Origin of the sequence: Corynebacterium sp. (assembly GCF_030532195.1) — a bacterium.
In the GTDB taxonomy this organism is placed as follows: Bacteria; Actinomycetota; Actinomycetes; order Mycobacteriales; family Mycobacteriaceae; genus Corynebacterium.
In genome coordinates this window covers 173,015-230,685 of record NZ_JAUNLP010000001.1, presented here as the reverse complement: position 1 = coordinate 230,685, position 57,671 = coordinate 173,015, and the positions used below count along the sequence as shown (strand labels likewise).

The window sequence follows — 57,671 nt, the reverse complement described above, 5'->3', positions numbered from 1 at the left end:
GCGCCATGAAGGGCGCCGACCGTGCAGGTGCTCGCTTCGCACTGGTTCTCGGCGAGACCGAGCTGGCCGCTGGTGAGGTTCAGGTCAAAAACCTGGAATCTCACGAGCAGCACGCAGTGAAGCTGGCCGACCTGGTGCAGGAACTGCAGGCGCGCATCTAACGCTGCATCACATTGGCCGTCTGACGAGCCAAGTTGGCGCTGCGGCGCTTTAGCGGTATACGCCACGCTGCAGCGTGTCGCACTGAGACATCTGACCGGTCTTGTATCCGGTCAGGAAATACTCGGTGCGCTGCTCAGCAGAACCATGTGTCCAGGAATCCGGCTGGACGCCCTGACCACTGTGCTGCTGAATGGTGTCATCGCCAATGGCCGTGGTCGTCTTGAGGGTGTCAGCAACCTGCTCGTCGGAAAGCGGCTCCAAAATGGCATCCGGCCCCTTGTCGGCGTAGTGCGCCCAAATGCCCGCGTAGCAGTCTGCCTGCAGCTCAATTTTCACCGCATCGGAGTCAGCGCCAGGGTTGTTGTAGTCACTGAGTCCCAGCGTGCCTTCCAGTTTTTGAAGGTGGTGGCCGAACTCGTGGGCTACTACGTACTCCTGAGCCAGCGGGCCGTTGCCGCCACCCATCTGCTCCAAGGTGTGGAAGAAGTCTCCATCGAAGTATGCGGTTTCGTCAGCGGGGCAGTAGAACGGGCCTGTTGATGACGACGCCGCACCGCAGCCCGTGCGGGTGCCTTGCGAGAACAGCACCAAGTTGGGCTGAGTGTATTCAATGCCGGCTTGAGCTGGTAGCTGCTGCGACCAGACATGGTCTAGGGAAATTCCGGTGAACTCGACGCGGCAGTCGACTTTTTCATTGGCGTCGGCGCCGGTTTGGCAGTTGTCTTGGGAAGCTGTTTGCTCGACGGAGTTGGGGGAATTGCCGCCCTGCACACCAGTGATTTGATTGAGGTCTGAGGGGTCTCCGCCCAGAAGCAGGAAGAGCCCGATCAGGACTAGTCCGCCGAGGCTGCCGCCGCCGATGGCGATGGTGCGGCCGCTGCCACCGCTGCGGCGTTCAGCGCGAGCCGAGCTCTTTTGAAAATCATTCCGGAAGGTCATGACTGATAGCCTATTGCACTGGCCGTTACGGTGACTCGGTATGAATGCAAAAGTTATTTAACCGGGGTCGTCGTATAGGTGTCCGCGCTTCAAGGTAGACTACACGGACGAAACCGCTATCTTCAGCGTTAATCCATATAGCACCAATTTTGGAAGGACCAATTCGCAGTGCTTCGTACGCATCTTGCCGGAGATCTCCGCGCTGACCTCGCCGGCAGCACAGTAACCCTGACCGGATGGGTCGGACGCCGCCGCGACCACGGTGGCGTGATCTTCATTGACATGCGTGACCGCTCCGGTTACGCCCAGGTCGTGTTCCGCAACAGCGAGGTCGCTGAGCGGGCTCACCACCTGCGCAGCGAGTACTGCATCCAGGTCACTGGTGTCGTGGAGAAGCGCCCGGAGGGCTCGGAGAACCCGAACCTGGCCTCGGGTGAAATTGAGGTCAACGTCACTGATTTGACCATTCTCAATGAGTCTGCTGCGCTTCCGTTCCAGTTGGAGGATGTCGGAACTTCTGGCACCGTCGGTGAAGAGGCACGCCTGAAGTACCGCTACTTGGACCTGCGCCGCGAGGGCCCGGCAAAGATTATGCGTCTGCGCGCTGCCGTCAACCGCGCTGCCCGCAAGGTTCTGGACAGCCACGACTTCACTGAGATCGAAACTCCGACTCTGACGCGCTCCACTCCGGAAGGCGCACGTGACTTCCTGGTTCCGGCTCGCCTGAAGCCGGGCACTTTCTACGCTCTGCCACAGTCGCCACAGCTGTTCAAGCAGCTGCTCATGGTCGCTGGCATGGAGCGCTATTACCAGATTGCCCGCTGTTACCGCGATGAGGACTTCCGTGCTGACCGTCAGCCGGAGTTCACTCAGCTCGACGTTGAGATGAGCTTCGTCGACCAGGATGATGTCATCGCTCTGGCTGAGGAAATTCTGGTCGCCATCTTCGCTGAGGCTGGCGTAACTGTGCAGACTCCGATTCCGCGCATGACCTTCAAGGAGGCCATGGAGAAGTACGGTTCCGACAAGCCGGACCTGCGCTTCGACATTCCGTTGGTGGACTGCACGGAGTTCTTCAAGGACACCACCTTCCGCGTGTTCCAGAACGACTACGTGGGTGCAGTTGTCATGGAAGGTGGCGCATCCCAGCCACGTCGTCAGCTCGACGCATGGCAAGATTGGGCCCGTCAGCGCGGCGCTAAGGGCTTGGCCTACATCCTGGTTCAGGAGGATGGCACCCTCGGCGGCCCGGTCGCCAAGAACATCACCGACGCAGAGCGCGAAGGTATCGCCGCTCATGTTGGCGCTAAGCCGGGTGACTGTATCTTCTTCGCAGCAGGCGACGCCAAGAGCTCCCGCGCACTGCTGGGCGCTGCCCGCGGTGAAATTGCCAACAAGCTCGGCCTGATCAAGGAAGGCGACTGGGCCTTCACCTGGGTCGTCGACGCACCGCTGTTCGAGCCTGCAGCAGATGCCACCGCCTCCGGTGACGTTGCACTGGGCCACTCTCAGTGGACTGCAGTTCACCACGCCTTCACCTCTCCGAAGCCGGAGCACATGGATACCTTCGATAAGGATCCGGGTAGCGCTCTTGCTTACGCTTACGACATCGTCTGCAACGGCAACGAGATCGGTGGCGGCTCGATCCGTATCCACCGTCCGGACGTTCAGAAGCGCGTCTTCGACGTCATGGGCATCGGTGAGGAAGAGGCACAGGAGCAGTTCGGCTTCCTGCTGGACGCATTCCAGTACGGCGCTCCGCCGCACGGCGGCATCGCATTCGGCTGGGACCGCATCGTGTCCCTGCTGGCTGGTGTTGACTCCATCCGTGAAGTGATTGCATTCCCGAAGTCCGGCGGCGGCGTCGATCCGCTGACCGATGCTCCGACTCCGATTACCGCTCAGCAGCGTAAGGAGTCCGGTATTGACTTCAAGCCGAAGCCGAAGGCCGAGGCTGCGAAGGCTGCTGCAGGTAACGCAAAGACCGAAGCTAAGTAAGACAACCACCAAAAAGAAGGGGCGCAAGGCTCGGGCTCACGCATGAGCCGAAGCGCCCCTGAACAAAGGCGATAAGAGGCCACTTCGCACTTTCCTTATCGCCTGACTGACTGGCTCATTGAAAGGGCATTCAATGGAGTACTCGGACGACGACGAAAAAGCTGTGCAGCAAGTCGTAGCCGACGCAGAACAATTGCTGTCAGCACGCTTTGGCGGCAAACCTAATCTGTCTGAACCCGAAATCCTTGCAGGCCAGTCAAATGCCCTGGTGGTGCGTGTCCGAGTCGGGTCAAATCCGTTCATGCAGGAGCGCACCGCCGTCGTCAAGCAAATGCCCGCAGCCTCGGAGGGCATCGACCCCGCCGTCCTGCGTGAGGTAGTGGCATACCAGTTCCTCAACACACTGCCTGACGACGTTCGCCCGGGCCCACAGCTGCTCGCGTATGACGTATCCAGGCAGTTGCTGGTCCTGAGTGATGTCGGCGTGGTCGATACGTTGGCCGATGTTCTTATCAGCGGCGATGAAGAGCGCCGCCTTCGGGCATTCCGCGGACTTGGCGCCTCGTTGGGGCGTATGCACATTCATACGCACACCCGTGAAGAGGGCTTTGAAACTCTGCGCCGTCGGCTGTGGACCAAGAACAAGGTCAAGGGCGAGTCTCTCTACGCGCGCGATAAGGGCATCGTCGACGCGATTGACTTTGGAATCCGTGCTTTTGAGGGCTCTGGAATTGCCGTTCCCGACGCGGTGCGTTCGTTTGGAGCAGACGCTGCTCGTCGGATTGAAAAGGGCACGCACCGCGCTTTTACTCCATTTGACCTGGCGCCTGACAATATCCTGCTGGCCGACAAAGTCCAGTTCCTCGACTACGAATGGGCCGGATACCGAGATGTGCTCTTTGATGTCGCAAGCGTTGTTGCCGGCTTCCCGCTGCATGTCTTTGTGGAGCGCCCTACGGAGGCGGAAGTCGATGTCTTCATTCGCGCTTGGATTGAGGAGATTCGCGACCAGTGGTATCGCGGCACCGATGAGCGCCGACTGCTTGCCTTCATTGCAGCGGCACTCGTAGGCTGGTTGTTCATTTCAGCAACGGTCGTGTTCTTCGGCTCGCCCATGGAAGCACTGTGGGTGGACCATGAAGACCGCTCCGATCTGAAACCCCAGCTCGGAGGCTCGGCGTTGGAGCGACGCGACATGGCCAACACCGCGCGTGCCGTCGCTCAATTCGCGCAAAAGTGCGACGACGACCGCGCTGTAGAGCTCGAGCAATTCGCGCACACGGTTATCGAGTTTCTCGAAAACGAAGAGGAGTAGAAGCAGTGGCGGACCCGGATCAAGTCCCATCGAGTGGTGTAAATCGCAGCTCCGCCGACTCCGAGCCCGCGCTTTTCGACGAGCCTTCGGTGCCCAGCTCGGCTGCGAAAAAGAACTCAGCAGTGGGAAATAGCTCCAGTTCGGATGCGCAGACCTATTTTCATCCCGGTGCCCATGCGCCGCTGGCAGTGCGGATGCGACCACGCAATCTCGATGAGGTTGTGGGGCAAGATCACTTGCTCGGCCCAGGCACGCCACTTCGCAGGCTTGTCGACGGCGGCGGTGATACCTCCGTCATTCTCTTTGGCCCACCCGGGACGGGAAAGACGACTCTAGCCAGCCTGATTTCTTCCGCGACTGGCCGCCATTTCGAGGCACTATCGGCGCTTAATGCTGGTGTGAAGGAAGTTCGCGCTGTCATTGAAACGGCTCGTCGCACACTGATCAATGACGGCGTCCAGACGGTCCTTTTCATCGACGAAGTCCATCGTTTTTCCAAGACTCAACAGGATGCTCTTCTGGGAGCGGTGGAAAACCGCATTGTGCTGCTGGTGGCAGCAACGACGGAAAACCCATCGTTTTCCGTTGTTTCCCCGCTGCTCAGCCGCTCGTTGCTCTTGCAGTTGCATCCGCTGGATGATGACGCCGTCGGCACGCTTATTGACCGTGCCTTGGTCGATGAACGTGGTCTGGCTGGGCGTGTGGCTATGTCGGATGAGGCACGCGGGCAGCTTATTGCGCTGGCCTCGGGCGATGCTCGTCGTTCGCTGACCTATTTGGAGGCCGCGGCAGAAGCGGTCGCTGATGGTGGCACAATCAGCGCGGAGACGTTGTCGGCATCTATTAACCGAGCCGTGGTTCGATACGACCGCGATGGGGATCAGCACTACGATGTCACCAGTGCGTTTATTAAGTCGGTGCGAGGTTCCGACGTGGATGCTGCGCTGCATTATCTGGCCCGCATGATTGAGGGTGGGGAAGACCCGCGGTTTATTGCTCGGCGCATCATTATTTTGGCAAGCGAGGACATCGGTATGGCTGATCCGACCGCGCTGCAAACTGCGGTGGCTGCCGCGCAGGCAGTTGCGATGATTGGCATGCCAGAGGCGCGGCTGACGTTGGCGCAGGCGACAATTCATCTGGCCACGGCGCCGAAATCGAATTCGGTGATAAACGCCATTGATTCGGCTCTCAAAGATGTGCGCCAAGGCAAGGCGGGACCTGTGCCGCCGCACCTGCGCGATGGCCATTACAGCGGTGCCAAGGACTTGGGCCATGCGGTCGACTACGTCTATCCCCACAATGATCCGATGGGGGTGGTGGCGCAGCAGTACCCACCGGACCAGCTTGTTGGTACCGACTACTTTGTTCCGTCCAATCACGGCCGGGAAAATGGCATGGCGGATTACCTAGGCCGGATTCGAAGGATTGTCAGAGGCAATCGTCGTAACGCAAAGTAGGAGTGGCAAGCGTGGTGCCGAGGGGAAAAGCTCATTGCTTCGGACTCGGCGGGGTGGGTTTAAACTTGCTCGAACTAAGCGGGTAGACTGCTAGTTTTGTATTAAACATCTCGGACGCTCGACGTGAAACGAGGAATTAGAACACCGTGCAGACTCATGAGATTCGAAATCGCTTTATCCAGCATTTCGTCAAGGCGGGACACACCGAGGTCCCCAGTGCCTCCCTGGTTTTGGATGATCCGAACCTGTTGTTCGTCAACGCCGGCATGGTGCCGTTCAAGCCATACTTCCTCGGCAACGAGACTCCGGAGTTTTCCACCGCTACGTCCATTCAGAAGTGCGTGCGCACCCTGGATATTGAGGAAGTCGGCATTACTACTCGCCACAACACCTTCTTCCAGATGGCGGGTAACTTCTCCTTCGGCGATTACTTCAAGGAAGGTGCCATTACCCACGCTTGGAGCCTGCTGACTAGCTCCGTGGAAGACGGCGGTTACGGTATCCCGGCCGAGAAACTGTGGGTGACCGTCTACCTCGACGACGATGAGGCTCACGATATTTGGCACAACAAGGTCGGGGTGCCGGAAGAGCGCATTCAGCGTCGTGGCATGGCCGACAATTACTGGTCCATGGGCGTTCCCGGTCCGTGCGGCCCGTGCTCGGAGATTTTCTACGACCGCGGCCCAGAATACGGTGCTGAGGGCGGCCCGGAGGCCGACGAGGATCGTTACATCGAGATTTGGAATCTCGTGTTCATGCAGAATGAGCGCGGCGAGGGTACGGGAAAGGACTCCTTTGAGATTCTGGGCCCGCTGCCGAAGAAGAACATCGATACCGGTATGGGCATTGAGCGCGTGGCATTCCTGCTGCAGGGAGTCGACAATGTCTACGAGACCGATCTGCTGCGTCCGGTTATCGACGAAGCGGAAAAGCTGACCGGTTCGAAGTACAACTCGAACCAGCAGGACGATATTCGCTTCCGCGTTATTGCTGACCACAGCCGTACTGGCCTGATGCTGATGCTCAACGGTGTCACCCCGTCGAACTCCGACCGCGGCTACATTCTGCGTCGTCTGCTCCGTCGCATTATCCGCTCGGCTCGCCTGCTGGGCGCCAAGGGCCCGGTTCTGGAGAAGCTGATCGGTGTCGCTGCCGAGACCATGACGCCGTCCTACCCGGAAATCGCTGAGAACTGGAACCGCATCCGCCGCGTTGCAGTTGCTGAGGAGAAGGCATTCACCAAGACTCTTTCCGCTGGTGAAGAGCTGTTCTCTCGGGCGGCTTCCAAGGCTAAGGCCGAGGGTAAGACTGTCCTGTCCGGTCACGATGCCTTCACCCTGCACGACACCCACGGCTTCCCAATCGACCTGACCATCGAGATGGCCGAGGAAGCGGGGCTAACCATCGACCGCGAGGAATTCGATCGCGAGATGGCAGAGCAGAAGGCCCGCGCTAAGGCCGATAGCCAGGCTAAGAAGCAGTCCCACACGGACCTGCACGTCTACCGCGAGTTCCTCGACGAGCATCCGACGTCGTTTACCGGCTATGACCGCTTGGCAGACGAAGCCACGATTCTCGGCATCGTTGCCGGTGGCGAAAAGCAGGCATTTGCTGCCGAGGGCGATGAGATTGAGGTCATTCTTGACCGCACTCCGCTCTACGCTGAGGCCGGCGGCCAGCTGGCTGACCGCGGACGTATCGTCACCGATTCCGGCGCTGTTGTCCACGTCAACGACGTGCAGAAGGTCGGCAAGAAGCTCTGGCTGCACAAGGGCATTGTCACCGCCGGTGAATTCACCCCAGGCGTCTCCGCTGAGGCGCTTGTGGATGAGCAGTGGCGCCATGGAGCTCGCCAGGCTCACACGGCAACGCACCTTATCCACGCAGCTCTGCGCCAGGTTCTCGGCGATACTGCAACCCAGGCTGGCTCTATGAATAAGCCGGGCTACCTGCGCTTTGACTTCAAGTATGGCGAGCAGCTCACACCTGATCAGCTGCGCCAGATTGAGCAGATCACAAACGAGGCCGTGGACAACGACTGGGCTGTCAACACCGCCGAAATGCCGTTGGAGGAAGCCAAGGCCACCGGTGCTATGGCTCTGTTCAACGAAAACTACGGCGATATTGTCCGCGTCGTTGAAATCGGTGGACCGTTCTCGATCGAGCTGTGCGGTGGTACTCACGTATCGCACTCTTCGCAGATTGGTCCGGTGGCAGTGCTTGGTGAGTCCTCCGTCGGCTCCGGTGTGCGCCGCATCGAGGCTTACTCGGGTATGGATTCCTTCCGCTACCTGTCCACTGAGCGACTGTTGGCCGAGCGCCTGGCCACTGAGTTCAAGGCTCCGTCGGCCGAGCTGCCAGATCGCATCGCAGCGCTGGCTGAAAAGCTCAAGGCTACCGAGAAGCAGCTGGCTGACTACAAGGCGAGCCAGCTGCTGGCCAACGCGGCATCTCACCTGGAGTCCGCACGCACGATTGGCGATGTCACTTACCTCGGCCTGAAGCTTCCCGACGGCACGGAGATGAAGGATATCCGCTCGCTGGCTAACGACCTGTCGAAGCGTCTTGCTGATCGTCCGAGCGTCATTGCGCTTATCTCCGACGCCGGTGCCAAGGTCCCGTTTGTGGTCTCGGTTTCCGAGCAGGCTGTTGACCGTGGCATCAAGGCTGGCGACCTGGTCAAGCTCATGGGCGCCAAGGTCGGCGGCAAGGGCGGCGGAAAGCCAGCTATGGCTCAGGGTTCCGGTTCGGACGCCTCCGGTATCGACGCAGCGCTGGCTGCAGTCGAAAACGAGTTGCAGTAAGTCACAGGAGCGGCAGCAATGGCGAAGCCTTGGATTGATATCCCCGGAATGGATGACCCCGGTCGGGGGAGAAGGCTCGGTATCGATGTCGGTGATGTCCGCGTCGGTGTGGCCGTGTCAGATCCCTATTGCATCCTGGCAACTCCGGTAGAAACAGTGGCGCGGGCTACAGGGCGCAAGGATCCTGACGGCCCGGACATTGATCGACTGGTGGAGTTGGCAACCGAATACGAGGTTGTTGAAATCGTCGTTGGCATGCCGCTCATGCTTGACGGATCTTTTGGGACGTCGGCTCGAAAAGCCACTGACGTTGGCTTTCGGCTCAAGCGGCGCTTGGGCGACGATGTCGTTGTGCACTACGCAGACGAGCGCATGACCACCGTTATGGCGCAGTCTCGTCTGCATGACGCAGGCATTGATGTGAAGTCCGGACGGAAGGTTATCGACCAAGCCGCTGCCGTCGAGATTTTGCAGTCGTGGCTTGATCGACGCAATAAGGCGCTTAAAGAACAGGGTTAGGTGAACACGCCAAAGTTACCAAAAGGTGACAATTGAGCCTGTTTTGCGCAATTATTAAGTGTGTAATGCCTAACTACGTCTAGCGCGTATGAGGGCTGCGGTTATGAGTAATGGTGAATTTGTTTCCGCTTTGTGGATTTCTGTGACAATCTCCACCGAAGTCTGCACGCAATAGTTCCGGGCTATTGTGCGGGGCACGTTCGCGTCCGAGGAGTTTATAGATGAGTAAAGACGCGCAGACTGCGCGCCGCACTGAGAGCAGCGGAACGAACCCCACCCGCGCTCGTGCTCGTAGCGGTGGTGCAAAGCCTAGAGTTCGTCACCGGCAAACGGCTTTGGCAATCAATGTCACCTCAATCGTGCTGTGCGTATTAATCGTCGCCGTTATCGGACTTGTCTGGAAACGAGGTGGCATCGTGGACGACTACGATGGCAACGCCATGGGACCGGTTACAGTCGTTGAGGTTGCTGATGGCACGTCACTGACGGATTTGTCGAACAAGCTCGTTGAGCGTGACGTGGTGAAATCTTCTCAGGCTTTCATCGAAGCCGCGAACGAAAATACTCATTCCAGCGAATTGCAGCCAGGTTTCTACCGCCTCCAGGAGCGCATGTCCGCCGATGATGCGGTGGCAGCACTTCTGGATGTCGAAAACCAGATTGGCACTGTGGACATCCCGACTGGTGCACGATTCGCCGACACCCGCATTGTCTCGTCCTCGGACGTCCGTAAGGGCATTTTTACGCTCGTTTCTGAGGCATCTTGCGTGGAAGACAATCAATGCGTTTCCAAGGCAGATTTGGAAAAGGCTGCCGGTGAAGCCGACCTGGATGCACTCGGTGTCCCGGAGTGGGCGCGGGCCGCAGTGTCGGCTCGTGGAAATGACCCGCGCCGCCTCGAGGGATTGATTACCCCTGGTATTCACCACCTGGACCCTCAGCTGTCGGCACAGGAAATGATTGCCAAGCTTGTCAAGGAATCCGTAAAGAACTACGAGGACACCGGTTTGGTCTCGTCGGCAGAGAGTGTCGGGCTGTCGCCGTATGAGCTCATCACCGCTGCATCCCTGATTCAGATGGAGTCTCCGGATGGCGACTTCGACAAGGTTGCCCGCGTAATCCTCAACCGCCTGGATGAGGATATGCAGCTGCAGTTCGACTCCACAGTCAACTACGATCTTCCGGATCAGGAGATTGCAACGACGGATGAAGATCGCGCCCGCGTGACCCCGTGGAACACCTACGCCAAGGAGGGCCTGCCGGATACGCCGATTGCCTCGCCTTCCATTGAGGCAATTAAGGCGATGGAGAACCCGGCTGACGGTACCTGGCTGTACTTCGTCACCGTGGATAAGGACGGCCGCACGGTATTTAGCACCACCTTCGAAGAACACGACCAGGCGATTGCCGAGTCGCGTGAAAACGGCGTGCTGGATTCCAACCGCTAGTCGCCACTGCCTGTAGCTGAGAGGGAAGCCAATGTCCATTACCCATCGCGCCGCTGTGCTCGGAGATCCAATCGAGCACTCCTACTCACCGGCAATTCATAACGCCGCCTACCGCGCGGCGGGGATGGACGATTGGCACTACGACCGCATTCGGTGCGACGCCGAAGCGCTTGCCGACGTAGTGGGTAACGCAGACTCCAGCTTCAAGGGGTTTTCGGTGACGATGCCCGGCAAGTTCGCAGCGCTGGACTTCGCGGATGAAGTCAGCGACCGAGCAACGCTTATTGGCTCAGCCAACACATTGGTTCGCACGGACTCCGGCTGGTTTGCCGACAACACCGATGGCGATGGTGTTTTGGGTGCATTGCGAGAGATTGACTGCGTGGATGCCCCGCGCGGTCGGGCCATAGTGGTGGGCGCTGGTGGTACGGCGCGGCCGGCTCTTTGGGCGCTGTCTCAGCTCGGTGTAAAGCATGTCACTGTGGTGGCCCGCTCTAAGCGCGCATACGACATTGAACCATTGGCTGCGGCTTTGGGGATGGAGTTTGCGTGGGTCACTTTTGATGCCCCAAATCTCGCGGACATTGCCGGCAACGCCGATGTACTGGTCTCTACCGTGCCCTCCGTCGCGATTGAATCAGTCGCCGGTTACCTGGCGCGCGCTCCGAAAATTCTGGATGTCATTTATGACCCATGGCCGACACCGCTTGTAAGTGCCGCCGAGCGCCGTGGCTCGCAGGTCGTCGGAGGCCTGTCGATGTTGCTCCATCAGGCAGTCGGACAGTTTGAACAATTCACCGGCCGCACTCCCGATGTCGAAGCCATGAGGGCAGCACTGCCATTGTAAAAACTGCTAACGGGTACAAAACCGGATAAAATGCCGGTTTTATGGGGTGGGGAATAGGCGCTCTACATATCGGCGCCGTTATTTGGGGCATACACGGCTGTTGGCTCGATTTCGCTTATCGACGGCTCCCCAATTGGTGGCTCGCATGCGGTGCAGCACTTCTCTTTATCGGCGCTTTCATTGGAGTTGTCGCTGTACCTGCCAATGCGGCTTACCCAACATCGGCGGGCATCGACACCGCATTGGTTATGGCCACTGTAATGCCTATGGCGTTGGGTAGTGTGCTGTGGTTTTCCATCTATTTTTTGCCGTTTATGTTATCGCCCACAGCAATTGGCGCTGGTGACGTAAAATTAGCTGCGCTGCTCGGCGGCGGAATTGGGCTTATTGTTGGTGCCCCAGCTGCGACCGCAATTTGGACATGTTGCGCAGTGGTGCTGGCGGCGGTTTTTACGCTCGTAGTGGCCGTCGCTAGTTCTTTGCTGGCCGGGCCAGGGGGCCGTCGTCAAGCGCGTATAGATGCGATGCGTCGAAAGACAATTGCGCACGGCCCGGCGATGATGGCATCGGTAGCGGTGGTGTGGGCAATTGCTGCCGGGTAGTTGTCAGCGGGCGCGGTGTGGCCGACAAGCTGCGAGAAATACGAGACATATTTATTGTTTGAGTGCCCCCTATTACACACTGAGGCAGGCAAACGTGACATTATGATATCTATGCTTCGTTGGACTACCGCCGGTGAATCTCACGGCAAAGCGCTGATTGCACTCGTTGAAGGCGCTCCCGCTGGGCTTCCCATCACTACAGAAGAAGTTTCACGTCACCTCGCGCGCCGTCGTCTGGGCTATGGCCGTGGCGCGCGAATGAAGTTTGAAGCTGATGAGGTCACCCTGCTGACCGGCATCCGACATGGTGAAACCCTGGGGTCGCCAATCGGAATCATGATTGGCAACACTGAGTGGCCAAAGTGGACTGAGGTCATGAGTCCGGATCCAGTTGATCCGGAAGCGTTGGAGACCGCCCGCGGTGCGACTCTGACGCGTCCGCGCCCGGGGCACGCTGACTTCAACGGTATGTGCAAGTACAACCACACCGATGCGCGCAATATTCTGGAACGCTCATCGGCGCGTGAGACCGCTGCTCGTGTGGCAGCTGCTGTGGTGGCTCGCTCGATCTTGCGCGAGACCCTTGGCGTGGAGGTTGTCAGCCACGTAGTTTCTATCGGCCGTTCGGAGCCCTACGAAGGCCCACTGCCGACTATCGATGACCTGGACGCCATCGATGCCTCTCCGGTACGGGCATTTTCCGCTGCGGCCGAAGAGTCCATGATCGAGGAAATCAAGACTGCAAAGAAGCAGGGCGATACCCTCGGCGGCATTGTTGAGGTCGTTGTCCACGGCCTGCCCGTTGGGTTGGGATCGCATATCTCCGGTGACGCTCGCCTGGATTCTCAGCTCGCCGCCGCGCTGATGGGCATTCAGTCGGTCAAGGGCGTCGAGATCGGGGATGGCTTTGAAGAGGCACGTCGTCGTGGCACCGAAGCCCATGACGAAATGGTGCGCACTGAAGATGGCGTGGACCGCGAGACCAACCGTGCAGGTGGTCTTGAAGGTGGTATGACCAATGCGCAGCCATTGGTTGTCCGTGCCGCGATGAAGCCGATATCGACGGTACCGCGTGCACTGAAGACCGTCGACATGGCAAGTGGTGAAGCCGCGACCGCTATCCACCAGCGTTCTGATGTTGTGGCAGTGCCTGCAGGTGCTGTTGTGGCTGAGGCCATGGTCGCACTTGTACTGGCGCGCGCCGTGATGGAGAAGTTCGGTGGCGATAGCCTCGAGGAAACAAAGCGTAACGTTGAGGGCTACCTGGAGCAGACCCGACGCCGCCTTACTTGGAACTAGCGTGACTGCTTAAAACGTAGAAGGGTAATACGAGGGGAATGTCTGTTCCAACAATTGTCCTGGTGGGACCTCCCGGAGCCGGAAAGTCGACCATTGCGCGTCGGCTGTCACGCGCACTGAGCACGGCTTTGACAGATACTGACGAAATGATTGAGCAACGCATGGGAAAACCCTGTGGTGAGGTTTTCTCTGAGCTCGGCGAGCCCGAGTTTCGTCGACTCGAGGAAGAAGTTGTGGCGGAAGCTCTGACACATGAGGGAATTGTTTCGCTCGGTGGCGGCGCCGTTATTTCCCCGGTGACCAGACAGCGTTTGGCTGAGCATAACGTGGTCTACCTGGAAATCAGTATTGCCGAGGGAGTCCGTCGCACATCAGGCAACAACACCCGTCCTGTTTTGCAGGCCGAAGACCCAGAGGCTCACTACCGCGCACTGTATGAGTCACGGCGCGCTTACTACGAAGAAGTAGCCAGCTTCAAGGTGCGCTCGGACGAGCGATCCCCACAACGCGTGGTAGCAGAAGTCCTAAGCTACCTCGATGAAGCGGGCGATGACGACGCTTAATCACTAATAACGCCTGCCTGTGCAGGCGTTTTATATTTTCATTACACGTAACTTACGACAGGGGCTGACAATGAACTCCACCCGCACTATCCGCGTTGACGGACCCTCGCCCTACACAGTGACCATGGGACACGGCCTGACCGAACAGATTGCAGAAGCGGCGACGTTTGCTTCGCAGGTTGCCGTGATTCATCAGGGCAGTGTCCAAGAGCTGGCTTTTGGCGTAATCAAGGCGCTAGAGGACAAGGGCTTGGATGCCTTTAGCATTCAGATTCCGGATGCCGAAGAGGGCAAGACACTTACCGTCGCCGAAACCGTCTGGGACACGTTCGGTGAGCGCGGCCTTGGCCGCCGCGACGCGGTTATTGCAATCGGAGGTGGCGCCGCCACGGACTTCGGTGGTTTTGTTGCCGCCACCTGGATGCGCGGTGTGAAGGTCATCCAGGTGCCAACCACCTTGCTTGGCATGGTCGATGCTGCCGTAGGCGGCAAGACTGGCATCAACACTGCGGCAGGCAAGAACCTGGTCGGCGCATTCCACGAGCCCACCGCAGTTTTCTGCGATCTCGACGTTCTGCGCACGCTGCCGAAAGCAGAACTCATTGCGGGTTCGGCCGAGATTATTAAGGCCGGCTTCATCGCCGACACCAAGATCTTGGACCTCTACGAGGCTAACCCGGCTGCATGCCTCGATGTTGATGGCGATCTGCCGGAACTGGTGGAGCGCGCTATCGCAGTCAAGGCGCGTGTTGTGGCAGAGGATCTCAAGGAGTCTGGCCTGCGCGAAATTCTCAATTACGGCCACACCTTTGGGCATGCCATTGAGCACTTTGAAAACTACCGCTGGCGCCATGGTCACGCAGTGGCCGTGGGCATGATTTTCGTCGCTGAACTGGCCAAGATCACCGGTCACATCGATCAGCCTCTGGTGGATCGTCACCGCGCAATTCTCGAGTCGATTGGTCTGCCAACCACCTATCAGGCAAACCGCTTCTCGGAGCTCTACGATGCCATGACAAGGGACAAGAAGAACCGTGAAGGTGCCATTCGATTCGTGATTTTGGAAGCACCCGGCAAGACCGCACGCTTGGAAGGCCCAGAGATTACTGAACTCGAGCAGGCCTACGACCTGGTCTGCAGCAATGGCCGCGAGGCATCAGAGGAGTCCGCACGCTCATGACCACTCTTCGCGCAGCTACAGAACCAACCTCAGTAGCACCCACCGTACTGGTGCTCAACGGTCCCAATCTCGACCGCCTGGGCAAGCGCCAGCCGGACATCTACGGCTCCACCACATTGGCGGATGTCGAGGCCGAGCTGGAATCTTTGGCAAAGAACCTCGGCGTTGTCGTCGACTGCCGCCAGTCCAACTATGAAGGTCAGTTGATCGAGTGGGTTCATGAGGCCGCTGATTACGGATGGCCAGTGATTATCAACCCAGGTGGCTTGACTCATACGTCGGTCGCACTCCGTGACGCTCTTGCGGAGGTCTCCGATGGAGCCGGTTTCCACGAGGTACACATCTCAAATATTCATGCCCGCGAAGAGTTCCGTCACCACTCCTACCTGTCACCACTGGCGGCCGGCGTTATCGTCGGTTGTGGAACTGATGGCTACACAATGGCACTGAGAAGGGTGAGCAGCACACTATGACAAATAACCCCACAACCGACTACGTCGCTCGTCGAGCAGCCCTGATTGACGCACTGCCGAAACACGGCTGCGACGGCTTCCTCACTGTCGATCCGACACATGTCGGCTGGTTGACTGGTTTCCACGGCTCCAATGCAGGTCTGCTGATTGCCGCCAACGGCAAGGCACTGCTGTCGACCGATGGTCGATACACCGTGCAAGCGGGCAAGCAGGCTCCGGATGTAGAGTTGCTCACCGCCCGCGACACCGGCACCGCGCTTCTCGGTCAAGCTCGCGGACTGGACATCGCCAAGTTGGGAATCGAGTCCGAATTCCTCACCATGTCGGCTTTCGACGCTCTCAACGACGCACGGCCGCAGTCTCTCGAGCTGGTCTCGACCGCTGGGGTCGTCGCCAAGCTTCGTGAGCTTAAGTCCGATGCCGAACTCGTCGCACTTCGTCACGTCGCTGACATCGCGGTCCGCGCGTTCGAGGACTTGCTTCACGACGGTATCGTCGTTGCTGGCCGTACTGAGCGTGAGGTGGCAGCGGAGCTGGAGTACCGCATGCGTATGCACGGGGCGGATCGTCCGAGCTTTGACACGATTGTGGCCTCGGGGCCGAATTCGGCGAAGCCGCATCACGGTGCGGAGGACCGCGTTATTGAGGCCGGGGATCTGGTCACTATCGACTTTGGTGCTTTCGCCGGTGGCTACAACTCGGATATGACCCGCACGCTGTTTGCGGCGGATGCAGAGACGGTGGCGGCTATCGACAAGATGGATGTGGCTGCTGGCATTATTGCTGGTGTGGAACAGGCGGAGGCAAAGTCGCGCGAGATTTACAACGTCGTGTTGGACGCGCAGTTGGCGGGTGTTGCTGCCGCTGTGCCTGGTGCGAAGTTGGTTGATGTCGATGCGGCTTGCCGAGACATCATTGAAAAGGCTGGCTATGGCGAGTACTTCGTGCACTCCACTGGACATGGTGTGGGCATCGAGGTTCATGAGGCGCCGTTTGCCGCTCGCACCGGTAAGGGGGAGCTCGTCGAAGGTATGACGTTGACCATTGAGCCGGGAATTTACGTTCCGGAATTCGGTGGCGTTCGTATCGAAGACACGCTCATCGTCACCGACGGCGAGCCGGAGATTATTACGGAATTGCCCAAGCCGCGGGCATAACACCAGTGTCAAAACCGCGTTGGCGGTGCGGCGTTTTATTTTTCATCTCGATGAAATACGGAGTATCGTGGTTTCGTCAGAGACGCTTTTTAACAATTTCAGGAGAGTTTAGTTGGCTACCACCGCAGATTTTAAGAACGGTCTAGTTATCAAGCACGACAACAAGCTTCAGCAGATCGTGGAGTTCCAGCACGTCAAGCCAGGTAAGGGTCCGGCATTCGTGCGTACCAAGCTGAAGGACGTTCTCACCGGCAAGGTTGTCGACAAGACTTTCAACGCTGGTGTCAAGATTGAGACGGCAAACGTTGACCGCCGTGACATGACGTACCTGTACCACGATGGCGAAGGCTACGTATTCATGGACGACAAGACCTACGACCAGATCTCCATTCTGGATGCTCAGATGCCAGAGGGCGCTAAGTTCCTGCTGCCGGAGACCACTTGCCAGGTTTCCTTCCACGAGGGCAACGTGCTCTTCGCTGAGATGCCGGTTTCCGTTGAGCTGAAGGTGGAGCACACCGATCCGGGTCTGCAGGGTGACCGTTCCACCGGTGGTACCAAGCCGGCAACGCTGGAAACTGGCGCTGAGATTCAGGTTCCGCTGTTCATTGAGACCGGTGATGTCCTGAAGGTCGACACCCGCAATGGCGCTTACCTGTCCCGCGTCAACCACTAATTACTAGGTCATTTCTTCCCACCACTTTTTGTTGAGAGCGATACACACACATCAATGACTGATAAGGATCACAATTCGGCCGACAACGCCAGCGCGCAGGAATCCAGCGGGCATCGCGAGCCGAACTATAAGCGTCACGGTGCACGCTACCGCGCGCGTCGTCGTGCTGTGGACCTGCTTTTTGAGGCCGAGCAGCGCGGTGTGGACGTCGTTGAGCTCCTCGACGAGCGACTGGAAATGGCTCGCAATCCTGAGCTCGACGTTAACCCCATTGCGGAATACACCGAGCAAATTGTGCGTGGTGTGGCAGCCGAGATTATTGGCATTGACTCCACGATTAAGTCGTACCTGACGGAGGAGTGGCCGTTGCGCCGCATTCCGGCAGTTGATCGCGCTATTTTGCGTCTGTCCACCTGGGAGCTGTTCTACAACTCTGAGGTTCCGCCGCGCGTCGCTGTGGTGGAGGGAGTCGAGCTGGCTTCGGAGTACTCCACTGATGTAGCAGCGCCGTACATCAACGCGGTGCTCGATGCCGAGGCCAAGATTGCCGACCAGGCTCGTCTGGCAGCTTCCGCCGTCAGCGTTTCCAGTGGTGAATCGCAGTTCAGCCAAGCTATTGAAGAGCAGGCTGAGGCCAACAGGGAAGCTGACAGGGCGCTTACTGACTCCGATGCGACAGCCCAGATTACCGGCCTGGATATGAGCGAAATCGCCAAGCTTGTGGCAGCCGATGTGGCTAGCAGTGAGACTGCGTCGGCCAAGGAAGACTGAGGCTTAAACGCTATAGCCGACTGTCGGCAGCCAGGCGTTGGTGCGCACGCACTGAAAACTCATTGAGTAGGAAACTCCAAGACCTTTTCGGGGGTCTTGGAGTTTCGCTGTATTTAAAGCAACAGTGCTATTCTGGTTCCGGAAGTTTGTACATGCGTGCAGGCTGAAATAAGTGAATACACACATATCAAGACATCCTTTAACGGACCGCACTGAGAGGCGGGGAAGGAGGTCACGATGAGCGAAGGCACGACGCAAACCACTGAACTGCTCAATGCAGATGAAGTTTCGCGTACCATCGCGCGCATCGCGCACCAAATTATTGAAAAGACTGCGCTGGATAGCCCGAAGGCTGGACGCGTAGTTCTGCTCGGCATTCCCTCTGGTGGCGTACCGCTGGCAGAAAAGCTGGCAGATTTGATTGAGCAGTTCTCCGGCATTCGCCCTGAGACTGGCTCGCTGGACATCACCCTTTACCGCGATGACCTGCGCAAGGGCCCGCACCGCGCCCTGCAGCCAACCAACATTCCCAATGATGGAATCGATGGCACTACCGTCGTCCTGGTTGATGACGTTCTCTTTTCCGGCCGTACCATTCGCGCCGCACTCGATGCCATTAGCGACATTGGTCGCCCGCGCATCATTCAACTAGCTGTCCTTGTTGACCGCGGTCACCGGCAGCTGCCAATTCGCGCCGATTATGTCGGTAAGAATTTGCCCACTTCACGCGATGAGGACGTTGACGTGCTTGTAGAGGCACTCGATGGCCGTGACGCAGTTATTCTCACTCGGTCGGAGGACAAGTGAAGCATCTAATTAGCATTGCGGATCTGACCAAGGATGAAATCATCGGCCTGATGGATGAGGCCGATCGCTTCAAGGAAGTCATCCGTGGTCGGGAAATTAAGAAGCTGCCGACGCTCCGCGGTCGCACCATCTACAACCTGTTTTATGAGAACTCCACTCGTACCCGCTCGTCCTTTGAGACGGCTGGTAAGTGGATGAGCGCCGATGTCATCAATATTTCGGCTTCTTCGTCGTCGGTGAAGAAGGGCGAGAGCTTAAAGGACACCGCGCTGACTCTGGATGCAATCGGCGGCGATGCCATCGTCGTCAGGCACCCATCGTCTGGTGCCGCACAGCTGATTGCAAAGTGGACCGGCGAGTTCGGAAATGGTCCGTCAATCATTAACGCTGGTGACGGCAAGCACCAGCACCCGACGCAGGCACTGCTCGATGCGGTCACACTGCGTCAGCGCCTCGGCGGAATCGAAGGGCGCAAGGTCGTCATCGTCGGCGATATTTTGCACTCGCGTGTGGCACGCTCGAATGCTGACCTGCTGAGCAAGCTCGGCGCTGAGGTTGTCTTTGTCGCGCCGCCGACGCTGCTGCCGTTTGGTGTTGAGACTTGGCCGGTGCGCGTCGCACACCGCATGGAGCCGGAAATTGTCGACGCTGACGCAGTGATGATGCTGCGCGTTCAGCAGGAGCGCATGCACGGCGGATTCTTCCCGTCGCACCGGGAGTACGCTGCTCGATACGGTCTGTCGAAGGACCGCGAGAAGATGCTTCGCGACGATTGCATCGTGATGCACCCAGGTCCGATGCTCCGTGGCATGGAAATTAATGACGCCGTCGCTGACCTGCCTCGCACCGCAGTGCTGCAGCAGGTTGCCAATGGTGTTCACGTTCGGATGGCAGTGCTCTTTACGCTGCTGACTGCTGGTGTTTCCGCCAACTTGGAAGGACAGGCATAAATGTCGAATCACAATGAGTATGACGAAGCCTCGTACCCAGAGGTCGGCCCACTGGCAGCGTCCGCACGTGGTCAGCTGCTGCTCAAGGGCGTGCGCCCCTACGGCGAGGGCGAAGATGTAGACGTCCTGATTGAAGATGGCGTTATCGCTGAGATTGGCGAGAACCTCACGGCCAAGGATGGGGCAGAGGTCCTGGAGTTCGACTCGCTGGTGCTGCTGCCAGGTCTGGTCGACATTCACGTGCACTTGCGTGAGCCGGGCCGCGAGGACACCGAAACGCTGGCTACCGGTTCTGCCGCTGCCGCCCGCGGTGGCTTCACCGCTGTATTCACCATGGCCAACACCGCACCGGTGACTGATGCCCCATCGATTGCTGAATCGGTCTGGCTGAAGGGCCAGGCTCTGAACCTGTGCGATATTCACCCAGTTGGCTCCATTACTAAGGGCTTGAAGGGCGAAACCCTGACTGAGTTTGGCATGATGGCTGACTCTCAGGCGAAGGTCCGTCTGTTCTCCGACGACGGCAAATGCGTGGATAATCCGCTGATTATGCGCCGCGCTATTGAGTACGCCCGCGGTGAAGACGTACTGCTGGCTCAGCACTGCGAAGATCCGCGCCTGACCTCTGACTCCTCCGCTCACGAAGGTCCAAATGCCGCACGCCTGGGGCTCACCGGATGGCCACGCGTTGCTGAGGAATCCATCGTTGCTCGCGATGCCATCATGGCCCGCGACTACGGCGGACGTATGCACATCTGCCACGCATCCACCGAGGGCACCGTCCAGCTGGTTAAGTGGGCCAAGGAACACGATATTCCGCTGACCGCCGAGGTCACCCCGCACCACCTGATTCTCACCGATGATCTGTTGGAAACTTACGACGGCGTCTACCGCGTCAACCCACCGCTGCGTGAACAGCGTGACACCCTGGCTCTTCGCCAGGCTCTGATTGACGGCACCATTGACTGCGTCGCCACTGACCACGCACCGCATGGCTCGGAAGAAAAGTGCTGCGAGTTCGAGCATGCCAAGCCGGGCATGCTGGGGTTGGAGACCTCGCTGCCGATTATCGCCGAGCAGTTCGTTCTCTCCGGTGACTGCGATTGGCGCTGGCTGGCCAAGGTTATGAGTGAGCGTCCGGCACAGATTGTGAAGCTGCCAGGCCACGGTCGCCCGATTGCAGTGGGCGAGCCGGCAAACCTCACTGTCGTTGACCCCGGTAAGAAGTGGACCGTTCACGGCGAGGACTTGGCTTCCAAGTCCGAGAACACTCCGTATGAGGATATGGAGATGGCCGTCTCTGTGGCAGCTACCGTGCTGCGCGGCAAAGTGACCGCACTCAACGGAGAGGTCGCTGGATAATATTCATGTCAACGCATAAAGATTCACATGCGTCCCGTATGATTGATGTAAATTCCTCGCACGCTTCGCAACTGAAAGGCAATAACGTGAGCAACGAATCGCAGGTCACGGCCGCTACGGCAGCCGTGCTGGTTCTGGCAGATGGCCGAGTGTTCCGTGGACGCGGTTTTGGCGCCACCGGCACGACCCTGGGTGAGGCTGTTTTCACCACCGCCATGACCGGCTACCAGGAGACCCTGACGGACCCGTCCTACCACCGTCAGCTGATTGTGGCCACGGCGCCGCAGATTGGTAACACAGGTTGGAACGATGAGGACTATGAGTCCCGCGGCGACAAGATTTGGGCAGCTGGCTTTATTATTCGCGACCTGTCTCGCATTCCGTCCAACTGGCGCTCCAAGCGCAGCCTGGAAGATGAGCTGAAGGCTCAGGGCATCGTCGGTATCCGTCAGATTGATACTCGTACGCTGGTTCGCCATCTGCGCGATAACGGCTCGATTGCCGCAGGCATCTTCTCGGGCGAGGACGCGCAGCAGCCCGTCGATAAGCTGCTGGAAATTGTTCGCGCACAGCCTGCGATGAAGGGCGCGGACCTGGCTCGCGAGGTCAGCACTGATGAGGCCTACGTGGTAGAGGCGCAGGGGGAGAAGAAGGCACGCGTTGTCGCCTATGACCTCGGTATTAAGTCCAATACCCCGCGTGAGCTGGCTAAGCGTGGCATGGAAGTGGTAGTCGTGCCGGCTAACACTCCGTACGAGGAAGTTAAGAAGGAATACCAGCCGGACGGCGTGTTCATGTCCAACGGTCCGGGTGACCCGGCAACCGCTGATGAGATGGTTGCAGTGGCAAAGGCCGCACTCGATGACGGTATGCCACTGTTCGGTATCTGCTTCGGTAACCAGATTCTGGGCCGCGCTTTCGGCATGGACACCTACAAGCTGGTCTTCGGTCACCGCGGCGTCAACGTTCCAGTCAAGGACCACCGAACCGGCCGCATTTTCATCACCGCTCAGAACCACGGCTTCGCGCTGTCCGGCAAGGTCGGCGAGAGCATCGATACGCCATGGGGCGAGGCAGAGGTTACGCACACCTGCCTTAATGACGATGTCGTGGAGGGCGTGGCACTGAAGAACGGCATGGCCTTCTCTGTGCAGTACCACCCGGAGTCCGCTGCTGGCCCGCACGATGCGCACTCTCTCTTCGATGACTTCCTGGAGCTGATCCAGAAGGTCGATATCAACAAGTCCGCAACCGAGAACTCGAACAAGTAGGAAAGGGCTAAGGGACCTAACACCATGCCACGTCGTACAGACATCAACCACGTACTGGTCATCGGCTCCGGCCCGATTGTTATCGGTCAGGCCTGCGAGTTCGACTACTCCGGCACTCAGGCGTGCCGCGTGCTGCGCGAGGAGGGCCTGCGCGTCACGCTGGTCAACTCCAACCCGGCAACGATTATGACCGATCCGGAGTTCGCGGATTCGACCTACATCGAGCCGATTGAAACCAAGTACATCGAGAAGATCCTGGCCAAGGAAGCTGCAGAGGGCAACCCGATTGACGCTGTCCTGGCAACCCTCGGTGGTCAGACCGCACTGAACGCGGCCATTAAGCTGGATCGCGAAGGCATCCTGGAAAAGTACAACGTCGAGCTGATTGGTGCCGATATCCCGGCTATTCAGCGCGGCGAGGATCGCCAGAAGTTCAAGGACATCGTGGCCAAGATTGGTGGCGAGTCCGCTCGCTCCCGCGTCTGCCACAACATGGATGAAGTCCACGAGACCGTTGCTGAGCTGGGCTTGCCGGTCGTTGTCCGACCGTCATTCACCATGGGCGGCCTGGGCTCCGGCCTGGCCTTCAACCAGGAGGACCTCGACCGCATTGCAGGCGGCGGCCTGGCAGCATCGCCAGAGGCCAATGTTCTGATTGAGGAGTCCATCCTCGGCTGGAAGGAGTTTGAGCTCGAGCTCATGCGCGATGGCGATGACAATGTCGTCGTTGTCTGCTCCATTGAAAACGTTGACGCCCTTGGCGTTCACACCGGTGACTCGGTCACCGTCGCACCGTCGATGACTCTGACGGACCGCGAGTACCAGACCATGCGTGACCAGGGCATCGCCATTCTGCGTGAGGTCGGCGTCGACACCGGCGGCTGCAACATTCAGTTCGCCATCAACCCGGATGACGGCCGCATCATCACCATCGAGATGAACCCGCGCGTGTCTCGCTCCTCCGCTCTGGCCTCCAAGGCAACTGGCTTCCCAATCGCGAAGATCGCTGCCAAGCTGGCTATCGGCTACACGCTGGATGAGATCACCAACGACATCACCGGTGAGACCCCAGCCGCATTCGAGCCGGTTCAGGACTACGTCATTGTCAAGGCTCCGCGCTTTGCCTTTGAGAAGTTCCCGGGCGCTGATGACACCCTGACCACCACCATGAAGTCGGTCGGTGAGGCCATGGCTATCGGCCGTAACTACATCGGTGCCCTCGGCAAGGTCATGCGTTCTTTGGAAAACAAGCCGGCCGGTTTTTGGACTGTTCCGGATGAGGTTTTCGCTGGCGAGCGTGCGGGCGATGTCAACGCTGTCCTCGAGGATTTGAAGCGCCCGACCGAAGGCCGCATCTACGATGTTGAGCTGGCTCAGCGCCTGGGTGCTTCCATTGAGCAGATCCACGAGGCCTCCGGCCTGGATCCGTGGTTCATCGCCGAGATGGAAAACCTGCAGGATATCCGCAAGGCGCTTATCGACGCTCCGGTGCTGACCGCTGATTTGCTGCGTGAGGCCAAGTACTGGGGTCTGTCCGACCGTCAGATTGCCGCGCTGCGTCCTGAGCTGGCTGGCGAAGATGGCGTTCGAGAACTGCGCTGGCGCCTGAATATCCACCCGGTATTCAAGACCGTTGATACGTGCTCGGCTGAGTTCGAGGCCAAGACCCCGTACCACTACTCGGCATACGAGCTCGACCCGGCTGCTGAGTCCGAGGTTGCCCCGCAGACCGAGAAGGAAAAGGTCATCATCCTGGGCTCCGGCCCGAACCGTATCGGTCAGGGTATTGAGTTTGACTACTCCTGTGTCCATGCTGCTCTGGAGCTGTCCCGCGTTGGTTACGAGACCGTCATGGTCAACTGCAACCCGGAGACTGTCTCCACTGACTACGACACCGCAGATCGCCTCTACTTTGAACCGCTGACTTTCGAGGATGTCCTGGAGGTCTACCACGCTGAGAGCCAGTCCGGCACGGTCGCCGGTGTCATCGTCCAGCTCGGTGGCCAGACTCCGCTGGGCCTGGCTGAGCGCCTGCAGGCTGCCGGTGTGCCGATTGTCGGCACCAGCCCAGAGGCAATTGACCTGGCCGAGGACCGTGGTGAGTTCGGCAAGGTTCTGGCTGCAGCTAACCTCCCAGCACCGGAGTTCGGCACTGCTACCTCCTTCGAGGAGGCTCGCAAGGTTGCGGCTGAAATCGGTTACCCAGTCCTGGTTCGTCCGTCCTACGTCCTCGGTGGCCGCGGCATGGAAATCGTCTACGACGAGGCCACTTTGGAAGACTACATCAACCGCGCTACCGAGCTTTCCAATGAGCACCCAGTGCTGGTTGACCGCTTCCTCGACAGCGCCATCGAAATCGACGTCGATGCACTGTGCGACGGGGAAGAGGTCTACCTCGGCGGCGTTATGGAGCACATTGAGGAAGCCGGTATCCACTCCGGTGACTCCGCGTGTGCACTGCCTCCAATGACTCTGTCCAGCGGAATCATCGACAAGGTCCGCGAGTCCACCAAGGCACTGGCACACGGCATCGGGGTAAAGGGCCTGATGAACGTTCAGTATGCACTGAAGGATGAGACCCTCTACGTCATCGAGGCCAACCCACGCGCATCCCGCACGGTGCCGTTTGTCTCCAAGGCAACCTCTGTCCAGCTGTCCAAGGCTGCTTCTCGCATCATGATGGGCGCTACCATCGCGGAGCTGCGCGAAGAGGGCATGATTCCGTCCAACTTCGACGGTGGTTCGCTGCCGGCCGACGCTCCGATTGCGGTCAAGGAGGCAGTCCTGCCGTTCAACCGCTTCCGCGACTTCGAGGGCCGTGCTCTCGACAGCCTGCTGAGCCCGGAGATGAAGTCCACCGGCGAGGTCATGGGCCTGGCCGACAACTTCGGTGCCGCATTCGCCAAGGGCGAGCTGGCCGGCTTCGGTGAGCTTCCGACCGAGGGCACTGTGTTCGTCTCCCTGGCAAACCGCGACAAGCGCACCCTGGTCTTCCCGATTCTCTCACTGGCCGGCATGGGCTTCCGCATCCTGGCCACGGAAGGAACTGCAGGAATGCTGCGCCGCAACGGTGTCGAGTGTGAAGTCGTCGCTAAACGCACGACTGACGCAGAGGCACCGGCAGAGGGCCGCGACATCGTCGACATGATCCGCGATGGCGAGGTTGACATCATCATCAATACTCCGTCCGGTTCCGCGGGCGCTCGCTCTGACGGATACGAGATTCGTGCTGCAGCTGTCAGCCAGGGAGTCACCTGCGTGACCACCGCGCAAGGTGCCGTCGCCGCCCTGCAGGGTATCTTGGCGCTGCGCAACGGCGAAATGAGTGTCAAGGCCCTCCAGGAGTTGCACCCGGCAGAGCTCGCTGCTCAGGAACAGGCCTAATATGACCGCACAGGCTGGAGATTCCACAGTGAATACAGTCAAGGGCTTCGGCGACCGCCTTAGTGAGGTTGTCGCCGAGCGCGGTCGGCTCTGCGTGGGCATCGACCCGCATCCGGGGTTGCTGGATGCGTGGGGTCTGCCACACTCCACTGAGGGCTTGGAGCGCTTTGCTGCCACGTGTGTCGAGGCGTTTGGCGACCTTGTGTCCGTCGTCAAGCCTCAGGTGGCGTTTTTTGAGGCCTACGGTGCCAAGGGCTTTGCGGTCCTGGAGCGCACGTTGCGGGATCTCAAGGATGCCGGTGCGCTATCGATTGCCGATGCCAAGCGTGGCGATATCGGTTCGACTATGGCAGCGTACGCCGACGCGTGGCTGTCGGATGGCTCGCCGCTTGCGGCGGATGCTCTGACGGTGTCTCCGTACCTCGGCTTCGGGGCACTGGATCCGGCTGTGTCGCTGGCGCTGGAAAATGGCCGTGGCCTATTTGTACTGGCCGCGACGTCGAATCCTGAGGGTGCGTCGGTGCAGAAGGCAAGTGTTGCAGGCACGACTCTCGCGCAGACGATGGTCGATCAAGCAGCAGAAATTAATGCCCGCCAAATTGAGGCTGGCGCAAGCGCTGGCAGTATCGGCGTAGTCGTCGGCGCCACGCTTGACGACGCACCGGAGCTCGGTGGCCTCCGCGGCCCTATCCTGATGCCCGGTTTAGGCGCTCAAGGAGGCACTCCGGCCGATGTGGAACGTCTGGCAGGGGAGTCGTCAGCCCTGGCGCTGCCGAATATCTCTCGTGCCATTTTGAAGGCCGGTCCGGATGTGTCGGCGTTGCGTGAGGCGACTCTAGCGGCTGCCGCTCCGTTTCGCGCAGATCCCTAACCACGTTTGATCTAGCAGTAAGAAGCCCACAGGGCGCGCTTAGTTAGCTGGTGCACCCGTGGGCTTTTGGCGTATCTAGAGGCAGTGGTTTTCCGAAACTGTGCAGCAGGACAAGATTAGATAGGAGCTAGCTAACGCCTTGGCACATGCAAAAGTAATTAATAGGAATATTTTGCATAACTCCTACTCTTTGTGTAGCAGCATGCTATACGTACAGTGCGGGTTCATGACCACACATGTTATCCGTTTGGGTAGGAGCTTGAAATGTTTCAAAATTTTAAAAAGCGATAGGCGCCTTAGTAGTTGGAATCCTAGGGATTTTTACTCCAGCAGTCGCTAGCGCAGAGAGTCGTGTGTTTTACGAAAGGGATAAGTTCGCAACTGAACACGAGATATCTGCTGCAATTGATCGATTCGTTGCATACAACGGAAAAGCAAAATTGTTCGATGCCAAGGCTGCTGCACTTGCGAGGGTTGAGAAAGACATTATTGATGTTGGATTGGTCTACAACGAAATGGTGATAGGCGAATCTGAAGCTGACTATTCTCAAACTCGAGTCGCTAATCCCTTAAATAGATGGCGGTATTGTGGCAAGAACAATTCGGGTCCTGGTGCCCCCGTAAATTCAGCAGACGAGGCATGTAAGCGGCACGACAACTGCCTGGCTGCGGGTACTGCAGTCTGCTGGTGTGATACACAGTTTGTTTACGACCTACGCCGCATCCGAAACCAGTATTCCGGCGCGGATCGTGTTTATATTGAGGCAGCAATTCAGGCCGTGCCGCGATATCACGGTTGCCAAATTCCTGCGTGACGGGCGAGGCATCTACCACTGTTTTTAATGCAGGAAAGGAACTGTAGATATGGTTAAACATAAAGTACCTCAGCCCGCAGAGTGGATTGCTTGGATGGCCGCCGGGATTGGGTGGCTATGTTCAGTTTTGATCTGGGCCTCAGGTAGTCCTGAACAGCGGCTATTGAGCATTGTAGCGACAGTATTGGTGGCTGCATCGGTGATCACAATCACCATTATTGCCATTCTAAGACGCAGCTCCGCTCTAGGTGTACTTGCGTTCATCACTTTGTTAGCACCGTTACTTGTTCTTCTTGCATCGTTTGCGACCTGGTAACGCGAAGCGGCGTGCGTTCAGCGCTCGCTGCTTTCCGGCGGCGGTATCGCGGTAGGCAATCCGCCTAGCTGTCGAGGCTGCCGCCTTTTGTGTAAAAACCGTGGTCAATTTCCAATCTCCTGGGCAAACGGTGCTACAATCGCCGGAGTTGGTTGGCCATGACCGAAAAGATGGGACGTAAATATCCCAGGTGTGATTTTTATCGACACCCCGGCAGCATTTGCAGCTAAACGCAGTAAATGCGGTACGGTCACCAATCGTTGAGCACAGTGTCGTCGCCTGTCTTTGGTGGGTGCGGGGCTCGTGCAACTGAAACAAGAAACTAAACAATCTATTTTTACGGAGGAACACGTGGCCCTTCCGCAGTTGACCCCGGAGCAGCGTGCAGCAGCACTCGAGAAGGCAGCTCAGGCCCGCAAGGTGCGCGCAGAGCTCAAGGACAAGCTGAAGCGTGGCGCTATCGACCTGCCAGAGGTGCTCAAGCAGGCTGACGAGAATGAGATCATCGGCAAGATGAAGGTCTCCGCTCTGCTCGAGGCTCTGCCGAAGGTCGGCAAGGTCAAGGCACAGGACATCATGAATGACCTGGAGATTGCTCAGACCCGCCGTCTGCGTGGCCTGGGTGACCGTCAGCGTCGTGCTCTGCTGGAGCGTTTCGGCTACGCAGTGGAGGACTAGTTGCCGTGACCGGGAATGAAGATGCTCAGTTGGTAGTCCTCGCCGGCCCCGCCGGTGTTGGTAAGTCCACTGTTGTGAGTCGGCTGCGCGCCGAAGTTCCCGGCCTGTACTTCAGCGTTTCCATGACCACTCGGGCCGCACGGCCCGGTGAGGTCGATGGTCGCGACTACTTCTTCGTCACTCCGGAGAAGTTCCAAGAGCATATTGATGCCGGCGAGATGCTCGAATGGGCTGATATCCACGGTGGTCTGCAGCGTTCTGGTACGCCGCGTGGCCCCGTGGAGAAGGCCCTCGCCGAAGGGCGTCCGGTTCTCGTAGAGGTGGACCTGGCAGGTGCCCGTTCCATCCGCAAGGTAGCTCCGAACGCTCATCTGCTGTTTTTGGCTCCGCCAAGCTGGGAAATCCTCGTCGATAGGCTCACTGGTCGTGGCACGGAAACCGAGGCACAAGTCAAGCGTCGCCTTGAAACGGCGCGAGTTGAAATGGATGCACAGCACGAATTCGACGAGGTTGTTATCAATGACAACGTCGATGAGGCTGCGGCTGCCATCGCTCGAGCGCTGACTGCTGGTAAATAGCACAGCGATTGCGCAATATGGATGGTGAGGCGTGGTTACGTCGCGCCATCTTTTACTAACCCACGTTTTATTGAGGAAAGATTTCTCGTGACCCAGGAAAATACCGCCACTGAGGCAGTGTTCGATCCGCCAGTTGGTATCACCAACCCGCCGATTGATGAGCTGCTGACGAAGGCTTCATCGAAGTACGCTCTGGCGATCTTCGCTGCGAAGCGTGCCCGTCAGATTAACGACTACTACCAGCAGGTTGACGAAGGCATGCTGGAGTACGTTGGCCCGCTGGTAACCCCGGGGGTCGCGGAGAAGCCTTTGTCCATCGCCCTGCGTGAGATTAACGCTGGTCTGCTTGACCACACTGAGGGCTAAAACATTTCCTTAAAGGAGATTTTTATGCATGCCGCTGGCAATGCTGACGTATCCGAATCTTTAAAGGTTGTCGTCGGGGTTGCCGGCGGCATTGCTGCATATAAGGCCGCACACGTCATTCGCGGCTTCAAGGAACTCGGTCACGACGTGCGCGTTGTTCCGACCGAATCCGCACTGAACTTTGTTGGGGCCGCAACGTTTGAGGCGCTGTCGGGCAATCCAGTTTCCACGACAGTCTTCGACGCCGTCGATGAGGTTCAGCACGTCCGTGTCGGTCAGGAAGCCGATTTGGTCGTCGTCGTTCCGGCGACTGCGGATTTCATGGCGCGCGCAGCACACGGGCGTGCCGACGATCTGCTCACCGCAACGCTGCTCGTGGCCACCTGCCCGGTTGTGCTGGCACCTGCCATGCACACGGAGATGTGGAATCATCCGGCTACCCGCGATAATGTCGCGACCCTGCGTCGCCACGGCACCATTGTGCTCGATCCGGCACATGGCCGTCTCACTGGCAAGGACAGTGGCCCCGGTCGTCTGCCGGAGCCGGAGCAGATTGTGGCGTTGGCACTGGCTGCAGTGGAAAACCCAAACCATTTCCGCCGTGATCTGGAGGGAACGCGAGTGATGATTACCGCCGGCGGTACTCGCGAGGCCATCGATCCGGTGCGCTTTATCGGCAACCATTCTTCCGGTCGCCAGGGCTTCGCGCTCGCCGAAATGGCTGCTCAGCGCGGTGCCGAAGTCACCTTGATTGCCGGGCATACCGATCAGCTACCGACACCACTGGGCGCAACCGTCGTCGATATTGACTCCGCCCTGGATTTGGCCGACGCTGTGGCAGAGCACGCCACGACAGCGGATGTGTGTATCTTCGCGGCTGCCGTGGCTGATTTCCGTCCTTCTTCCACAGCGGAATCGAAGATGAAAAAGGGCGTGGCCGACGACGCACTGAGCCGAATTGAGCTGGTGGAGAATCCAGATATTTTGGCTACTACTGTTGAGCGTCGGAAAGCAGGCGAAATTGATGCGGAGACGACAATGGTCGGCTTTGCTGCGGAGACCGGTGATACGGACGCCACGCCACTGGAGCTGGCTAAGCAGAAGATTGTGCGTAAGGGCTGTGACCTGCTGATGTGCAACGATGTCTCAGGTGGCCAGACATTTGGTTCAAAGGACAATGTCGGCTGGTTGCTGTCTGCAGATGGGAAGCAGTGGGATGTTCCGCGGGGGTCGAAGTTCTCGGTTGCAGGTTCGATTCTCGATGCCGTCGTAAAGCTGCGGGAAATGAACTAGTCGGCGTGGCTCGATGGCCAAAAATGGGGGTCGGCTGTCAGCCAAACTGAACCGCTTGGTCTATACTCATTTAGACAAATTGATGTTCCCCATCATTTTTCAACGTGTGGGGAAGTAAACCTGGAAGGAAGTTGTACCGCTCGTGGCCTCTAATCTTCGGCTATTTTCCAGTGAATCTGTTACCGAGGGGCACCCAGATAAGATCTGTGACTCCATCTCGGACTCGATTCTTGACGCTATGCTCGCGCAGGATCCGGATTCAATGGTCGCAGTGGAAACTGTCGTGACCACCGGCCTTGTGCACGTTGTCGGTGAAGTGCGTACCAAGAGCTACGTCGATATCCCGGGCATCGTGCGCAGCCGTCTGAAGGAAATTGGCTTTGACTCCTCGGAAAAGGGATTCGACGGTAAGACCTGTGGTGTGTCTGTTTCCATCGGTGAGCAGTCATCGGATATTAACGCCGGTGTTTCCACGTCTTTGGAGGCTCGCAGTGCAGACGGCGAAGTCGAAATCGAGGACCTCAAGGGTGCAGGCGACCAGGGCCTGATGTTCGGTTACGCCACCAACGAGACTCCTGAGTACATGCCACTACCGATTGCCCTGGCACACCGCCTGGCACGCCGCCTGACTCAGGTGCGCAAGGAAGGGATTGTCCCGTCGCTGCGTCCGGACGGCAAGACGCAGGTCACATTTGCTTACGACGAGGACAATAACCCGGTTTACCTCGATACCGTGGTGGTTTCCACGCAGCATGACCCGGATGTCAGCCAGGATTGGATTGCGGACCAGATTAAGACTCATGTGGTCGAGTGGGTGCTCGATGATGCCAACCTGCGTGAGCGCTTCGTCACCGATGAGCTGAAGTTGCTGGTAAATCCGTCGGGACAATTCATTATCGGTGGCCCGATGGGCGATGCTGGACTTACTGGCCGCAAGATTATCGTTGACACCTACGGGGGCATGGCTCGCCATGGCGGTGGCGCTTTCTCCGGTAAGGATCCGTCAAAGGTGGACCGCTCCGCAGCGTACGCCACTCGTTGGGTTGCCAAGAATGCGGTTGCCGCGGGCCTGGCTGATCGCATCGAGATTCAGGTTGCCTACGCCATTGGCCGAGCACGCCCGGTGGGTCTTTACGTTGATACTTTCGGCACCGGCCACGTACCGGCCGAGATCATTCAGGAAGCTATCAACAAGGTCTTTGACCTGCGCCCGGCAGCCATCATCCGCGACTTGGACCTGCTGCGCCCAATTTATGCACAGGCAGCCACCTACGGTCACTTCGGCCGCACCGACCTGGATCTGCCATGGGAGCGCCTGGACCGCGTTGACGAGCTTCGCGCAGCTGCTGGTCTGGGCTAGTCCGCCAGCCCAAGCGCAGTCCCCAAACCCGCCAATCCGGGCAGGGAAGTAGAGTATGACTCTATGACCGATACCCCATTTGCACCCGCCGCGGCAGCTGAGACGCTGCCGGTTGCGCGGGTGCTTCCGCTTTTGGGGCTGCCGCAGCTGGATCGGCCATTTGATTACCTAGTCCCCAAAGCCCTCGGCGACGACGCCCAAGTAGGCTGCCGCGTTCGCATTCGCTTTCACGGCCAACTGGTCAACGCCCTGGTGCTTGAGCGCTGCGCCACGCCAGCGCACGAAGGTAAATTGTCCTATCTCAAGGATGTCATCAGCCCAGAGGTGGTCTATCCGCCGCAGTTGCGCAATCTGGTGGACTCGTTGGCGGAATACTACGGTGCGACTAGGTCGAACATCATTCGCTCAGCTATTCCGACACGTCACGCCAGGGCAGAGCGAGCACGCAATGCCAAGACCCCGCCTACCTGGGAAGAGCTGGGCAAACTTGCTACCGAAGACCCTGATCTCAGCGGTTGGCAGCGCTACGTATTTGGCGGTTCTTTCGTTGACTCATTGCGCGCTGGTGCCCCTGCCCGGGCCGCGTGGCAGCCGGTTCCGGGCGAAGAAGTAGAACGCTTGCTGGCGGCGCTCAGCGTGGCCATCGCCCGAGATGGTGGTGGAGTGCTGATCATCGTGCCGGATGCTCGCAGCCAAGCTCGGTTTGAGTCAGCGTTTAGAGAGCTGATTTCCGCCCGCCAGCTCACGCTGCTGGGAGCTGGCCTCGGACCGGAGTCGCGCTACCGCCGCTACCTGGACATCCTGCATGGTCAGGGACGCATTGTCGTCGGCACGCGCTCTGCAGCCTACGCGCCGGTGCAGAACTTGCGCCTGGCGGTGATTGTCGACGATGGCGATGACAACCTCGTCGATCCGCGCTCGCCGTATGTTCATGCCCGCGAGGTGCTGGTCACGCGCAGTGCGCAGGAGGGCTGTGGGCTCATTTTCGCCTCGCACAGTCGCACGGCGGAGGTGCAGTTGCTCGTCGCGTCTGGGTGGGCGCACAATCTGGTCGCGGACACCGAGGTGCTCACTGAAGCGATGCCGGAGATGATTGCGTCGACCGACACGTCCACCGATCCGGATGATGTCAGTCGTGGCCGTCTTCCCGCCGTCGCTTTTCGACGGGCCAAAGCCGCCCTGCGCGAAGAGCTGCCCGTCCTGGTACAGGTGCCGCGCAAGGGGTATGTGCCCACTTTGTCGTGCCGCAGTTGCGGCGCACCGGCGCGCTGTCGGTGGTGTAACGGCCCCCTGGGCATTCCACCGACGGATAACCCCAACGATCCCGCACCGCCAACCTGTCGGTGGTGCGGGCGCATCGATATCCACCATCGTTGTCACAGCTGTGGCTCCACCAAAATCCGCCCGGTAGTGCTGGGCAGTGAGCGCACCGCGGAGGAGTTTGGGCGAATTTTCAGCCCACATCCGGTTGTCGCGTCCTCGGGTGAGAGAATCGTGGACGAGATTCCCGAGGGGCCTCGGGTAGTGGTAGCCACCCCTGGTGCAGAACCCGCAGCGCCGGAGGGCTACGGTGCCGTCATGCTCCTGGATACCTGGGCAATGCTGGGCAGGCAGGATTTGCGCGCTCATGAGGAGGCCTATGCCAACTGGGCGCGGGCTGCGAACTTGGCTCGGCCTAAGAGCTCCGGCGGTGCCGTTGTCATCGATGCCGATGCGGCTATTCCAACTGTCGCCGACTTGCTCGCTTGGGATGCAGTCGGTGCGGCCGAACGCGAGCTTGCAGACCGGAGCGCCGCAGCCCTGCCACCGGCGTACTACGTGGCGGCTGTCGATGGCACGGAGGAAGGCTTGCGGAATTTCCTGGAATCCTTCGACGTTCCGGAGGGCGCTGAGATTCTCGGTCCCGTGGATCTTCCCCGCAGTGCCAGGCCGCCGGCGGGTGTGGAACCGGGCACCCCTATTCAGCGGTTGTTGGTTCGCTGTGACCGTCGTCAAGCGCGCACGGTCGGCGCGGCGCTAAAGGCAGCTCTGGTGGTGCGGGCGACCAGGAAGGACCCGGAGCCGGTGCGCGTCGTTGTCGATCCGGTTAATTTTGGCTAACTGCTAAAATAGCCGCATTATCCCACTAAGTCACGCAAAATTTTTCTTGGAGGCCTAAGACTTATGGCAGTTCGTGAGGTACGTCTGTTCGGCGATCCGGTATTGCTGTCCAAGGCGGACACCGTCACTGATTTTGACGCGACCCTGTCGCACCTGGTTGATGACATGCTGGAGACAATGGACCAGCAGCAGGGCGTTGGGCTGGCCGCTAACCAGGTTGGCGTGCTGCAGCGCGTTTTTGTCTACGACTGCGAGGGCACGCGTGGGCACATCGTCAATCCGCAGTGGGAGGCCATTGGCGATGACAAGGTTCATGAGGCCGAGGGCTGCCTGTCCATCCCGGGTGTGGGCGGTGTAGTGGAGCGTCACGCCCGCGTTCGCGTCACTGGCCAGGACCGTCACGGTGCGCCGGTGTCATTCGAGGCCGATGGTCTGCTGGCCCGCTGCGTGCAACATGAGAGCGACCACTTGGATGGTGTGCTGTTTTTGAAGCGTCTTGCCGGTGAAGAGCGCAAGACGGCAATGCGCACCCTGCGCGAGCAGGAATGGTTTGCCAAGCGCGACTAGTATTCGCGCTACCCGGCGCTAGTGCTCGCCCCGCGCAGTAACGAGCCTGCGCTCACGTTTTCTCTTAAGGAAGGATCCGTCTACCGTGCGCCTTATTTTTGCCGGTACTCCCGAACCCGCTGTTGTCGCTTTAGAAAAGCTGTTGACCGATGGTCGGCATGAGGTTGTCGCTGTTCTCACTCGTCCCGATGCTCGTCGTGGCCGTGGCAAGACGCTGTCGCCGTCGCCGGTGAAGGCGCTGGCTATGGAACACGGCATTCCGGCACTGACTCCGACTTCGCTGAAGGATGAGGAGATCCAGCAGCAGATTCGCGATCTAAATGTTGACTGCATTCCGGTCGTCGCCTACGGCAATCTCGTGCCGGAAGAGCTGCTCGACGTCCCACAGCACGGCTGGGTCAACCTTCACTTTTCACTTCTGCCGGCATGGCGCGGCGCAGCGCCGGTGCAGGCCGCTATCGCCGCCGGCGATGAGATTACGGGTGCGAGCACGTTCCGCATTGAAAAGGGCCTGGATACCGGCCCGGTTTTCGGCACCGTCACCGAGGCCATTAAGCCGACCGACACCGCTGACGATCTGCTGACTCGCTTGGCGTACTCCGGTGCCGACCTGCTCTCCGCCACGATGGACGGCATTGAAGCCGGCGCACTGCGTCCCACCGCCCAGCCGGAACAGGACGTCAGTTACGCATCCAAGTTCGGTCCGGAAGACGCGCGCATTGTGTGGACCCAGCCACGGCATCTCATCGACCGTCGCGCCCGCGCATTTACGCCTGCTCCTGGCGCATGGACAACGCTCGATGGCGCACGTCTGAAGGTCGGTGCGCTTTCACCGCTTAACGACGACGACAGCGCCGCAGTCGATGAAGTGCGACAGGCAACCGCCAGTGCGGATGCACCTGCGACACCTGGTGAATTGGTGGTGGAAAAGCACCGCGTATCGGTGCGCTGTGGTGATGGCTATGTCCAGCTGGACAAGGTGCAGCCACAGGGTAAGAAGATGATGGACGCGGCCGATTGGGCGCGCGGTAGCCAGCCCAGTGGAAAGGTCTGCGAATAAATGGCACACGTTAAGCCGCGCCGCGGCGGCGACAACCAAACTAACCGTGGCCGTCACAACCGCAGTGGTCAGCGCCGTGGTGGGGATAACCGCGGTGGGCATAACCGAGGTCCGCAAAATCGCGGTGGCAACCGCGACAACCAGGGCGGTCTTGATCAGCCGCGCAAGATTGCGCTGAAGGTTCTTGCCGAAGTTCGCGAGAACGATGCCTACGCCAATCTGCTGCTTCCCAAGCTGCTCAAAGAGCAAAAGATTAAGGGTAGGGACGCCGCTTTTGCCACTGAGTTGACTTACGGCACGCTGCGGGCTGAGGGGCTGTTGGATGCCGTGATTGAGACATCGTCGTCACGCCCACTCAGCGATATTGCCGGACCGGTGCTCGATGTGCTGCGCTTGGGCACCTACCAGCTGCTGCGTACCCGTGTTGATGCGTATGCGGCGGTCGATACCTCGGTGCGCGCAGTGGCCAAGGTGGCTGGACCCGGTGCACGCGGGTTTGTCAATGCCATCCTGCGTAAGGTCTCCACAAAGACTGAGGATGAATGGGTAGCGGAGGTCGCCCCGGATCCAGCGTCGGACCCGATTGGTTATGTGGCCATGAAGCACGCCCACCCGCGCTGGATTGCGATGGAGTTTGCGCGTGCGCTGGGTGCACAGGCCGGTGAGCTGCAACGCGCACTGGCTGCTGATGATGCTCGCCCGCAGGTTCATCTGGTTGCTCGACCCGGTGAGATTTCCGCCGAGGAACTAGCGCTGATTACCGGTGGGGAACAGGGACCGTGGTCGCCGTACTGTGTGCGGCTCGACTCCGGCGCTCCAGGCGAATTGGAACCTGTGCGGCAGGGACTGGCCGCGGTTCAGGATGAGGGCTCACAGCTGATTGCGCGTGCGGTGACGAAGGCACCAATTATTGGCGAAGATACTGGTCGTTGGCTGGATTTATGTTCTGGCCCAGGTGGTAAGGCAGCTTTTATCGGTGGTATCGCCGCCATTGAGGGAGCCACCGTCGACGCCGTGGAAGTATCTGAGACACGCGCGAAACTGGTGGAAAAGGCAACCGCCGGATTGCCGGTCACAGTAACCGTCGCCGATGGCCGCAATCCTGGTCTGGCAGGGGGCTATGACCGCATTTTGGTCGATGCTCCGTGTTCTGGTTTGGGTTCGCTGCGTCGCCGTCCAGAGGCACGCTGGCGTAAGTCCCCATCGGATATCAACGCGCTGACCACACTGCAGTTTGAGCTTCTCACTGAGGCCGTTCGACTGGCTCGCCCCGGCGGCATCATCGTGTATTCGACCTGTTCGCCACATTTGCTGGAAACTCGTGGCACGGTGGATAGGGCTGTTGCGGAATTGGATGTCACCGAGCTCAATGCTCATGAATTGGTGGCACCCATGACCGATGTGGGGCCATTCCCATCAGTGCAGATGTGGCCACACAGGCATGGCACCGATGCGATGTTCTTCTCAGTTTTGCGCAAAAACGGCTAGGCTCAATCAATATGAACGCACCAATCATCGCCCCGTCCATTCTCGCTGCTGATTTCGCTCGGCTCGACCGCGAAGTCGAGTCGGTTTCCAATGCAGATTGGCTGCATATCGACGTCATGGATGGTCACTTCGTCCCTAACCTCTCCTTCGGTGCACCTGTGCTGGAAGCAGTGGCAAAGGTGACCGACAAGTACCTCGATGTGCATCTGATGATTGAGGCCCCGGAAAAGTGGGTGGACACCTACATTAAGGCCGGTGCTTCGTCAGTTATCTTCCACGTCGAAGCAGCTGAAGATCCAATTGAGCTGGCTCGGCAGATCCGTGCACAGGGTGCGAAGGCCGGTTTTTCGCTGCGCCCAGGCACCCCGATTGAGCCGTGGCTCGATTACCTCGCCGAATTCGACGAGGTCCTGGTGATGAGCGTCGAGCCGGGCTTTGGCGGGCAGTCCTTCATGCCGGATCAGCTGGCAAAGGTGGAAAAGCTGCGTCAGCGCATTGACGCTGATGGCCTGGATACTCTGATTGAGATCGACGGCGGTATTTCCGCGAAGACCATTGAGTCCGCAGCCGCTGCTGGTTGTGATGCTTTCGTTGCAGGCTCGGCCATCTTCGGGGCCGAGGACCGCGCCGCCGCTGTCGACGAGCTGCGCGCGCTGGCCACTGCTGCACAGTAGTCAGAAGGCAGTACAGTGGCTCAGTTTCCCGATTTAGTCTCTGCACAGCCGCTCAGTGATGCGGCTGCTATGGAACTTGCCATCGAGGCCGGTCAACGTGTTCGCGGTACAACGTATCCTAACCCGCCGATTGGCTGCGTTGTCCTGGACGCGCAGGGGATTGCAGTGGGAGTTGCGGGTACAGAGCCCGTTGGCGGGCGACATGCCGAACCGCAGGCGCTGGCGATGGCCGGAGCTCGGGCTCAAGGCGGCACTGCAGTGGTAACTCTTGAGCCCTGTAACCACATTGGTCGTACGCCACCGTGCACAGAAGCTCTCGCTGAGGCTGGCATTGCACGCGTTATCTTCGCTGTGTCCGACCCAAATCCGGTGGCAGCAGGTGGAAGTCAGTGGCTGCGATACAAGGGCATTGAAGTTGTCGAGCAGTTTCAGCGCGACCGAGTCGCCGATGGTTATCTGCGGCCATGGCTGCATTGGCAACAGGCCCGCCGCCCGCATATCACGTTGAAAACGGCCGGCACGCTCGACGGTTTCGCTGCCGCGACCGACCACACTTCGCAGTGGATTACGGGGGAGCAGGCCAGAGCGCGGGTACATGTGGACCGATCTCGTCGTCAAGCGATCGTCGTCGGAACGGGCACGGTGCTCGCCGACAACCCACGCCTTACCGCGCGTACTCCGGATGGCGCGCTGGCGCCGACGCAGCCGATGCGGATTGCAGTGGGGACCTCGGAGATTAGCGCCGATGCGCTTATTCGCGGTGAGAATTTCAGGCAGATTCGCACCCATGACATTGAGGTAGCGCTGGAAACCATGGCTGACATGGGGCTGGTGGACGTGCTTGTCGAAGGCGGCCCGCGCTTAGCCAGCGCTTTCCTCGAGGCCAATGCCGTTGACGCCATCGAGTCCTATATCGCGCCTGCGTTTTTGGGCGCAGGTTTGCCGGTGACGAACGCCACGCATGAAACCACCATCAGCGATATCTCGCGGTTTCGCACGACTGGTGTTGAACAGCTCGGCGATGACATTTTGATTACAGCAGTGCGAAGTGGCAAAAACTAAAGGGGCGAGCAACTAGAGTTATTTTTGCAAATATTCTTAGAGTTATAGCTACTAGTAAAGGATTCGCCTCACCACCATGTTTACGGGAATCGTTGAGGAGCTCGGCGAAGTTCGCGAAATCAAGCGCGAAACCGACTCCATTACCATGACTATCCACTGCGCCACCGTGCTTGACGACGTCCACCACGGCGACTCCATCGCTGTCAACGGTGTCTGCTTGACAGTCGTTGACTTTGGCGATGATTACTTCACCGCTGACCTCATGCAGGAAACCCTCGACCGCTCGAGCCTGGGCCAAGTTGAGGTCGGTTCCAAGGTCAACCTCGAGCGCGCAACCGCCGTCGGCCAGCGTCTCGGTGGCCATATTGTGCAGGGACACGTCGATGGCACTGGGGAAGTTATTTCGCGCACTCCCGGCGAGCGCTGGGAAGTTGTCCGCATCTCGCTGCCCGAGCAGCTTGCAAAGTACGTCGTTGAGAAGGGCTCCATTGCCGTCGATGGCACGTCGCTGACGGTCTCCGCAGTTGGTGACGGATTTTTCGAGGTCAGCCTGATTCCGACCACACTCACCGACTCGGTTATCGGACAAGCCGGAATCGGCACAAAGGTCAATCTGGAAGTCGATGTACTGGCCAAGTACGTCGAGAAAATGCTGGAAAGATAAGCTACAAGACTGTGATTAAGTTCGATTCCGTAGAGCAGGCTATCGCGGACATTGCCGCCGGCAAGGCAGTAGTCGTCGTTGATGACGAAGATCGCGAGAACGAAGGCGATATTATCTTCGCGGCGGAAAAGGCAACTCCAGAGTTGATTGCCTTTATGGTTCGCTATTCCTCCGGCTACATCTGCGCGCCGCTAACCGGTGAGGACTGTGAGCGTCTCAATCTGCCGCCGATGGTGACGGAAAATGAGGATGCCCGCGGTACCGCTTACACCGTCACGGTTGATGCCAATACCGGCACCACTGGTATTTCCGCTACCGACCGTGCCAACACTATTCGCACGTTGGCGGACCCGACATCCACTCCGCATGACTTCACCCGCCCGGGCCACGTGGTGCCACTTCGTGCCCGCGAGGGCGGTGTGCTGGTTCGCGCAGGTCACACCGAAGCATCCATCGATTTGGCCCGCCTTGCGGGGCTTCGCCCAGCCGGTGTGCTGTGTGAGGTCGTCTCCGAAGAGGATCCGACGACCATGGCACGTGCTGAGGAACTGCGTCGTTTCTGCGACAAGCACGACATGTCGCTGATTTCCATTGAGCAGCTCATTGAGTACCGCCGCCGTCACGAGCAGCTGGTAGAGCGCGTGGTGGAGACCAAGCTGCCGACCGAATACGGCGACTTCCGCGCAATCGGCTACCGCAGCCTTGTCGACGGGGTCGAGCACGTGGCCCTCGTTGTCGGCGATGTCACCTCTGATGACGGCCATGATGTGCTGGTTCGCGTCCACTCTGAGTGCCTCACCGGTGACGCACTGGGCTCGCGTCGCTGCGACTGCGGTCAGCAGCTGCACAAGTCCATGCAGATGGTTCACGAGGCCGGCCGTGGTGTCATTCTCTACATGCGCGGTCACGAAGGCCGCGGTATCGGCCTCATGCCGAAGCTGCAGGCCTACCACCTGCAGGATGAGGGCGCGGATACGGTCGACGCTAATTTGGCGCTCGGCTTGCCGACGGATGCCCGCGAATACGGCACTGGTGCCCAGATTCTGCAGGATCTCGGAGTCAAAACCATGGCGCTGCTGACCAATAACCCGACCAAGCGCGCTGGTCTCGGTGGCTACGGTCTGGAGATGAGCCGCCGCGTACCAGTGCCGGTTGAGGTCAATGAGGACAACTTGAAATACTTGTTGACAAAGCGTGAACGCATGGGCCATGAGCTGCCATGGTTGGATGAGTACATGGAGTCCCACGGCACACAGACAAAAGGAGCACAGTAGATGAGTGGCGCAGGTCTTCCAGACGTTTCGGTTCCCGATTCCACTGGTGTGACAGTCGGTGTGGTCACCTCGCACTGGAATGAGAAAATCACCGGGCAGCTTCGTCGTGAAGCAATTGCGCAGGCAGAGGAAGTCGGCGCGCAGGTGACGGACGTGACCGTCGTCGGTGCACTCGAGATTCCGGTCGTCGCCCAGCAACTGGCGCGCACGCACGACGCCGTTGTGGCGCTCGGCTGCGTCATCCGTGGCGGCACGCCGCACTTTGACTACGTCTGCGACTCGGTGACTGAGGGACTCACACGCATTGCCTTGGATTGTGAAACTCCAGTTGGCAACGGCGTTTTGACCTGCAACACTGAACAGCAGGCAATTGATCGTGCCGGCGGCGAGGGGGCAGTGGAAAACAAGGGCCGTGAGGCCATGGCCGCTGCGCTGCATACCGTCGCCGTGCTGAAGTCCCTTCGTGAAGGTGGAGCTGAGTAAATTGAGTACCTCCGAACGCCAGTCGAATTCCGCCACTGCCACTGCAAGTGGAGATCAGTGGCTGCTGGAGATTACTTCGCAGAAGCTGAAAATGTGGGCGATTATCGGCTCAATTCTGGTGCTTGCCATCCATATTTTCATGGGTGTCGTTGTTGACTTTGGTAACACCGGTGCAACCGTGACGTTCATTGATCAGCTGGCATTCCCGCTGATCGGCATTATTATTGCCGGTTTCATTCTGCTGCTGACACGCGCTCGTGTCCGTGTCAATGCTCACGGTGTGGAGGTGCGCAACCTGCTCAATGCGAAGTTCTACCCGTGGGTCGACATTTACGGTCTGAGTTTCCCGAAGAAGTCCCGCTGGGCTCGCCTAGAGCTGCCTGACTTTGAGTTCGTGCCAATGCTGGCAATTCAGTCCGCTGATGGCGCACGCGTCGTGGAGAATGTTCAGCGCTTCCGCGAACTTGAAGACAAGTTCATGCCGGAGGACTAGCTCTTTTCTTTAAGGACCATTCAGTGACTGACCCCTCTCAGTACCGTCCCGCCCCCGGCACCATTCCCACGGAGCCGGGGGTGTACCGTTTTCTCGATTCGACTGGCCGTGTGCTCTATGTCGGTAAGGCAAAGAACCTGCGGGCGAGACTGTCGAACTATTTCCAGGACTTAACCAGGCTGCATCCGCGTACCCGCCAAATGGTGCAGTCCGCCTCAAAGGTGACGTGGACTGTCGTTCATAACGAAGTCGAGGCGCTCCAGCTGGAGTACACCTGGATTAAGCGATTTAATCCGCGGTTCAATGTCATGTACCGCGACGATAAGTCGTACCCCATGCTTGCCGTCAGTGTCGGTGAGCTCTACCCGCGGCTGTTTCTCTACCGCGGCCCGCGCCGCAAGGGTGTCCGCTACTTCGGTCCATACTCCCACGCTTGGGCAATCCGTGAAACGCTGGACTTGCTCACGCGCGTTTTCCCAGCTCGTACCTGTTCCAAGGGCGTTTTCAACCGACAGCAGGCGCTGGGGCGTCCTTGTCTGCTCGGATATATCGACAAATGCTCGGCACCATGTGTGGGGCGCGTCAGCGCTGAGGAACATCGCGAGATTGTCAAGGGTTTTACCAGCTTCATGTCTGGCAATACCGGCCCTGTGACCAGGCGGTTAAAGAAGGAAATGGAGCAGGCCGCCGAAGAACTCGACTTCGAGCGCGCCGCCAGTCTGCGCGATAATCTCGCTGCCATTGACAAGGTCATGGAGCGCCAGTCAGTCGTGCTTTCCGACGCTGCCGATGCCGACTTTATTGCGCTTGCAACCGACGAGCTGGAAGCCGCCGTGCAAATTTTCCATGTTCGAGCAGGTCGTATTTATGGTCAGCGCGGTTGGGTAGTGGAGAAATCCGGCGAATACGCCACCACGGAGTTCCAGGAAGGCGAGACCGATCCCAGTCTCGGTGGTCTGCTAACGCAATTCCTCACTCAGTTCTACGGCGATGCGGCCAAGCATGCGGATGTTGACGGCGATGAGACCACAACCGCAGCCCAAGTCGTGCCGAGAGAAATTCTGGTTCAAGCAATGCCGGACGATATCGATGAAGTCACCGCATTCTTGGAAAAAATCCGCGGCACAAACGTCGATATTCGTGTGCCACAGCGCGGTGACAAGCGCACCTTGATGGAGACCGTGCACAAAAACGCTGTAGAGGCATTGCGGCAGCACAAGCTCAAGCGCAGCGGCGATCTCACGACTCGCTCGCAAGCGCTGTCGGAACTGCAAGACGCGTTGTTTATGGATGAAGCACCGCTTCGCATCGAGTGTACGGATATCTCACATATTCAAGGCACAGATGTTGTGGCCTCGCTCGTGGTTTTCGAAGACGGGCTGCCGAAGAAATCCGATTACCGCCGTTACCGCATTAAAGAAGCGGCTGGCGACGGACGCTCTGATGACGTTGGCTCCATCGCGGAAGTCGTGCGACGCCGATTCCTGCGACACAACGAGGATAAACGGGCCATGCCGGAAGATTCATCCGAGATGTTTGTCGAGGAGACTACCGATGCGGTGGAGGAGCAAGCGCGAACAAGTAGGAAGTTCGCCTATCCGCCGCAGCTATTTATCGTCGATGGCGGCGCACCTCAGGTCGCGGCCGCGCAAGCCGTACTCGATGAGCTCGGCGTCACCGATGTGACACTCGTCGGCATTGCCAAGCGGCTGGAAGAACTGTGGATTCCCGATGACGATGAGCCGTTGATTCTGCCTCGAAATTCCGAGGCGATGTACCTTATCCAGCGCATTCGCGATGAGGCACACCGCTTTGCCATCACATATCACAGGCAGCAGCGCTCCAAGCGCATGCGTTCTTCGGTACTCGATGATGTCAAGGGGCTGGGCCCGGCACGCCGCAGCGAGCTGGTGAAGCACTTCGGGTCCGTCGCAGCTTTGAAGAAGGCCTCTGTCGATCAGATTGAAGAGGTACCGGGCTTTGGCCCGATGCTGGCGAAGAATGTCTTTGAGCATCTGCACCCGAGCACTGCGGGCACTGCGGGCACTGCGAACGCTGCGGATGGTGCATCAAGCAAGGACAGTTCAGCCAGTTCACAGGAGTAATTTTCGGCCACCAATTAATCAGCGAGGTCACCGAAACCAAGAGCGAAGTGCTGCAATTGTATTAGAGTGAGGGCATGGTTACTTCGGGTTATTCCCCTCAGGCTGAAAAGTCACTTGTGCTGATTACCGGCATGTCCGGCTCTGGTCGCAATACTGCTGCCAGTGTGCTCGAGGAGATGGGCTGGTATGTCGCCGACAACCTGCCACCCGAACTGATTATGCGAATGGTCGAGTTGTCGTTTGAGGCGGACTCGCCGGTGGAGCGTCTGGCTATTGTCACCGATGTGCGTTCCCGTGCTTTCGCCGGAAGTCTAGGTGAAGTCCTTGACGGCCTGCGCAATGAGGGACGTCAGCCCTACGTCATCTTCTTTGATGCCAATGATGACACCCTCATTGCCCGCTATGATTCTGTGCGGCGCATGCATCCGCTGCAGGAAAACGGCACGCTCTCGCAGGGCATTGCCGCCGAGCGCCAGATGCTGCTGCCGATAAAGGGCATGTCGGATTTGGTCATTGATACCTCTGACATGAGTGTCCACGATCTGCGCCGCGAGTTGGAACACCAGCTGTCGGATTCCACCAACAAGATCCAGCAGGTCACCATCGAGTCCTTTGGGTTCAAGCACGGTGCACCGCGCGATGCCGATATGCTTTTCGACGTTCGTTTTCTCCCCAACCCATATTGGGTGCCGGAGCTGCGTGCCGGCCGCGGTACCAACAAGGCCGTCGCCGACTATGTGCTTCAGCAGCCAGAGGCTGAGGGCTTCTTAGACAATGTCACCAACTTGATTGAGCTTGTGCTGCCCGGCTACCGCCGAGAGGGCAAGAGCTTTATGACTATCGCGGTGGGCTGCACCGGCGGTCATCATCGCAGTGTGGCGATGTCCGAGGCACTGGCCAAGAAGCTTGAGGGAGTCTCCGGAATCGATGTTCACGTAGTCCACCGTGATATCGATCGCAACTAGTGGTCTCCAAGAGGTGTAAAAATTGACATCGATTACCTGCCTCGGCGGCGGTCATGGACTTTTCGCCACCTTGCGTGCTGCTCGGCGCGTAGCCGATCACGTTACTGCGGTTGTCACCGTCGCCGATGACGGTGGATCCTCCGGTCGTCTGCGTCGTGAATTGGGGCAGATTCCGCCGGGCGATTTGCGTATGGCGCTGGCAGCTCTGTCGGCGGACACAGAAAAGGGCGATTTGTGGGAGACGACTCTCCAGCATCGTTTCGGTGGCACCGGCGCATTGGCTGGCCATGCTGTTGGCAATCTCATCATCGCCGGTCTCACCAGTGTGATGGGAAATGAAGTCGCTGCACTTGACGAGCTCAGTCGGCTGCTGCAAATCCAAGGCCGCGTCGTTCCCATGTCTCCGATTCCATTGGAGATTGAAGCCGAAGTCGTAGGCCTCGAGGTCGATGCCCGCGTCGTGCGCCAAGTCCGCGGCCAAGTTGCCGTCGCCACCACGCCCGGCCAGGTACGCCGCATCCGTCTTATTCCGGAGCAGCCACCAGCGGCGCCAGAGGCGGTTGAGGCAATTCTCAATGCTGATTTGGTGACGCTCGGCCCGGGTTCATGGTTTACCTCGGTGCTGCCACACCTACAGGTGCCCGAGCTCCTCGATGCCTTGCAGAAGACCACCGCCACGACCGCAGTCGTGCTGAACTTGGTCGCTGAGCCAGGGGAGACCGCCGGTTTTTCCTCCGAGCGCCACATCCACATGCTCTCGCAGCACGCACCTGAGCTGAAGCTTGACTATGTGCTTGTCGACGACAACACGCCGCTCGCGGATACCGAGAGGGCCTATCTGCAACGAGCAGCCGATGGCCTGGACGCCAAGGTTGTGTTCGCCGATGTGCAAGAAATTGATGAGCATGGCCATCTGACTGGCCGACACAGTTCAGAAAAGTTGGCCGCTGCACTGAAGCAATTCCTCTAAGTAGCCGGGGCAATTGCTTTTTAACCATCCTCGGTTACTATCCTTGGGGATTATTGCCCTAAGGGTTATCGTTCTAGCCCTTTACTCATTTTCCCACTACGTCATGAATCGAGGATGGACAGCACCGTGGCACTGACGGCGAAGGTCAAAGACGAACTAGCCCGCGTGTCTGTGTCGCAGGAAAGCGCTCAGGCTGCGGAGATAGCGACCCTTTTTCGCTTCTCCGGTGGTCTCCACCTAGTTGCAGGTGCCATTGTGCTGGAAGCCGAGTTGGACTCCGGCGCGGTTGCTCGCCGCCTGCGCTCAATGCTTGCTGATCTCTACGATGTCAAAGCCAGCCTGAATGTGCTGTCTCCGGGAGGGCTGCGCAAGACCTCGCGCTACATTGTGCGGGTTACCGATGGCGCGGAACTCGTCGTAAGGCAAACGGGTCTGATTGATTCCGCTGGACATCCTGTGCGTGGCCTGCCGCGCAAGCTCATCATGGGGCAGAAGGTGGATCAGGAGGCTGCCTGGCGTGGGGCGTTCCTGGCGCATGGTTCGCTCACAGAGCCGGGACGCTCATCGGCGTTGGAGGTCAGTGCGCCGTCGGCGGAGGCAGCCTTGGCGCTGGTCGGATGTGCACGTCGACTCGGGATTACCGCCAAGAGCAAGGAAAACAAGTCCCGCGGTGGTGACCGAGTAATCATTCGTGAGGGAGATGCCATCGGTGCGCTGCTGACTCGCATGGGTGCGCAGACGACTCGCCTGGAATGGGAAGAGCAGCGCATGCGGCGCGAGGTGCGTGCGACGGCAAATCGCCTGGCTAACTTTGACGATGCCAATCTGCGCCGTTCTGCTCGAGCGGCAGTTATTGCGGCAGCTCGAGTGGATAGGGCGCTGGAGATTCTGGGTGACGACGTTCCGGATCACCTGGTTTCGGCTGGTCAACTTCGAGTGGAGCATAAGCAGGCCTCGCTGGAAGAGCTCGGCCAGTTGGCCAATCCGCCGATGACCAAGGATGCCGTTGCCGGTCGAATCCGTCGATTGCTGTCCATGGCGGACCGGCGAGCAAAGGAACTCGGAATTCCCCCCACAACAGCGGCTGTGACAGACGATCTTTTCGACAAAGAAGTCGAAGACTAAAGAAAACGTTTTGCCTTTTCAGGGGCATAATTTTGGTCTTGTGTCCGATTCCTTCTGAATTTTTGGACTTGACCGCGCTGCACGATTGAATATCCACACGTACACTTCTTTAGTGAAGCAGTCAGAGCGCACTTTCAGCGCCCTGGCCTGTGGCATCGTTTCGCCAATCCATTAAGGAGATTATTGTGACGGTTCGTGTTGGTATTAACGGTTTCGGTCGCATCGGCCGCAACTTCTTCCGCTCCCTGGTCGCTTCTGGTGCGGACCTGGAAGTCGTTGCCGTAAACGACCTCACCGATAACAAGACCCTGGCTCACCTGCTCAAGTACGACTCCATCATGGGCAAGCTCGATGCAGAGGTCACCTACGACGATGAGTCCCTCACCGTCGACGGCAAGCGCATCCGCGCTTACGCTGAGCGTGACCCGAAGAACCTGCCGTGGGCAGAGCACGAGGTTGACATCGTGATTGAGTCCACCGGCTTCTTCACCGATGCAAACGCTGCTAAGGCTCACATCGAGGCAGGCGCCAAGAAGGTCATCATCTCCGCTCCGGGTAAGAACGAAGACGCAACCTTCGTTGTCGGCGTCAACCACACTGACTACGACCCGGAGAAGCACAACATCATCTCCAATGCTTCTTGCACCACCAACTGCCTGGCTCCGATGGCCAAGGTTCTGGACGAGAAGTTCGGTATTGAGCGCGGTCTGATGACCACCATCCACGCTTACACCGGTGACCAGCGTCTGCACGACGCTCCGCACAAGGACCTGCGTCGCGCTCGTGCCGCTGCTCTGAACATTGTTCCGACCTCCACCGGTGCTGCTAAGGCAGTCGCACTGGTTCTCCCGCAGCTCAAGGGTCTGCTGGACGGCTACGCACTGCGTGTTCCGACCCCGACCGGCTCTGTCACCGACCTGACCTTCACCGCTAAGAAGGAGGTCTCTGTCGAGGCTGTCAACGCTGCTATCAAGGAAGCAGCTGAGGGCGAGCTCAAGGGCATCTTGGGCTACAACGAGGATCCGATTGTCTCCAAGGACATCGAGGGCGACCCACGTTCCTCCATCTTCGACGCACCGCTGACCAAGGTCATCGGCGACCAGGTCAAGGTTGTCTCCTGGTACGACAACGAGTGGGGCTACTCCAACCGCCTCGTTGACCTCGCTGTCTACGTCGGTGAGCGTCTCTAAACTTCACTCCTGGATTTCCCAGAACCCGAACGGGCCGGGGTGGTAGTGCCTGCTGGGCACCCACCCAGGCCCGTTTTTCAACAATCACACAAGGATGAAATTGCGATGACTGTTAAGACTGTCAAGGACCTCATCAACGAAGGCATCGAAGGCCGCTACGTTCTCGTCCGCTCTGACTTCAACGTGCCGCTGAAGGATGGCGTCATTACTGACCCGGGTCGTATTGACGCTTCGCTGCCGACTCTGTCCGCACTGGTCGAGGCCGGCGCCAAGGTCGTTGTTATGGCACACCTGGGCCGCCCAAAGGGCGAGGTCAAGCCGGAGTTCTCCCTGGCCCCTGTCGCTGAGGCACTGTCGGAGCGTCTGGATCAGTACGTTGCGCTTGCCGGTGATGTCTCCGGTGAGGATGCACACGAGCGCGCCAACGGCCTGACCGACGGCGATGTCCTGCTGCTGGAAAACGTTCGCTTTGACCCACGTGAGACCTCCAAGGATGAGGCTGAACGCGCAGAGTTCGCAGCTGAACTGGCAGCGCTGGTTCCGGACGGTGCATTCGTCTCCGACGGTTTCGGTGTCGTCCACCGCGCACAGGCATCTGTTTTCGACGTTGCCAAGAAGCTGCCGCACTACGCCGGCAACCTGGTTCAGGCTGAGCTGGATGTTCTGCGTAAGGTCGCTGAAACTCCGGAGAAGCCGTACACCGTCGTTCTCGGTGGCTCGAAGGTCTCCGACAAGCTCGGTGTTATCGAGGCTCTGGCGCCAAAGGTTGACTCCCTGGTCATCGGCGGCGGCATGTGCTTCACCTTCCTGGCTGCCAAGGGCTACGCTGTTGGCTCCTCGCTGCTGCAGGAAGAAATGATTGACACCTGTAAGGATCTGCTCGAGCGCTACGGCGACAAGATTGTTCTGCCGACCGACGTTGTCGTCGCTGACAAGTTCGCTGCTGACGCGGAGCACAAGGTCGTTGACGCAACCGAGATTCCGGAAGGCTGGATGGGCCTGGATATCGGCCCAGCCTCTGCTGAGGCATTCGGCAAGGTTCTGGCAGAGTCCAAGACCGTTTTCTGGAACGGCCCGATGGGCGTCTTCGAAATGGAAGCTTTCGCAGACGGTACCCGCAAGCTCGCACAGGCAATCATCGACGCCACCTCGAACAACGGTTGCTTCTCCGTCGTCGGCGGCGGCGACTCCGCAGCTGCAGTTCGTACCCTGGGACTCGATGAGGCTGGCTTCAGCCACATCTCCACCGGTGGTGGCGCATCGCTCGAGTTCCTCGAGGGCAAGACTCTGCCGGGCGTATCCGTCCTGGAAGACTAAGAAATTTCCATCACCGCAATCCGCATAGAACAAGGGAAGTGAATTCCACCACTATGGCACGTACACCATTTATCGCTGGTAACTGGAAGATGAACCTCAACCATCTCGAGGCTATCGGTGTGGTGCAGAAGCTGGCCTTCGCGCTGCCGAAGGAGTACTACGACAAGGTAGATGTCGCAGTCATCCCGCCTTTTACCGACCTGCGTTCGGTTCAGACCCTGGTCGAGGGCGACAAGTTGGCTGTCACCTACGGTGCTCAGGACGTCTCCGTTCACGAGTCCGGCGCCTACACCGGCGAGATTTCCGCAGCAATGCTGTCCAAGCTTGGCTGCACCTGGGTTGTTGTCGGCCACTCTGAGCGTCGTGAGATGCACGGCGAGACCGATGAGCTGGTCGCTAAGAAGGCAAAGGCCGCCCTCCGCGAAGACATCAACCCGATTGTCTGCGTTGGCGAGCCGCTAGAGGTCCGCGAGGCCGGCGAGCACGTGGAGCACGTTGTCGCTCAGGTCAAGGGCTCCCTGGCAAACCTGACCAACGCTGAGCTGTCCAAGACCGTTATCGCTTACGAGCCGGTCTGGGCGATCGGTACTGGCAAGGTCGCCTCTGCTGCAGACGCACAGGAGGTCTGTGAGGCCATCCGTAAGACTGTCGCTGAGATTGGCAATGAGGACATCGCCAAGAACATGCGCATTCTCTACGGTGGTTCCGTCAAGGCTGAAAACGTCGCTGAGATTGTTTCCAAGCCGGACGTGGACGGCGGCCTGGTCGGCGGTGCTTCCCTCGACGGCGAAGCATTCGCAAAGCTGTGTGCTCTTGCAGCAGACGCTGCTCAGAACGCATAAACACTAGTTACTTCCGCCAAAGACGGAATAATAGGTGTTGCACTCGACCCCGACATGGTTTTATTAGTATTTATAAAACCATAATCGGGGTCGTCGCGTATTTCGTGTCGAGCAGCTTTGTCGAGCAACTTAAAGGATGTGCTCTATGAGTAACCAACTACATAAAGACACCGACATCAGCGCTAGCACCGATGAGCAAAACTCGTCGAGCGGAGCGCCGAAAGACCTGCTCTGGGAGGATATCCGTCACCTAGGACGGATTCTGGGCCAGGTAATCCGCGAGCAAGAGGGCGAAAATGTTTTCAATCTCGTCGAAAACGCCCGCCGCGCCGCCTTTGAACTGCATCGCGGTGACGGTGACGTGGAAACTCTCACCGGACTTTTCCGGGATATCGACCCAGTTGATGCCAACCCAGTCATCCGCGCGTTTACCCACTTCGCACTGTTGGCAAACCTCGCAGAGGATTTGCACGAAGAACTGGGCATTGAACGTGCTCTCGATGCCGGTGAACCACCGCGGGATTCCACGCTTGAAGCCACCTGGCAGAAGCTACGTGAGGCCAAGGTCCCACACAGCGCAATCGCCGACATGATGGAGCACATCGAGGTTGTGCCGGTGCTCACCGCACACCCGACAGAAACTCGACGTCGCACTGTTTTCGACGTGCAGAAGCACATCACTGCTGCCATGCGCCGTCGCCATGAAATTCAGGCGGCACCGCTTAATGCTCGTACCGCTGATCGACTGGCGGAAATTGATGCGGATATTCGTCGCCGCATCCTGACGCTGTGGCAAACGGCTCTGATTCGCATGAACCGACCGGATATCCGCGATGAGGTCGAGGTGGGCTTGCGCTATTATCAGCTGTCTTTGCTGGAGGCAGTGCCACAGATTAACCGTGACGTCGTCAAGCATCTGCGACAGCTCGGTGGAGACAATCTACCAGCAAACCCGACGATTCGTATGGGCTCGTGGATTGGCGGCGATCATGACGGCAATCCGTATGTGACGGAGGAGACGCTGCGTTATGCCTCGGATAGGGCAGCGGGCACTATTTTGCGCCATTACCTGTCGCAGCTTCACTCGCTCGAGCGTGAGTTGAGTCTGTCAGATCGTTTGACCAAGGTCACAGTTGACCTGGTGGCGCTGGCTAGCCGGGGACATAACGACGTCCCCAACCGCGTTGATGAGCCGTACCGCCGCGCCATCCACGGTATTCGCGGCCGTGTGGCAGCTACGGCAGTGAACTTCTTCGGCGAGTCAATTATCGAAGGGGACTGGTCGGTATTCGAGCCGTACGACAATGCAGATGAGCTGCTGGAAGAGCTTGCCATTGTGGACAGCTCGCTACGCTCTAGCCATGATGATTTGATTGCTGACCACCGCCTGCGTGATCTGATTGCGGCAGTGGAGGTATTCGGTTTCCACCTGTACTCCATTGATATCCGACAGAATTCCGACAGCCACGAGGAAATCCTCACCGAGTTGTTCTCAGCCGCTGGTGTCGCTGAGAACTATGCGGAGCTGAAGGAGGCTGACAAGGTCAAACTGCTGACCAAGGAGCTGCAGTCCTCGCGTCCGCTGGTATCACCCAATGCTGACCTGTCTGAGCCGACAGCTCGCGAACTCGGCATCATGCGCGCAGCTGCCCGTGCCGTGCGTAAGTACGGCGACAATGCCGTGCCGCACTGCATTATCTCGATGTGCACGTCGGTCTCTGATCTGCTCGAGCCGATGATTTTGCTCAAGGAAGTTGGTCTCATTCGCCCGGACGGCGCGCACCCATCGGGCACCATCGACATCATCCCGCTGTTTGAGACCATTGAGGACCTGCAGGCCGGCGCAAACGTCCTGCGCGAGGCATGGTCGATTCCGTTCTACCGCGCATATGTCACGGCGCGTGGGAACCTCCAGGAAGTCATGCTCGGCTACTCCGATTCGAATAAGGACGGCGGGTACTTTGCGGCAAACTGGGCGCTTTACGACGCAGAGACTGCGATTGTGGCAGCCGCAAAGGACAACGACATTCGCCTGCGTCTCTTCCACGGCCGCGGTGGCACCGTGGGCCGTGGCGGTGGACCTTCCTATGAGGCGATTCTCGCCCAGCCAGACGGGGCAGTGCAGGGCTCTGTGCGTATCACCGAGCAGGGTGAAATTATCTCGGCGAAGTACGGGCACCCGGCGTCGGCACGCAGGAACCTCGCCGCGCTGGTGTCGGCAACAATCGAGTCCACGCTGCTCGATGTCGAGGGCTTGGAAAATCCCGCCCGCGCGCACGAAATTATGTCGGAGATCTCCGATTTGTCCCGTGAGGTCTACGCCAAGCTCATGCACGAGGACCCGGGCTTCATTGACTTCTTCACCTCGTCGACTCCGGTCGATGAAATCGGCAGCCTGAATATTGGGTCGCGTCCGACCTCGCGCAAGCAGACCAAGACTATCTCAGATTTGCGCGCAATTCCGTGGGTTCTGTCCTGGTCGCAGCAGCGCTCCATGGTACCGGGCTGGTTCGGCGTTGGCTCCGCGCTGCAGGCGTGGATTGGCGAGGACGAGGACGGTTCCCGCCTGGCAGAGCTGCGCCAGCTCAATGAGGACTGGCCATTCTTCAACTCCGTGCTGTCCAATATGGCGCAGGTGATGTCCAAGGCCGATATGCACCTGGCCCGCGCTTACGCTGGCCTGTGCAAGGACGCAGCAGACGGTGAGCGCATTTACAAGATCATCGAGGCGGAGTTCGAACTGACCCGCAAGATGTTCCTCAAGGTCACCGGCTACGACACGCTGCTGGACGACAACCCGCTGCTCAAGCGCTCGGTGGACATGCGATTCCCGTACCTGATGCCGCTAAACATCATCCAGCTGGAGATGCTGCGTCGTTACCGCGCCGGCGACAACCGCGACAAGGTGCGTCGAGGCATTCAGCTGACTATGAACGGCCTGGCCACTGCGCTGCGCAACTCCGGCTAGTGGCGCTACTTAGCCGAAAGGGGCGATTGCGCTAAGATAGGTAGAGTTATCGCCCCACGGTGTGCGCCCCCTGCGCGCACGGGCCTTAGAAAAGAAGATCTGCAAGAACCAACGTTTCAAAAGGAAGTGCGCGTGTACCTCGCCATTCAGATTGTCTTGGTCATCACATCCATCCTGATGACGCTGTTCATCCTGCTCCACAAGGGCAAGGGTGGCGGACTGTCCAGCCTCTTTGGCGGCGGCGTGCAGTCGAACTTGTCCGGTTCGACCGTGGTGGAGAAGAACCTCGACCGAGTCACGATTGTCACCGTGATTATTTGGCTGCTGTGCATCGTTTTGCTGCTGCTGTTTAACACCTTTGGTTGGTAATAGATCTTCAACGACCAAGCGCTGTTAGGCCAAACACTTTCAGCAGGCACAAAAATTCCCGTCGACACTGCTTGTCGACGGGAATTGCTGTATCTGGCCCTAATCTGCCAACTGCAACTTAGAGCTCGCTGGCTGCGGCATCATCCACAAAGACAATGGTTTCCGCCGCACCACGGACACCTGCCGCTGGCCAGTCGGCCGAATCTGCCTGGGAGGAAATAGCGCCGATTGCCTCGGCCTTCTCCGCACCTGCCACCAGCAGCCAGACGCGCTGGGAGCTGGCAATCGCTGGCATGGTCAACGTAATGCGTGTCGGCGGCGGCTTCGGACAGTTGTGCACATCCACAACCTTTAGTTCCCGCTCCGCCAGTGCTGGGGTGTGCGGGAAAATCGAGTTGATGTGGCCTTCCCCGCCCATGCCGAGCAGGTGCAGGTCAAAGCCGTCTGCAGCCTTGGCCTCCAGGATTTCTGCATAACGAGTAGCGGCCTCGGCAGAGCTGTAGCCAGAGTCCGACGCATCGAATTCGAAGATGTTGTCCTCTGGTACTCCGGCTGGGCCGAGCAGGCGCTGGCGCGCAGCCAGCGCATTGCGGTCCTCAGAATCGGCGTTGACGAAGCGTTCATCGCCGAAGAACACCAGTACTCGGTTCCAGTCAATGTCTCCGGAATCGTCGGCAAGCGCGCTGAGCAGCGCAGTGCCTGCACCGCCGCCGGTGAGCACGACGCGCACGAAGCCGTCATCGGTAACTGGGGTGGCGTCGCCCTTTTGCAGTGCGACGACTGTGTCTACGAAGCGCTTGCGGGCAGCGGCGACAATGCCGGCCTGATCTGCAGCGCGGTCAAACTGTGGGGCGTTAGTGGCAGTCACTTGTCAGACACTCCTGGCTCATTTGCGAAGCTATCAGTTAGGACAGTGTGCGAACCGGCCGAGGGATTTCCCTGCGCGCCGACGCGATGAATCTGGCTGAGACCTCGCAAGGCGCGCCCATAGGCGGTATCCGGGTCGAGGTGGCGCAGCTCCTCTGCCAGGCACTCAGAGCGGGCAGGGCGGTTCAGGGCGACCTTGAACGGCGGCTTGTCGCCATTGGTGACGGTTGCCGTGGTGGCACTTTCAATGTCCACACGCAGAGTCTGGCCATTTTCCCGCTCGAATGCGACAGAGGTCACCGGCGGTTTGGCTCGGCCCTTGTCATCCAGTGGAATCTTCGCCTCATCGGTTGCGTAGCGATTCACCTGCAACCCCAGACGGTCAGCCAACCACCCCGCGGCAACTTCCACCGACGGCGAATCCTCCGGGCCATAAATCGACACCGAGGTCACGGCAGAATGCGGCGGCAAATCAAATGCCGAGGCCAAAACGCCACGCCAATTAGTCAGGCGCGACCAGCACAGATCAGAGTCGCCCGGAGTGTAGCCAGTACGACGCGTATAGACGGCATTATCGCTGGGATCCCACAGCGAGTCCGTAATACGACGCTGCGCAATTCGACCAATCGGCGTGGCCGCGGGCACCTGCGGAGCCTCCGACGGCCACCACGCCACCACCGGCGTATCCGGTAGCAGCAGCGGGGTCACAACGGCACTGTGATGCTGACCAATCTCGCCTGCCATATGCATAACGACGATCTCAGCGGCACCGGCATCGCCACCGACGCGCAGTTCCGCGTCGAGGCGATTGTCCAGGCGCGGGTCATCGGAGACCAACACCAGCACACGGGAAGGATGCTCGCGCGAGACAGAGTTGACGGTGGTAATGATGCCTTCCAGATCATCATCACTCTTGGCCAGAACAATCAGCGTCAAAACGCGGCCGGTGGTGACAATGCCACCCTGCTCACGGAGCTTGACCAACTGGCGCGCAATACTGGCGGTATCAGTGTCCGGCAAATTGACAATCATGCAAAAGTTCTTTCTGTCAGAATAGTGATTTTCAACCTATGGACGTCGCCAAGCGCGACCATCGCGCTCGAGCATGCGGTCAGCGGACGCCGGGCCCCAGGAGCCAGCGGCATAGCCTTCGGGGCGCCCACGCTTGGCCCAGTATTCGATGATGGGATCGAGGATCTTCCAGGACAGCTCAACTTCCTCATTAGTGGGGAAGAGGCTGGCCTCATCGAGCAGGGCATCGAGGATGAGGCGCTCATATGCCTCCGGCGACTGCTCGGTGAAGACCTCGGAGTAGGAGAAGTCCATGTTGACATCGCGAACTTCCATTGCCGAGCCCGGCACCTTGGAGCCAAAGCGCATAAGCACACCCTCATCCGGCTGGACGCGGATGACCATGGCGTTTTGGCCGAGGGCGGCGGTCATGGTCTCTGCGAACGGCAAATGCGGAGCGGACTTGAACACCAGCGCAATCTCCGTTACGCGGCGGCCCAGGCGCTTGCCCGTGCGCAGGTAGAAGGGGACACCGGCCCAGCGGCGGGAATTGATCTGCAGAGTACAAGCGGCGTAGGTCTCGGTGGTGGAATCGGGGTCAAAGCCCTCTTCATCACGCAAGCCCGGAACGAAGTTGGAGCCCTGCCAGTCCGCAGTGTACTGACCGCGAGCGGTGTACTTCGACAGCGGACGCACCGGTTCAACTGCGCGCAGGACCTTAATCTTCTCCGCCTGCAATTCCTCCGGGGTAAAGGCAATCGGCTCTTCCATGGCCACCAGTGCCAACAGCTGCAGCAAGTGATTCTGAATCACGTCACGAGCAGCGCCAATACCGTCGTAGTAACCGGCGCGGCCGCCCAATCCGATATCTTCGGCCATGGTGATCTGGACATGGTCGATGTAGTGGGAGTTCCACAGCGGGTCAAACAGCTGGTTGGCAAAACGCATGGCCAAAATGTTCTGGACGGTTTCCTTGCCCAGGTAGTGGTCAATGCGGAAGACTGCATCCTCCGGGAAGACGGAGTTAACAATCTGGTTGAGCTCCTGTGCCGAGGCCAGGTCATGGCCGAACGGCTTCTCAATGATGACTCGACGCCAGTAGTCCTCGCCGGCCTGCGCAAGACCGGCGCGGTCGAGCTGATGGCAGACATCCGGGAAGTTCGCCGGTGGGATGGACAGGTAGTAAGCCCAGTTGCCCGCAGTACCGCGCGACCGGTCGAGCTCTTCCAGCTTGGCAGCCAGGCGGTCAAAGGCCTCGTCATCGGTGAATGTACCGGTGACGAAGTGGATGCCCTCGGCAAGGCGCTGCCAGACGCTCTCGCGGAAATCGGTACGAGCGCCGTTTTCCACTGCGGTACGGACATAGTCCTCAAAGTCCTGCTTAGACCATTCACGGCGGCCGTAGCCGACGAGTGCGAAAGATGCTGGCAGTAGACCGCGGTTTGCAAGGTCATAAATAGCTGGCAGCAGCTTCTTGTGGGCCAAGTCGCCCGTGACACCGAAAATCACCATGCCACCAGGGCCTGCGATACGCGGCAGGCGCTTATCCTGCGGATCTCGCAGGGGATTGACATAGGTGCAGCGCTTGGTGCTGGCATTCGGATTATTGCTATGCAAAGAATCACTCACGGTTTACATATTCTCACATCAAGAAAAGTCCGGTGTCATCATTCGACTTTCACCGGACTTTTGGCTAATTAACGTGCGCTGTCGAGCTTTAGCTTCAGCTCGTGAACTTGCTACTTCAGCTGTCCCATGCGCTCTTCGATGGACGACAGCAGTGACTCCCACGAAGTCACGAACTTCTCCACGC

At 58.9% G+C, this 57,671-nt stretch carries 50 protein-coding genes and 1 pseudogene (2 of these 51 running past the window's edge); 46 read left to right on the top strand and 5 right to left on the bottom strand.

All coding sequences use genetic code 11. The features are described from left to right. On the top strand, positions 1 to 161 hold the end of the coding sequence (gene hisS, locus Q4E11_RS00970) for a histidine--tRNA ligase (protein ID WP_303163459.1). Its footprint begins 1,096 nt before the window's first position; the window shows 161 of its 1,257 coding nt (coding positions 1,097-1,257); its start codon lies beyond the left edge, outside the window; its stop codon occupies positions 159 to 161. Positions 162 to 210: 49 nt separating this feature from the next. Here the strand turns inward: hisS and Q4E11_RS00965 are convergent, their stop codons facing one another. Further along, the gene (locus Q4E11_RS00965) at positions 211 to 1,101 is read right to left on the bottom strand and encodes a neutral zinc metallopeptidase (protein ID WP_303162817.1); all 891 of its coding nucleotides are present in this window, start codon (positions 1,099 to 1,101) and stop codon (positions 211 to 213) included. Between the two features lie 168 nt (positions 1,102 to 1,269). On the opposite strand from Q4E11_RS00965, the gene aspS reads away from it, so the two are divergent. From aspS to secG, 45 genes and pseudogenes are all read left to right on the top strand, one after another. Further along, positions 1,270 to 3,099, top strand: a complete 1,830-nt coding sequence (aspS, locus tag Q4E11_RS00960; protein WP_303162816.1) for an aspartate--tRNA ligase — start codon at positions 1,270 to 1,272, stop codon at positions 3,097 to 3,099. 133 nt (positions 3,100 to 3,232) lie between these two features. After that, a complete protein-coding gene (locus Q4E11_RS00955) occupies positions 3,233 to 4,414 on the top strand; it encodes a phosphotransferase family protein (RefSeq protein WP_303162814.1) in 1,182 nt (393 codons plus the stop codon). Positions 4,415 to 4,419: 5 nt separating this feature from the next. Beyond that, positions 4,420 to 5,874: a replication-associated recombination protein A gene (locus Q4E11_RS00950; RefSeq protein WP_303162812.1), complete on the top strand. Its 1,455-nt coding sequence runs from the start codon at positions 4,420 to 4,422 to the stop codon at positions 5,872 to 5,874. A 146-nt stretch (positions 5,875 to 6,020) separates the two neighbouring features. Next, on the top strand, positions 6,021 to 8,678 hold the full coding sequence (gene alaS / locus Q4E11_RS00945) for an alanine--tRNA ligase (RefSeq protein ID WP_303162811.1): 2,658 nt from the start codon (positions 6,021 to 6,023) through the stop codon (positions 8,676 to 8,678). Between the two features lie 18 nt (positions 8,679 to 8,696). Then, positions 8,697 to 9,197: a Holliday junction resolvase RuvX gene (gene ruvX / locus Q4E11_RS00940; protein WP_303162810.1), complete on the top strand. Its 501-nt coding sequence runs from the start codon at positions 8,697 to 8,699 to the stop codon at positions 9,195 to 9,197. Positions 9,198 to 9,418: 221 nt separating this feature from the next. Further along, positions 9,419 to 10,645: an endolytic transglycosylase MltG gene (mltG, locus tag Q4E11_RS00935; RefSeq protein WP_303162808.1), complete on the top strand. Its 1,227-nt coding sequence runs from the start codon at positions 9,419 to 9,421 to the stop codon at positions 10,643 to 10,645. A gap of 31 nt (positions 10,646 to 10,676) precedes the next feature. After that, positions 10,677 to 11,492, top strand: a complete 816-nt coding sequence (locus Q4E11_RS00930) for a shikimate dehydrogenase (RefSeq protein ID WP_303162807.1) — start codon at positions 10,677 to 10,679, stop codon at positions 11,490 to 11,492. Between the two features lie 41 nt (positions 11,493 to 11,533). Then, complete coding sequence (locus Q4E11_RS00925; RefSeq protein ID WP_303162806.1) at positions 11,534 to 12,094, top strand: prepilin peptidase; 561 nt, start codon at positions 11,534 to 11,536, stop codon at positions 12,092 to 12,094. Between the two features lie 111 nt (positions 12,095 to 12,205). Further along, positions 12,206 to 13,393: a chorismate synthase gene (aroC, locus tag Q4E11_RS00920; RefSeq protein WP_303162805.1), complete on the top strand. Its 1,188-nt coding sequence runs from the start codon at positions 12,206 to 12,208 to the stop codon at positions 13,391 to 13,393. 38 nt (positions 13,394 to 13,431) lie between these two features. Next, positions 13,432 to 13,956: a shikimate kinase gene (locus Q4E11_RS00915; protein WP_303162804.1), complete on the top strand. Its 525-nt coding sequence runs from the start codon at positions 13,432 to 13,434 to the stop codon at positions 13,954 to 13,956. Positions 13,957 to 14,026: 70 nt separating this feature from the next. Beyond that, complete coding sequence (gene aroB / locus Q4E11_RS00910) at positions 14,027 to 15,136, top strand: 3-dehydroquinate synthase (RefSeq protein WP_303162803.1); 1,110 nt, start codon at positions 14,027 to 14,029, stop codon at positions 15,134 to 15,136. Beyond that, positions 15,133 to 15,609 carry a type II 3-dehydroquinate dehydratase gene (gene aroQ, locus Q4E11_RS00905; RefSeq protein WP_303162802.1) on the top strand — a complete coding sequence of 159 codons (477 nt, stop codon included), beginning with the start codon at positions 15,133 to 15,135 and terminating at the stop codon, positions 15,607 to 15,609. The genes aroB and aroQ overlap by 4 nt, the downstream gene beginning before the upstream one ends. Beyond that, positions 15,606 to 16,766: a Xaa-Pro peptidase family protein gene (locus tag Q4E11_RS00900; protein WP_303162801.1), complete on the top strand. Its 1,161-nt coding sequence runs from the start codon at positions 15,606 to 15,608 to the stop codon at positions 16,764 to 16,766. Before aroQ ends, Q4E11_RS00900 begins: the two co-directional genes overlap by 4 nt. Positions 16,767 to 16,878: 112 nt before the next feature. Next, positions 16,879 to 17,442, top strand: coding sequence for an elongation factor P (gene efp, locus Q4E11_RS00895; protein ID WP_303162800.1), 564 nt, complete (start codon positions 16,879 to 16,881; stop codon positions 17,440 to 17,442). A gap of 54 nt (positions 17,443 to 17,496) precedes the next feature. Then, positions 17,497 to 17,994 (top strand): annotated as a pseudogene (gene nusB, locus Q4E11_RS00890) (transcription antitermination factor NusB); the annotation flags it as partial. A gap of 456 nt (positions 17,995 to 18,450) precedes the next feature. Further along, the gene (gene pyrR / locus Q4E11_RS00885) at positions 18,451 to 19,020 is read left to right on the top strand and encodes a bifunctional pyr operon transcriptional regulator/uracil phosphoribosyltransferase PyrR (RefSeq protein ID WP_303162799.1); all 570 of its coding nucleotides are present in this window, start codon (positions 18,451 to 18,453) and stop codon (positions 19,018 to 19,020) included. Further along, positions 19,017 to 19,970, top strand: a complete 954-nt coding sequence (locus Q4E11_RS00880) for an aspartate carbamoyltransferase catalytic subunit (RefSeq protein WP_303162798.1) — start codon at positions 19,017 to 19,019, stop codon at positions 19,968 to 19,970. The genes pyrR and Q4E11_RS00880 overlap by 4 nt, the downstream gene beginning before the upstream one ends. Continuing rightward, the gene (locus tag Q4E11_RS00875; protein WP_303162797.1) at positions 19,971 to 21,332 is read left to right on the top strand and encodes a dihydroorotase; all 1,362 of its coding nucleotides are present in this window, start codon (positions 19,971 to 19,973) and stop codon (positions 21,330 to 21,332) included. It begins immediately after the preceding gene. 5 nt (positions 21,333 to 21,337) lie between these two features. Then, a complete protein-coding gene (carA, locus tag Q4E11_RS00870) occupies positions 21,338 to 22,603 on the top strand; it encodes a glutamine-hydrolyzing carbamoyl-phosphate synthase small subunit (RefSeq protein WP_303162796.1) in 1,266 nt (421 codons plus the stop codon). A gap of 24 nt (positions 22,604 to 22,627) precedes the next feature. Continuing rightward, entirely contained in the window at positions 22,628 to 25,987 is a 3,360-nt protein-coding gene (gene carB, locus Q4E11_RS00865; RefSeq protein WP_303162795.1) for a carbamoyl-phosphate synthase large subunit, read from the top strand. A gap of 1 nt (position 25,988) precedes the next feature. Then, a complete protein-coding gene (gene pyrF / locus Q4E11_RS00860; RefSeq protein WP_303162793.1) occupies positions 25,989 to 26,858 on the top strand; it encodes an orotidine-5'-phosphate decarboxylase in 870 nt (289 codons plus the stop codon). Between the two features lie 1,482 nt (positions 26,859 to 28,340). Beyond that, positions 28,341 to 28,667: an integration host factor, actinobacterial type gene (gene mihF, locus Q4E11_RS00855; protein WP_016422714.1), complete on the top strand. Its 327-nt coding sequence runs from the start codon at positions 28,341 to 28,343 to the stop codon at positions 28,665 to 28,667. A gap of 5 nt (positions 28,668 to 28,672) precedes the next feature. After that, positions 28,673 to 29,245, top strand: a complete 573-nt coding sequence (gene gmk, locus Q4E11_RS00850; protein WP_303162789.1) for a guanylate kinase — start codon at positions 28,673 to 28,675, stop codon at positions 29,243 to 29,245. Between the two features lie 87 nt (positions 29,246 to 29,332). Next, on the top strand, positions 29,333 to 29,611 hold the full coding sequence (gene rpoZ / locus Q4E11_RS00845) for a DNA-directed RNA polymerase subunit omega (RefSeq protein WP_303162788.1): 279 nt from the start codon (positions 29,333 to 29,335) through the stop codon (positions 29,609 to 29,611). A gap of 24 nt (positions 29,612 to 29,635) precedes the next feature. Next, complete coding sequence (gene coaBC, locus Q4E11_RS00840; protein WP_303162786.1) at positions 29,636 to 30,904, top strand: bifunctional phosphopantothenoylcysteine decarboxylase/phosphopantothenate--cysteine ligase CoaBC; 1,269 nt, start codon at positions 29,636 to 29,638, stop codon at positions 30,902 to 30,904. Positions 30,905 to 31,046: 142 nt separating this feature from the next. Further along, positions 31,047 to 32,264 carry a methionine adenosyltransferase gene (metK, locus tag Q4E11_RS00835; RefSeq protein ID WP_303162785.1) on the top strand — a complete coding sequence of 406 codons (1,218 nt, stop codon included), beginning with the start codon at positions 31,047 to 31,049 and terminating at the stop codon, positions 32,262 to 32,264. A 63-nt stretch (positions 32,265 to 32,327) separates the two neighbouring features. Further along, on the top strand, positions 32,328 to 34,364 hold the full coding sequence (locus Q4E11_RS00830; RefSeq protein ID WP_303162784.1) for a primosomal protein N': 2,037 nt from the start codon (positions 32,328 to 32,330) through the stop codon (positions 34,362 to 34,364). Positions 34,365 to 34,427: 63 nt separating this feature from the next. Beyond that, positions 34,428 to 34,931: a peptide deformylase gene (def, locus tag Q4E11_RS00825; protein WP_303162783.1), complete on the top strand. Its 504-nt coding sequence runs from the start codon at positions 34,428 to 34,430 to the stop codon at positions 34,929 to 34,931. Between the two features lie 85 nt (positions 34,932 to 35,016). Beyond that, positions 35,017 to 35,991, top strand: coding sequence for a methionyl-tRNA formyltransferase (gene fmt, locus Q4E11_RS00820; RefSeq protein WP_303162782.1), 975 nt, complete (start codon positions 35,017 to 35,019; stop codon positions 35,989 to 35,991). Next, entirely contained in the window at positions 35,992 to 37,479 is a 1,488-nt protein-coding gene (locus Q4E11_RS00815) for a transcription antitermination factor NusB (protein WP_303162781.1), read from the top strand. 11 nt (positions 37,480 to 37,490) lie between these two features. Next, positions 37,491 to 38,153 (top strand): ribulose-phosphate 3-epimerase, encoded by a 663-nt coding sequence (rpe, locus tag Q4E11_RS00810; RefSeq protein ID WP_303162780.1) that lies wholly within the window; start codon positions 37,491 to 37,493, stop codon positions 38,151 to 38,153. Between the two features lie 15 nt (positions 38,154 to 38,168). Continuing rightward, complete coding sequence (gene ribD / locus Q4E11_RS00805; RefSeq protein ID WP_303162778.1) at positions 38,169 to 39,215, top strand: bifunctional diaminohydroxyphosphoribosylaminopyrimidine deaminase/5-amino-6-(5-phosphoribosylamino)uracil reductase RibD; 1,047 nt, start codon at positions 38,169 to 38,171, stop codon at positions 39,213 to 39,215. A 76-nt stretch (positions 39,216 to 39,291) separates the two neighbouring features. Then, on the top strand, positions 39,292 to 39,879 hold the full coding sequence (locus Q4E11_RS00800) for a riboflavin synthase (protein ID WP_303162777.1): 588 nt from the start codon (positions 39,292 to 39,294) through the stop codon (positions 39,877 to 39,879). 11 nt (positions 39,880 to 39,890) lie between these two features. Further along, positions 39,891 to 41,153: a bifunctional 3,4-dihydroxy-2-butanone-4-phosphate synthase/GTP cyclohydrolase II gene (locus Q4E11_RS00795; protein ID WP_303162776.1), complete on the top strand. Its 1,263-nt coding sequence runs from the start codon at positions 39,891 to 39,893 to the stop codon at positions 41,151 to 41,153. Continuing rightward, the gene (gene ribH, locus Q4E11_RS00790) at positions 41,154 to 41,636 is read left to right on the top strand and encodes a 6,7-dimethyl-8-ribityllumazine synthase (protein WP_303162775.1); all 483 of its coding nucleotides are present in this window, start codon (positions 41,154 to 41,156) and stop codon (positions 41,634 to 41,636) included. It begins immediately after the preceding gene. Position 41,637: 1 nt separating this feature from the next. Further along, a complete protein-coding gene (locus tag Q4E11_RS00785; RefSeq protein ID WP_303162774.1) occupies positions 41,638 to 42,129 on the top strand; it encodes a PH domain-containing protein in 492 nt (163 codons plus the stop codon). Between the two features lie 23 nt (positions 42,130 to 42,152). Next, positions 42,153 to 44,234 (top strand): excinuclease ABC subunit UvrC, encoded by a 2,082-nt coding sequence (uvrC, locus tag Q4E11_RS00780; RefSeq protein WP_303162773.1) that lies wholly within the window; start codon positions 42,153 to 42,155, stop codon positions 44,232 to 44,234. A 74-nt stretch (positions 44,235 to 44,308) separates the two neighbouring features. Continuing rightward, on the top strand, positions 44,309 to 45,199 hold the full coding sequence (gene rapZ / locus Q4E11_RS00775) for an RNase adapter RapZ (RefSeq protein WP_303162771.1): 891 nt from the start codon (positions 44,309 to 44,311) through the stop codon (positions 45,197 to 45,199). Positions 45,200 to 45,221: 22 nt separating this feature from the next. Beyond that, positions 45,222 to 46,169: a uridine diphosphate-N-acetylglucosamine-binding protein YvcK gene (yvcK, locus tag Q4E11_RS00770; protein ID WP_303162770.1), complete on the top strand. Its 948-nt coding sequence runs from the start codon at positions 45,222 to 45,224 to the stop codon at positions 46,167 to 46,169. Positions 46,170 to 46,295: 126 nt separating this feature from the next. Next, positions 46,296 to 47,294, top strand: coding sequence for a DNA-binding protein WhiA (gene whiA, locus Q4E11_RS00765; protein WP_303162769.1), 999 nt, complete (start codon positions 46,296 to 46,298; stop codon positions 47,292 to 47,294). Between the two features lie 185 nt (positions 47,295 to 47,479). Further along, positions 47,480 to 48,484, top strand: a complete 1,005-nt coding sequence (gene gap, locus Q4E11_RS00760; RefSeq protein WP_303163457.1) for a type I glyceraldehyde-3-phosphate dehydrogenase — start codon at positions 47,480 to 47,482, stop codon at positions 48,482 to 48,484. A 105-nt stretch (positions 48,485 to 48,589) separates the two neighbouring features. Further along, positions 48,590 to 49,801 (top strand): phosphoglycerate kinase, encoded by a 1,212-nt coding sequence (gene pgk / locus Q4E11_RS00755; protein ID WP_303162768.1) that lies wholly within the window; start codon positions 48,590 to 48,592, stop codon positions 49,799 to 49,801. Positions 49,802 to 49,854: 53 nt separating this feature from the next. Then, entirely contained in the window at positions 49,855 to 50,643 is a 789-nt protein-coding gene (gene tpiA, locus Q4E11_RS00750; RefSeq protein ID WP_303163455.1) for a triose-phosphate isomerase, read from the top strand. 145 nt (positions 50,644 to 50,788) lie between these two features. Then, positions 50,789 to 53,611, top strand: coding sequence for a phosphoenolpyruvate carboxylase (ppc, locus tag Q4E11_RS00745; RefSeq protein WP_303162767.1), 2,823 nt, complete (start codon positions 50,789 to 50,791; stop codon positions 53,609 to 53,611). Between the two features lie 132 nt (positions 53,612 to 53,743). Beyond that, complete coding sequence (secG, locus tag Q4E11_RS00740) at positions 53,744 to 53,980, top strand: preprotein translocase subunit SecG (RefSeq protein ID WP_303162766.1); 237 nt, start codon at positions 53,744 to 53,746, stop codon at positions 53,978 to 53,980. 118 nt (positions 53,981 to 54,098) lie between these two features. Here secG and pgl read toward each other — a convergent pair whose 3' ends face one another. The 4 genes from pgl to tal form a co-directional block, all read right to left on the bottom strand. Further along, the gene (gene pgl, locus Q4E11_RS00735; RefSeq protein WP_303162765.1) at positions 54,099 to 54,848 is read right to left on the bottom strand and encodes a 6-phosphogluconolactonase; all 750 of its coding nucleotides are present in this window, start codon (positions 54,846 to 54,848) and stop codon (positions 54,099 to 54,101) included. Then, positions 54,845 to 55,879 carry a glucose-6-phosphate dehydrogenase assembly protein OpcA gene (locus Q4E11_RS00730; protein ID WP_303162764.1) on the bottom strand — a complete coding sequence of 345 codons (1,035 nt, stop codon included), beginning with the start codon at positions 55,877 to 55,879 and terminating at the stop codon, positions 54,845 to 54,847. The genes pgl and Q4E11_RS00730 overlap by 4 nt, the downstream gene beginning before the upstream one ends. Positions 55,880 to 55,915: 36 nt before the next feature. Further along, complete coding sequence (gene zwf / locus Q4E11_RS00725) at positions 55,916 to 57,487, bottom strand: glucose-6-phosphate dehydrogenase (RefSeq protein ID WP_303162763.1); 1,572 nt, start codon at positions 57,485 to 57,487, stop codon at positions 55,916 to 55,918. A gap of 110 nt (positions 57,488 to 57,597) precedes the next feature. Beyond that, a protein-coding gene (gene tal, locus Q4E11_RS00720; RefSeq protein ID WP_303162762.1) for a transaldolase crosses the window boundary here: on the bottom strand, positions 57,598 to 57,671 show its 3' end. Its footprint extends 1,042 nt past the window's final position; only the last 74 of its 1,116 coding nucleotides appear in the window; its start codon lies off the right edge, out of view; the stop codon is at positions 57,598 to 57,600.

Excerpts from the sequence above, each read along its gene's own strand:
- Q4E11_RS00965 (WP_303162817.1), bottom strand. The coding sequence starts at position 1,101 with ATGACCTTCCGGAATGATTTTCAAAAGAGCTCGGCTCGCGCTGAACGC.
- Q4E11_RS00955 (WP_303162814.1), top strand. The coding sequence starts at position 3,233 with ATGGAGTACTCGGACGACGACGAAAAAGCTGTGCAGCAAGTCGTAGCC.
- ruvX (WP_303162810.1), top strand. The coding sequence starts at position 8,697 with ATGGCGAAGCCTTGGATTGATATCCCCGGAATGGATGACCCCGGTCGG.
- mltG (WP_303162808.1), top strand. The coding sequence starts at position 9,419 with ATGAGTAAAGACGCGCAGACTGCGCGCCGCACTGAGAGCAGCGGAACG.
- Q4E11_RS00930 (WP_303162807.1), top strand. The coding sequence starts at position 10,677 with ATGTCCATTACCCATCGCGCCGCTGTGCTCGGAGATCCAATCGAGCAC.
- Q4E11_RS00925 (WP_303162806.1), top strand. The coding sequence starts at position 11,534 with ATGGGGTGGGGAATAGGCGCTCTACATATCGGCGCCGTTATTTGGGGC.
- aroC (WP_303162805.1), top strand. The coding sequence starts at position 12,206 with ATGCTTCGTTGGACTACCGCCGGTGAATCTCACGGCAAAGCGCTGATT.
- Q4E11_RS00915 (WP_303162804.1), top strand. The coding sequence starts at position 13,432 with ATGTCTGTTCCAACAATTGTCCTGGTGGGACCTCCCGGAGCCGGAAAG.
- aroB (WP_303162803.1), top strand. The coding sequence starts at position 14,027 with ATGAACTCCACCCGCACTATCCGCGTTGACGGACCCTCGCCCTACACA.
- aroQ (WP_303162802.1), top strand. The coding sequence starts at position 15,133 with ATGACCACTCTTCGCGCAGCTACAGAACCAACCTCAGTAGCACCCACC.
- Q4E11_RS00900 (WP_303162801.1), top strand. The coding sequence starts at position 15,606 with ATGACAAATAACCCCACAACCGACTACGTCGCTCGTCGAGCAGCCCTG.
- pyrR (WP_303162799.1), top strand. The coding sequence starts at position 18,451 with ATGAGCGAAGGCACGACGCAAACCACTGAACTGCTCAATGCAGATGAA.
- Q4E11_RS00875 (WP_303162797.1), top strand. The coding sequence starts at position 19,971 with ATGTCGAATCACAATGAGTATGACGAAGCCTCGTACCCAGAGGTCGGC.
- carA (WP_303162796.1), top strand. The coding sequence starts at position 21,338 with ATGTCAACGCATAAAGATTCACATGCGTCCCGTATGATTGATGTAAAT.
- carB (WP_303162795.1), top strand. The coding sequence starts at position 22,628 with ATGCCACGTCGTACAGACATCAACCACGTACTGGTCATCGGCTCCGGC.
- pyrF (WP_303162793.1), top strand. The coding sequence starts at position 25,989 with ATGACCGCACAGGCTGGAGATTCCACAGTGAATACAGTCAAGGGCTTC.
- coaBC (WP_303162786.1), top strand. The coding sequence starts at position 29,636 with ATGCATGCCGCTGGCAATGCTGACGTATCCGAATCTTTAAAGGTTGTC.
- Q4E11_RS00830 (WP_303162784.1), top strand. The coding sequence starts at position 32,328 with ATGACCGATACCCCATTTGCACCCGCCGCGGCAGCTGAGACGCTGCCG.
- def (WP_303162783.1), top strand. The coding sequence starts at position 34,428 with ATGGCAGTTCGTGAGGTACGTCTGTTCGGCGATCCGGTATTGCTGTCC.
- Q4E11_RS00815 (WP_303162781.1), top strand. The coding sequence starts at position 35,992 with ATGGCACACGTTAAGCCGCGCCGCGGCGGCGACAACCAAACTAACCGT.
- rpe (WP_303162780.1), top strand. The coding sequence starts at position 37,491 with ATGAACGCACCAATCATCGCCCCGTCCATTCTCGCTGCTGATTTCGCT.
- Q4E11_RS00800 (WP_303162777.1), top strand. The coding sequence starts at position 39,292 with ATGTTTACGGGAATCGTTGAGGAGCTCGGCGAAGTTCGCGAAATCAAG.
- ribH (WP_303162775.1), top strand. The coding sequence starts at position 41,154 with ATGAGTGGCGCAGGTCTTCCAGACGTTTCGGTTCCCGATTCCACTGGT.
- rapZ (WP_303162771.1), top strand. The coding sequence starts at position 44,309 with ATGGTTACTTCGGGTTATTCCCCTCAGGCTGAAAAGTCACTTGTGCTG.
- pgk (WP_303162768.1), top strand. The coding sequence starts at position 48,590 with ATGACTGTTAAGACTGTCAAGGACCTCATCAACGAAGGCATCGAAGGC.
- tpiA (WP_303163455.1), top strand. The coding sequence starts at position 49,855 with ATGGCACGTACACCATTTATCGCTGGTAACTGGAAGATGAACCTCAAC.
- ppc (WP_303162767.1), top strand. The coding sequence starts at position 50,789 with ATGAGTAACCAACTACATAAAGACACCGACATCAGCGCTAGCACCGAT.
- Q4E11_RS00730 (WP_303162764.1), bottom strand. The coding sequence starts at position 55,879 with ATGATTGTCAATTTGCCGGACACTGATACCGCCAGTATTGCGCGCCAG.